Origin of the sequence: Planobacterium oryzisoli, assembly GCF_015354315.1 — a bacterium.
Classification (GTDB): domain Bacteria; phylum Bacteroidota; class Bacteroidia; order Flavobacteriales; family Weeksellaceae; genus Planobacterium_A; species Planobacterium_A oryzisoli.
Genome location: NZ_JADKYY010000001.1, coordinates 173,015 through 230,685, shown reverse-complemented (window position 1 = coordinate 230,685; position 57,671 = coordinate 173,015). Strand labels below are relative to the sequence as shown.

Sequence of the window (57,671 nt, the reverse complement as noted above, 5' to 3'; positions counted from 1 at the left end):
CCTGCACATTAACCTTAGAGCTGTCCAGTCCAAGAATTTTGTTGTTAGCGAGTCCCACTACGGAAAAAGCCTCGTTGAATTCAAAGAAATCGATATCGGAAAGTTCCAGGTTTGCTTTCTTTAGTGCAATAGGAAGTGCCTTTGCCGGTGCAGTGGTGAACCATTCCGGCTCGTGCGCTGCATCCGCATATGATACAATACGTGCCAAAGGCGTTAGATTCAATTCTTTTAGTTTCTCCCCGGACACAAGAACCAGCGCGCTGGCCCCGTCATTGAGTGTAGACGCATTGGCCGCAGTGACCGTTCCTTGGTCTTTCTTAAATACCGTGGGCAAAGTGGACATACGGTCAAAATTCACATTCTTGAATTCTTCATCCTCTCTAACTATCAGCGGTTCTCCTTTTCTTTGCGGTACTTCCACTGGTACGACTTCCCAGTCAAACTTTCCTTCGTCCCAAGCTTTTTTGGAGCGCTCGTACGACTCTTTGGCAAACCGGTCCTGATCTTCACGCGAAAAGTCATGTTCCTTGGCGCACTGCTCGGCGCAGACACCCATATGGACTTGATTGTATACATCGGTCAAACCGTCCACAAGCATTCCGTCGCGCATCTTCACATCGCCAAGCTTAGTGGCATTACGGGCATTGAAGTAGTGCGGCACCTGAGACATGTTTTCCATTCCTCCTGCCACGATCACATCTACATCACCTGCCTTAATAGCTTGGGCAGCCATTGCCACTGCCTTCATTCCCGAAGCACAAACTTTGTTTACTGTAGTACTGGGTGTATTTTGAGATAACCCTGCGCCCAGGGCGACCTGGCGAGCGGGTGCCTGGCCTTCTCCTGCCTGGAGTACATTTCCCATGTAGATTTCTTCCACCAAGTCCGACGCAATACCGGCCTTGCTTAGTGCCCCTTTTACGGCAATGGAACCCAGCTTAGTTGCTGCAACAGTGGAAAGGCTTCCCATAAAACTTCCCATCGGTGTACGGGCTACGCCTACAATATAAACTTCTTTCATTTCTAATTATTTCTTTAAAGTATGTGAATGGTTAAAAATACAAAAAAAAATGCACCCAATAGAGGGTGCAATTCGTTTAAGGATATGGCACTAGTGCGCCACGGTAAAGCTTTGGTCCTTATGGTGTTTATGTTTGAACAGCACCGCAAATAACACCGTAACTACCAATGCATAGAGGGCAAAGGCTATCCATATTTCTGACCACATCTTTTCCCCTGAAGGTAAAGTGTAGTAGGTTCCGATTAACCAACCGCTCACCGAGCTTCCTAAAATAGCACCAAAACCATTGGTCATCATCATGAAAAGTCCCTGAGCACTTGACCTGATTTTACTATCGGTAGTGGATTCCACAAACAGTGATCCTGAAATATTGAAGAAATCAAAGGCCATCCCGTAAATGACATTGGAAAGGATAATAAGTACAAGTCCCCAACCTTCTGGTCCGGCAAATCCAAAAAACCCAAAACGCAGCACCCAGGCAAACATGGAAATAAGCATGACCTGTTTAATTCCAAAGCGTCTTAGAAAGAAAGGAATAGCTAGGATAAAGACCGTCTCAGAAATCTGAGAAATGGAAATGATCATTGTGGAGTATTGTACCACCGCACTATCCCGGAATGCTTCCACCGATCCAAAATCCTTAAGGAAAGTATCGCCGTACATGTTGGTCAGCTGCAGGGCTGCCCCTAGGAACATGGAAAAAACAAAGAACAGAGCCATCTTCCTTTCCTTAAAGAGTCGAAAAGCGTCCAGGCCCAATTTTTCAGCAAGAGTAGCTTGCTCACGAATGAGTCTTGGCGGTGGACACTTAGGAAGGAAGAAAGCGTAAACACCTAGAAAAATGGCTACCATACCAGCAATGTAAAACTGGTTTGCATTTATAGAACTACCGAAGAATGAAGCCAGGCTCTCACCCATAGCAATACCTGTGGTAGAAAAGGACTGTTCGTCACTAAAGATATTGGTACACCACATGGCAACTATAAATCCAATCGTTCCCCATACGCGAATAGGAGGAAATACCTTAACTACATCGTACTGGCTGTCCTTGAGCAATTTATAGGAAATAGAATTGGAAAGGGAAAGTGTAGGCATATAGAAACACATTCCTGCCAAAAGGATCCAAAAAAACACACCTGGATCGTCTGTCTTTGCCAAGAGAAACAAGGTTACACCATACGCAATGTGCAGTATTGCGTACAGCTTCTCCGCATTAATCCACTTGTCGGCCACTATCCCCATAAGGGCTGGCATGAATATGGAAGCTATACCAAGGGTGGAAAATACCGCACCGAATTCAGCGCCACTCCACTGCTTATAGGAAAATCCGTAGGTTCCAAGGGTTGTAAGCCAAGCCCCCCAAACAAAAAACTGTAAGAAGCTCAGTAAGGTAAGTCGTAATTTTAAATTCATGAGTACAAAATAATAAAAAGCCCCGGTGGATCACTACGCCGGATAAGGGAGTAGATAATCAGCCGAGGCCACTATATAAACTTAGTCAATCTTTTTCTTTCTGCGTTTGATTTCTTCCTGCAGTTCCAGAGCAGTATCAAAGTCCTCTTCTTTTACGGCCTGATCGAGCAAACTCTGAAGCTCTTCCAGGGTAAGGGCCTGCAGGTTGGTGGAATGGGCCTTGTCTTGTTCTACCTGATGATCAGAGGATGCAGTGGAGGCCTCATCCAATTCAAGTAAAATGCCTGCTTCATTTAATACCTGCGCAGTGGTGTAAATGGGCGCGTCAAACCGAACTGCCATGGCCACCGCGTCCGAGGTTCTAGCATCCAGGATAAGCTCCTCTCCATTTTGCGTACTGCGGAAGTTTATATTGGAGAAAAACACTCCATCGATTATCTGGTAGATTATTACCGACACCAACTCGTACTGCATACTTCGCACAAATTGTGAGAAAAGATCATGCGTTAGCGGCCGAGGCGGATGAATATCCTTTTCCAATCCAAGCGAGATCGACTGCGCTTCAAAATTTCCTATGACAACAGGTAATTTCACGCCCGTATCCTCGTGCTCAAGCAGCAGAGCATAGGCACCCGATTGGGTCTGGCTATAGGATATTCCACGAATTATCAGTTGTTTGTAATCCATACGCAAATATAAAAATATTAAAGGTAAACTCAGAGTATTTTTTAGACCGAAGTCCAATCCAAAAAAAAGGTGCTTAGGAATTGTTTCCCAAGCACCTTTCAGTGTTCATTACTGCCCGTTAAGACCTTTCTTTTTCGTCTTCTGGCTCCAATTTAGCGATTGCTTTCTTTCCACCGCGTTTACGTAGCAAGTCGTACGACACAGCCGAGGCAATAAACCAGGTAGAATAAGTACCAAAGCCTACCCCAATAAGCAGTGCAAACATAAACCCGCGTAGATTTTCTCCACCCACAATAAAGATTGCAAGAATAACCAAAAAGGTCATAAAGGCTGTGTTAAACGTTCTTCCCAGTGTACTGGAGATAGAATCATTGAATAGTGCCTTAAGAGTAAGCGATTTTTTCTCCTGCAGAAACTCTCGAATACGGTCAAAGATAATAACCGTATCGTTGATGGAATAACCTAGTACCGTAAGGATCGCGGCAATGAAATCCTGATTGATCTCCATACTAAATGGCATCACATTCTTTAGTAAAGAATAAGCACCTAGAATGACAATGGAGTCATGCACGAGGGATGCAATAGCCCCGGTAGAAAATTGCCACCTTTTAAAGCGCAGCAATATGTAAAGGAAAATACCCACCAGAGAAATTGCCAAAGCAAGTACCCCGCCTTTCTTGATATCATCGGCTACCGTAGGTCCTACTTTCACCGAACTTATAATTCCGTAATTGTCCGCACCGGAATCCTTAAAAGATTCAATCTTAGCATCTTTTGGTAGATACGACTTAAGTCCCTCAAAAATTTTCTTCTCTACATCCAGGTCCGCCTCAAGACTTTCCTCGTCAATACGGTAGTCGGTTGTAATCTTTAGCTGGTTGTCCGTACCGAAGGTTTTTACATCTACGGCACTCTCCTCTCCCTCTTTGTTTATTAGGGTATTCTGAAGACTTGTCTGGGCATCGTTAGCCACAACATCTTTGTCGAAACGTACCACATACGAGCGACCACCGTTAAAATCCACTCCAAATTTAAATCCTTGCGTAAGGATTGAGGCCAAAGCGATGACGGTGATTATACCCGAGAAGATATAAGCATATTTTCTTTTACCAATAAAATCGAACCATGTGTTTCTAAAGAGGTTCTTGGAAAATGCAGTCCAAACCGAAAGCCCTTTACCTTTATTCAGGCGGTTGAATATCAAGACCCTGGTAAGTAGTACACAGGTAAACATCGACATTAGAATACCGATACCCAAGGTTACTGCGAACCCTTTGATGGGTCCAGTTCCAAATACATAGAGAACCACTGCAGTAAGTAGGGAAGTTATATTTCCGTCAATGATGGCGGATAGGGAAAATTTGAATCCTTCATTATAGGCTTCCTTGATGTTCTTCCCTGCGAATAGCTCTTCCTTCGTACGTTCGTACACGATTACATTGGCATCAATAGCCATTGCCATGGAAAGCACAATACCCGCGATACCAGGCAAGGTAAGAGTTGCGTCCACCGAGTCCATGATACCCATGAGATAGAATAGGTTGATGGTCATAGCGATCACCGCATACACACCCGCGCCCCCGTAGTATACTATAAGGTAAATGATAACAATTAAAAAGGCAATGGCAAAAGACCACATTCCTGAGCTAACGGATTCGGCTCCTAGGGATGGTCCTACCACTTCGGCCTGAACAATCTTCGCCCCTGCAGGAAGTTTACCTGCTCCCAGTACATTGACCAGGTCCTGTGCCTCTTCTTGGGTGAAACTACCTGAAATTTGCGTTCTACCGTTAGGAATCTTATTAATTACATTAGGCGCAGTGTATACTACATTGTCCAAGGTCACTGCTACTGGCTTACCAACATTTTTCTCTGTTAGGGTTGCCCAATCCTTCGCTCCTTTACTGTCCATCTGCATGTCCACCACGATTCTTCCCAGTTCGTCGTAACTGATATTGGCGGTTTCAACCGCTCCGTCTACTGGTGCCTTTTGGTTGATGTTTCCACGCACTGCGTAGAGTACTAAATTACCTTCGTTGCCGGAGTCCGGTTTGTACCCCCACTCAAATTTGGTATACTTGATATTACTTGGTCGCGCGTCCTTAGCAATCTTGCTGTTTAAGATCTTGTTTACAACAGCAGTATCGGAGAGCTTTACATTCGCTACCCCGTTGGTCTGCAAGGAATTGATATTGATTAGATTATCAAAGTTGGTTCCTTTTGGCACTCCAATGGAATCCGCCTTGACGGATACCAAGGTCCCTAATTGCTGAAAATACGGAAATACCTCAGGCAGTTCCTGTACCTCCCAGAATTGGAGTTTTGCAGAGGTTTGAAGCATTTTCTTGACGCGGTCAATGTCTTTAACCCCCGGCATCTCCACAGAGATACGACCCGTTCCGGGAACACGTTGTACGTTGGGCTGCGTCACACCCATTTTATCAATACGCGTACGTATTACTTCGTAGGCAGTACCGGTGGATAGTTCGATGCGCTTGGATACTATGTCTTGAACTTCCTGATCTGTTGAGTTAAATTTTATTTCCGTTAGATTGGTATTCCCAAATATCTCAGGGTCTGCAAGTTTAAGGTTTGTTCCTTTTTCCTTATTTACAATCTGGAACTGCTCAAAGAAGTTCTCAATGTACGGCTTGGTGGAATTCTTCTGCGCTTGATCCGTGCGGTCTAGAGCTTCAAGAAGTACAGGATTGGTAGAATAATTGGTTAAATTATTCACCAAGTCTCTTTGATTGATTTCCAGAAGTACGTTTATACCTCCTTTTAGGTCCAAACCAAGCTTCATTTCTTTTTCTTTGGCCTTAGTATAATGCAGTTCAGTGAAACCCAGATCCAAAGTGTCTCCAGCGAGCCTTTCCAGCTCTTTCTGGTATTTTACCGGATCATCTCCCGCCAGCGCATTAGCCTGGTTTTCCACCTTGTTTGCATACCAGGTAGGTAGCAGTTCATTGAGACAGATCAGCCCCAAAATGATTGCTACGATTGTAATAAGTCCTTTTCCTTGCATTTTAATTACAACATTAAATTTTAGTCGGCAAATATAATGATTTCCAAATGAATTAAGAATTTTTAACAGACGAAATGGTCGGTAAATAAACCACAGCACAGTGTTAAACAGCAACTTTGGCTATCCTGCTTGCAAACGGTCCGATGCGTAGCGCTTCCACCTGCTTAAGTTCAAACATAAAAATGCAGGACCTATCCAAAAGGTCCTGCGCAGTAGTACATAGAGTTTGGTGCTTGTAGAGTTACACCGTCATTGAAAATATTCGTGTCTCAGGCTGATTCCTTAGCATTCTCAAATCAAAGGTCATTGCTACATTCCGTGTAAAAGGGCGTCCCTTCTCTGTAATTTGGATCTTACCTTCAGTAAGTTCCACTAATCCGTCCTGCTGCATTTCCCTTAGTTTCTCCAGAGCTTGTGGCAATTCATCGAAATAATTAGAGGAATCCCACTCCGTAGTCAAACGGCACATAAGATTAAGGATGTGTTGTCGGATGATTAGATCCTCGCTGCTCAAAATATGGCCCTTCACTACGGGTATAATCCCCTCTTCTACCATTTTCTGGTACCCTTCCACCGTCTTTTCATTCTGTGCAAAGCCAAACCAACTGTCGGAAATTGCGCTCATTCCCAGACCCACCATCAGCAGAGTTTTACTTGAAGAATACCCCATAAAGTTCCTGTGTATGGTTCCTTTAAGAAGACTTTGGTAGAGCTCGTCGTGCTCCAGGGAGAAATGGTCCATTCCCACTTCCCTATAGCCCAGCTCCTCCAACAGCTGTTTTCCGTTCTCGTACAGTCTTCGTTTTTCCTCACCGCTTGGTAAATCGTTTTCATCAAATCCCCTTTGCCCTACCCCCTTGATCCAAGGGACGTGGGCATAGGAATAGAATGCAAGGCGGTCCGGTTTGAGTTCCATGGTCCTACGAATCGTATGTTCCATCTTCTCCCAATCTTGGTGCGGTAGGCCAAAAACCAAATCGTGGGAAATACTGGTATAACCAATTTCCCTTGCCCATCGGGTCACTTTCTCCACATTTTCAAAGGGTTGGATACGGTTGATTGCTTTTTGTACGATTGGATCGTAGTCCTGCACTCCGAAGCTGCAACGCCTAAAACCCAAATCGTAGAGCGTCTCCAGATGCAAATAGGTGGTGTTATTGGGATGGCCCTCGAAGCTGAATTCATGCTGGGGTGCAATATCCGCCTTTGCGAAGATGCCTTCCAGTAGCTTTCGGAGGTTTTCTGCAGAAAAAAATGTCGGCGTACCACCTCCCAGGTGCAGCTCCTTGATTACAGGTTTTTCCTTAAAGAGGTTAAGATAAAGATCCCATTCCTTCAAGACGGATTCCAGATAAGGTGTCTCTACTCCGTGCTGTTTTGTGATACGCTTGTGGCAAGCACAGAAGGTACATAAACTCTCACAGAATGGTAAGTGGATGTAGAGGGAAATCCCCTCACTTTCGTTGCTGTGTTTAAAGGCTTTAAGCACAGAGTCCTCCCATTTCTCCGGGGTAAAGGACTCGGCATCCCAAAAAGGAACCGTAGGATACGAGGTGTATCGTGGTCCTGGTATATTGTATTTATCTATTAAGGACTGAATCATAAGGCAAAAGTACAAATAACTTCGCGGGAGAAAAAAAGTACTGGCTTTATTAAATAGTGACAAATGTCATTTGGACTGAAGAAACGGATTTAAATCCAATCTGGAAATCAGACCATTACCTGCAACAATGAGCGAGGTAGGACTTTCCCAAACGCCCACATAATACCCTTTGCTCTTCAATAGTACCTTCCAGGTTCTTCCTCCATCGCGCGAGAGGGATATATGGTAGTCTCCCACTGCAAGCACATCATTGCCCTTCGATTGTGGCCTGTAGCTTACAAACGTAGTATACCCAGCGTTCGATCCGCTTGCAACAATTTGCCAAGTTTCTCCTGCGTCGTGTGTCACAGCGATGTTCTTTTCATTTTCTTCGGGTTTAAGGTAATTACCTCCTGCAATTATCCCTCGCTCACTATCAAAGAACGCAATACTGTAAATTCCTTGCGAGGGGCTGCCTTGTACAATCGGTGTAGGAAAAACTTCCCACGGGGAATCCTTCTTTTTTCTAAAGACCCGCGCGCTGCTGCCTCCTGTGGCAAACCAAATTGTATCACCGTAGGAGCTGATATTGGAATTGCTAGCCGCAAATGCAGCCTCCCCTGTTCGGTATGGGGGCAAGGATTTTGGGTCTATACGTTTCCAAGTTTCGGTGCCACCGTCCAATGTAAGTAGGGAGGGAAGCTCGCCCTGAGGATCGCTTAGTGCAATACCTACGCCTTGGCGCGTAAAATGAAGGGCATCGTAAAAGGCACTCTTCAGGGTGTCTTCAAACACTTTATGCGCTTTAAGGCTGCTTTTCTCCACGCGAAAGAGTCTTGCTGGCGATCCAATACTGGCGGTGTAAAGCACCCCACCGCGGGCGGCAATGCTTCTAAGTTCCGCGCCTGTGGAATCTACAAGTACCTGTCTGTGCGCTTTACTCCTACCTAAATCCAGCGTTCCCACGCGCCCTTTACTTCCCCCGTAGTACAAGGTAGTTCCTTCCAGATGAAGGGCCCTTATACTAAGCCCCTTTTCATAGTAGAGAGTGTCCAGATGCTGCCCATATAAAAGGCCGCAGCACACACTCACCAGTGCGAAAAAAGCTGTCTTAAAGGCTCCTTTAAAATTCATATCCTTATTTTCTGTATTTGATGTAGTGGTACCCGTAGTATGCCGTATGTACTACCACCATAACGGTAGAGAACAGCACCAGTCCAGAATCATCGCTCACCGCGTTTTGGTGGTGGAGATACGTGAGTACGGCCAGCACTGCGGTAAATAAAAGGCCTGCCACGGCGGTAATCCGGTAATTTTTCGGATCGGCATTGGTTCCGTTCTGCTTTCCTAGGAAGGAGTTCTTAATCCCGCGGTACATATACACATCCAAACCAATCATCATCCAGCATATCAAACGGATCCAGGTGTCAAAAGGAAGAAACGCCATCATTCCAAAGCACACCAGTATTCCAAGAACAGGGATAAGTGGTACCAGTGGGACTTTAAATGCCCGCGGGGCATCGGGCTGGGTACGACGCATCACCAAAACGCCCGCGCACACAAGTATAAAGGCGAAGAGGGTTCCGATACTTGTCATCTCGCCTACCACTCTACCGGGGATTAGCGCTGCGAAAAGACTTACCAGAACAAGGAAAAAAACATTCGATTTAAAAGGCGTGCGGTACTTACTGTGGATTTCAGAAAATACTTTCGGAAGCAATCCGTCTTTACTCATCGAATAAAATACGCGGCTCTGCCCCATAAGCATGACGAGTATTACCGAAGCATACCCCAGTAAAATAGCTACAATAATGGAAGTATTCAGCCACGGATAGGCCGGGGTCACCCTGCCGTTGACTACATCCCCCATCGCTTCAATGGCAATGGCTACCGGTGCCAGATGGTCTGAGCCACCCCCCGCTGTAAACGACTTATAATGTACTACGCCTACCATGACGTACGCAAAAACAATATAAAGCACCGTACAGATAAGTAGCGAACCCAAGATTCCTATTGGCATCGCTCTTTTAGGATTTTTTGTTTCCTGAGCAGCCGTAGATACGGCATCAAATCCAATATAGGCAAAGAACACTATCGCCGCGGCCCGTATGACACCGGACCAGCCGTACTCACCAAATTTTCCGGTGTTTTCTGGAATCAGGGGTGTAAGGTTCTCGGGCTTTATATACTTGAAACCTACCAAGATAAATATCAAAACTATGGCCACCTTCAGCACCACTATGCCACCGTTGACCCACGCCGACTCGCTGGTTCCTTTGATAAGTACCAGCGACATGACCACAACAATAAACACCGCTGGAAGATTCACAATCCCCATTTCTCCTGCGCTGGTCAAATCGAAGGGCGTGGTCATTAGCCGCTCGGGCAGTGCTACTCCAAAATTATAAAAGAACTTACCCAGGTAACCGGACCAACTCGATGCCACTGTAGCTGCTCCCACGGCATACTCCAGGACCAGGTCCCAGCCAATGATCCATGCAATGAATTCACCCATCGTAGCGTACGAATAGGTATAGGCGCTGCCGGCTACTGGTATCATGGAGGCAAACTCCGCGTAACATAGTCCGGCAAAAGCGCAACCCAGAGCCGCAATAATAAAAGAAATCATGATACCTGGTCCGGCGTGGTTGGCCGCAGCCATTCCTGTGATAGAAAAAAGTCCCGCACCAATGATAGCACCTATTCCCAGGGCAACTAAAGAGCCTGCGGTGAGGGTCTTCTTCAGTCCTTTTTCAGATTCGTCGGCTTCTGCCAGCAGTTGATTTAATGGTTTCGTTCTCCAGATATTTGCCATGCTTATCGTTTAGTTTTTTTTCAAAAATATAAATTTTCTAGGCTTTTAAAAGGATTTATGCATGCTTTTTCGTGTCTCTTTGCAAAAAAAGCAACCTTTAGCGTTTTACAGGCAGGCAGGATACGTAAAAATTACTCTAGGCATAGTATAGTAAAATCATAAAACAGTATATTTGGGTGATGAATGTACAGGAGCTACTTTTTGCCCCCTACCAGGGCTATTCCACTCTGCAAATAACCCTAGAAATTACGGCCGCCCTCTTTGGGCTCCTAAGTGTATACTTCTCCATGAAGAAAAGCATTTGGGTCTATCCCACGGGCATTCTATCCACCACTATCTACGTTTATATTCTGTTTGTTTTTGGTCTTTTAGGGGACATGCTTATCAATGTATACTATACGATTATGAGCATCTACGGCTGGGTTCTTTGGTCGCGGAGTGCAGACAGTAATTTTAAAGTCCAGGTGGAATATACCACACCCAGGCAATGGATCATCGCCGGAGTTCTATTCACCGCCAGTCTTCTTCTTGTGTTATTGATCTACTATTACAAACCGGCTATAGACAATGGATTCTCCACCGCAAGTGTCTCTCTGGGATTTGCGCATCTGGATTGGGCCAATTACTTGGACATTCTAACCACCTCCATCTTTCTGGTAGGAATGTGGCTGATGGCAAAACGTAAGATTGAGAATTGGATCTTTTGGATCGTAGGGGACATCATCTGCGTTCCAATGTTCCTGTATAAAGGACTTGCCATCACGTCCTTACAGTACCTACTTTTTACGGTACTTGCCTATCTGGGCTATCGCGCGTGGATTCGTTCCGCTCAGGACACGCTCGAATTGGGAAAATCTTAACCTTCCCAGGGCAATAAAAAAAAAGCATATTTTACTATCTTTGGCCACTTATAGGCACGTAGCATATGAATACAGTGGAGTTTTTCAAATACCAAGGCACGGGAAATGATTTTATCATGGTAGACAACCGTAGCCTTTCTTTCCCTAAGTCCCAAGAAATTATCGAAAGGCTCTGCCACAGGCGTTTTGGCATTGGAGCGGACGGATTGATTCTTCTGGAAGATTCTAGGGAGTACGATTTTCAGATGGTATACTACAACTCCGACGGCGCACAAAGCACCATGTGCGGAAATGGAGGAAGGTGCATTGTGGCTTTTGCCCACGATTTGGGCCTTATTTCCTCAAGCTGCCGATTCATGGCGGTAGACGGTTTGCACCATGCTACTATTCGCAACGGTTCTGTCGCTCTTGGAATGGTTGACGTATCGGCAATCCATCCCCACGGTGAGGAATTTATTCTAAATACAGGATCGCCCCATTTGGTATGTCCGGTGGAAAAAGTTTCTGAAATAGAGGTGGCCAGTTTAGGGCGCTATAAAAGAAACGAAGAACCTTTTAAAAAGGAAGGAATCAATGTAAATTTTAGCCAGGAACTTTCTCCGGGCAGAATCAAGATACGTACCTACGAGCGGGGTGTGGAGGATGAGACCTTCAGCTGTGGAACGGGAGCTACTGCAGCAGCACTGGTCCATATGAGTAGGCACGGTCTCTGTGAGGTGGCTGTCGAAGTAGTAGGCGGCGAACTAACCATAAGAGGCCGTCAAAAAACAGACGGGTCCTTTGAAAATATCTGGCTGGAAGGACCAGCAAAAAACGTATTTAAAGGAGAAATCCTAGTCTAAATTTTCCGATTTTCAATTATGAAAAAGAAACTAACCATCATTTTGGCAATCGCAGCCGTACTTGCAGTGATTATTGGAATAAACTACTACAAAAAACACAAACAGGGCAATGTCGCCCAAGAGGGGTATTTCCATATCCCTACCGGAGCAAGCTACACCCAGATCCTGGACAGTATCTCGCCTTATCTGAAAAATGTAGAGAGTTTTAAAAACGTTGCGGAGAGTGAAAATATGGATAAGATTTTCCACCCAGGAAGGTACCGTATCGTTGAAGGGAAAAGCAACATGCAGCTCGTTGAAATGATCAAAAATGGCAACCAGGTGGATCTTAGTTTTCGAATTGGCGATTTTGGAGACGTGTACCAGATGATGGGAAGGGTATCTCGCAGAACGGAGCTGGATTCTCTTTCCTTCATTAAAAAGTTTGACAGCATTGCCAAAAGCAAAGGCCTTTCCAATGCCGAAGATCTCAAACACTACTTTTTCATTGATACCTACAATTTTTTCTGGACCGTGACCCCGGAAGAGTTCTTTTCCAAATTTGAAGACCAGTACAACAAGTTCTGGACTCCGGAAAGGGTAAAACTTCAGTCCCAGTCCGGATTATCCCGCCGAGAGATCTATGCACTGGCCTCTATCGTCTATAAGGAATCGGGTGGCATGAAAGACGAACAGCGCACCATTGCAGGACTGTACCTGAATCGGGTGTCCCGTGGCATGAAACTCCAGAGCGACCCTACCGTAATCTATGCAATCAACAAAGACACCGGCTTTACCCAAGACATAAAAAGAGTGCTGTACAAGCATCTGCGCCACCCCTCGCCTTACAATACCTACGCAAACGAAGGTATACCTCCAGGTCCCATTTGTGTGGTGGATAAAAATTCGGTGGATGCGGTACTCAGCCCTGAAAAGCACAACTACCTATTTATGGCCGCGGACCCGGACCGGCAGGGCTACCACCGGTTTACGGCAAACGACCGTGAGCACGTGAAAAATGCACGCGACTACCAACAGTGGCTCAATTCTAAAAACATTCGCTAAGAACTTTAACACATTTTAAGAGACCCCGATTTTAACATTTCGGGGTTTGTTGTGTCTAATACGGGTATGATGCTTCAAAAAGCACCATACAGAAGAACTATTAACTAAAAAAACAAACGTAGAACTCACAGGATTCCCTTAGAATTCCTGACAAATTAAACTTGATGATTAAAACAGAAATTTCCCAGAATTTTACCCGGAAAACATTAGGACTAACGATCCTACTATCGGCGGCCGCAATGGCTTTTGCACAGGAGAAGGTCAGTATTACAGGAAAAGTGACTGACAAGCAGAACAATCCCGTAGCCTATGCTTCGGTGACCTATTCCCACCCTACCAACAAACTACTCAGTGATGCCACCCTAACGGACGAAAACGGTCAGTACAGTCTACAGGTTGCTCCAGGAGTCTATACGGTGGGTATTGAAGCCATCGATTTCAAACCATTCACTGCGGCAGGCAGACAAGTTCGCGGGGGTACGGTAGAGACCATAATGCTGGATCCTGAACAGAGCGCAACCATTACCCCTACACAGAATATTGAAGGAGTAACCATCACGGCCACGGCAAGACCCTACCGAGTAGAATTGGATAAAAAGACCTATGATCCATCCACGGATGTAATCAGCAAGGGAGGAAACCTCCAGGATGTACTTCAGAACGTTCCTTCGGTTTCGGTAGATACCGACGGCACTGTCTCTATGCGGGGAAATTCAAACGTACGTTTTCTTATCAACGGTAAACCCTCGGCGCTTCTTGGAATAGACGATGGTGCCAATGCGCTGCAGAGTATTCCAGCAGACCAGATCGAGAGAATCGAGGTAATTACCAACCCTTCCTCTAAATTCGAAGCTTCTGGAACGGCCGGTATCCTTAATATTATCCTTAAGAAAAACAAGCGCGTTGGATTCAACGGCAGCGTTACCGGAACGGTAGGGTATTTACCCAATACCAACCTAAACACCAACCTGAGTTGGAGAAGGGGCAATGCCACGTGGTTTGTGAACGGTGGTGGTGGGTACCGCGAAAACAAAGGGGAGAATAATAACTACGCTACCTTTGACAACCGCGGGATAGCACAGCAGCTTCTTACCTCCAATGCGGAGTCAGAAAATAACAACGAAATGAAAAACTATAACGCTACGGCGGGATTAGTGTACGATTTCACAGACAAGACCTCGGCCAACATCTCCATATCCACCAGAAGTTTTCAAGGCGATAGTGAAGGAACTGTAAGTACTGCAATGACCTACAACGGTATCGATAATTCCAATACCTCGACGCTCTATCCGCTACAGAAAATTCGTACCACACTTGGAAACAATGAAAATAAAGCCCTGCAGGCCGATTTTGGCGTAGACCATAAGATTGGCGACAAAGGACAGAATATATCCGTCTCTGTGAGCTTACAGAAGAACCAGTCGGAAGGAATCAACGACATTACCGAGACTAGAAACGGAGCCTATTTCCGCTTGGATGAAACCCTTCAGAATACAGAAAACAGCACGGTTATAGGTAAAGTAGATTACGAGCTCCCACTAGGCGAAAATGCAAAAATTGAAGCCGGATACCGTTTTGACCGTAATGTAAACGACTACGATTATGCCGTGTGGAACGAAGGAATCGTTAATCCTGACTTCACCAGCGTGACGAATTATAAAGAAATGTTCAACGCCTTTTACGTGCAGTTTAAAAGCCGGATTGGAGAGAAATTTGCCTACCAGCTTGGCCTTCGGGATGAAATATCCAAAGTGGATGTGGATTTTAGAAACCTCACCTCCCAGGAACCTGCCATCAGCAAGAGCTATAACAACTTATTCCCTTCGGTATTTTTCAGCTACGACCTAGCGCAGAACAACCAATTGCTATTGAACTATTCACGCCGAATCAACCGGCCACGTTCCTGGTTTTTGGTTCCATTCAACAGCTATAACGACAGTGATAATATATTTAGTGGTAATCCGGACCTGAATCCATCCTATGTCAACTCCTTTGAGCTGGGGTACAGCCTTCAGAAAAGAAAGATTACACTGAATCCTACCCTATACTTCAACCACGAGGAGGACGAAACCCAAATGGTGAACCTGTACAACTTCGAGAGGCAGCGATTTGAAACCAAGCCCTACAACATAGGCAACGAGCAGCGCTACGGTTTGGACCTAAACTTCACCTACGACCCTATTTCCTGGCTAAAGTTAATGGGTAATGTAGATTTGTTCGGATACCGCAGCGAAGGGGAATTCACCTACAATTCGTTGGTGGACGGTGTGGCCACCCCGGTGACTCTTTCCTTCAATGGCGAAGGATTCTCCACCCGCGCCCGACTCAACACTACCTTTAAGGTGGACCGTACCTTTACCATGCAACTACAAGGATTCTTCCGTGGAGGACAGAAGACCGATACCAGCAAGCAAGACCCCATGTATGCACTCAACTTTGGTGCCTCCAAGACTATATGGGACGGTAACGGAACCTTCAGTTTCAATATCCAGGATATTTTCAACACCCGAAACCGTACCTTTTATACCTTTGGTGAAGGCTTTGAGAGAAAATCCTATATGCAGTGGATGCCACGTCAATTCTCACTTTCCTTTACGTACCGATTCCGTCAGGGAGACCGCGTAGATCAGCCACGTAACAAGAAAGACATAAACTCCAATGCAGGCGGAGAGGATGAAATGCCACCAATGTAATTCAGTGGCTGATAAATGAAGCAATTGATTGCTACAAAATAATAAACTGCCCCTAAAAAGTGTCTAACTTTTTGGGGGCAGTTTATTTAGACCGTCCTTTTTTATTTATTATACAATAATAGTATTTGCTTACGTTCCAGTTACTTTAGTCCTATTTTACTGGTTGGCGCTGCGGGATTCTAGATATTGCTGCCATGCCCAAGTAGTTTTAAGTGCCTGATCCAGGGGTGTGGAAGCCTTCCAGTTAAGCTCTTTCTCTGCCTTGGAGGCATCGGCATAGGCTATGGTTATATCTCCTTCCCTTCGCCCTGTAATGGCATAAGGTACTGAGACATTGTTGGCACGCTCAAAGGTCTTAACTATTTCAAGCACAGAGGATCCTTCGCCTGTGCCCAAATTGTATATGTCTACTGCGGTTGGCTCCGTTTCTGAGAGCAATTTCTGCAGTGCTGCCACGTGTGCCCTTGCTAAATCCACCACATAAATGTAATCCCTAACGGCAGTACCGTCCTTGGTGGGATAATCCGAGCCGAAAATACTTAATGATTCTCTAATTCCTGCCGCAGTCTGCGTTACGTAAGGGACCAAATTGTTTGGAATTCCAATGGGCAGCTCGCCGAGCAAAGCACTGGGATGCGCCCCTATAGGATTGAAATACCTCAAAAGGGAGACTTTCTTTTCATGGGCCTGCGCAAAATCCATCAGAATCTGTTCCCCCATCTGTTTGGTCTTCCCGTAGCTGCTTTCCGGTGCTTTGAGTGGAGCACTCTCATCAATTGGCATGTGATCGGCCTGTCCGTACACCGTGCATGAAGAACTGAATATAAAATTGGAAATATTTCTCTCTTTAAATTCCTGCAGGAGATTGATAAGTGTCACCAGATTGTTTTCGTAGTAGTCGAGCGGAATTACCTGGCTTTCCCCTACAGCTTTGTAGGCCGCAAAATTGATGCAACCCTCTATGGTGTGCGCATCGAGCAGTTGGCTTAACAGTTCTCTGCGCTTCAGGTCAAAGGGATAGAACACCGGCGCAGTACCGGACACTTTCTCAATGTTTTCTAGGATGAATCGCTCTGAATTGGAAAGGTCATCCACAATTACAACCTCAAATCCACTCTTCTGTAGTTCCACTACCGTATGGGACCCGATATATCCTAATCCTCCCGTTACAAGAATTGCCATTTACTCGCCTTTAAAAAATTCAAGAACAGTATCGGTAATGTATTTGAGCTGTTCTTCGTCTAGTTCTGTGTGCATAGGTAGGGAAAGCACCTCCCCGAGTAGTTTATCCGTGCTCTCAAAATCCTTGTCATCACTCTGCTGGAAATACGCTTTTTGTTTACGTAGTGCCACCGGATAGTAAATCATGGACGGGATATCGTGCTCCTGAAGGTACTCTTGAAGTGCTCCGCGCCTTTGGTTTTTTATACGTAACGTATACTGATGGAACACATGGGTCGATTGGGAGCTTCGCACCGGTATAAGCAGATCGCTATGTCCAGAAAAGGCCTCATCGTAAAAGTCTGCGGCCTTACGCCTTGCTTCGTTATAGAGATCAAGATTGGGAAGTTTTTTCCTCAAGACGGCCGCCTGAATGCTGTCTAAACGTGAATTTACCCCGACCTCGTCGTGGTAGTACCTCTCGTACATCCCGTGGTTTACAATACCGCGGATCTTGTGTGCCAAGGCATCGTCGCTGGTAAAGACGGCTCCACCATCACCATAACATCCTAAGTTCTTGGACGGAAAGAACGAGGTGGTACCTAAAACCCCCATCGTACCAGACTTCTTCACTGTACCATCACTAAAGGTGTACTCCGCACCTATGGCCTGCGCGTTGTCTTCGATTACATGCAGTTGGTGGACTTTTGCTATCTCCAAGATCTCCTCCATATCGGCACACTGACCAAAGAGATGCACTGGAATAATGGCCCGCGTACGTGGAGTAATGGCTTTTCTAATCTGTTCTGGATCAATGGTAAACGTATCGTAGTTTACATCCACTAATACGGCTTTTAGACCGAGCAGATGAATCACCTCTACGGTTGCCGCAAAGGTAAAGTCTGCCGTAATTACCTCATCACCAGGTTTTAGGTCCAGGGCCATTAGAGCAATTTGAAGGGCATCGGTCCCGTTGGCGCAAGGTATTACGTGGGGAATCTGTAAATAGTCCTCCAGCTCTTTCTGAAAGAGTTTGACTTCGGGGCCGTTTATAAAGGCAGCAGAGTCCAGCACATTTAGCATTGCGTTATCCACTTCCGGTTTAATTTTATAGTATTGACTCTGCAGGTCAACCATCTGAATTTTTCTCATAGTTTATAATTTGTCTGCTCGCTAGCTACTGTTTCTGCTTTGCAAGCACCGCATATTTTTCAAATTTAAGGTTAATTGAAGACTTAAAAAAATATTAGGCGGAGTTTCTGCTGGCATTGATATTTCCAAAAAGGGAACGTACGACCAGCTTCTCATAAAGTTCGGAAAGGGGATCCCCCTTTTGAATTTGCATCAGTGCAAACTGCTGGATAGTAAGTAGGGGTAGGACCATTTTTTCTCTCATGCGCACCGATTTTCTAGAGAGTGGCTCGTCCTGCTGCAAAATGGTCTGGCCGGTTAGTTCCAGCATGAGTGTTTTGGACAGCTCGTATTCTTCATACAGGATATTCCAAAAACCCCCATACACCGGATCCTTTTTCATATAGGAAGTAAGCGGAAAGTAGGATTTGTTCATACTCATCATAGAATTCAGTACCAGGGTTCTAAAAAACGCGCTATTTCTGTAGAGTTCCTTCAACTCCTCCATGTGTCCGGCTTCTTTTAGGGCTCTGAGGGCTGATCCAAATCCGAAATATCCCGGAACATTCTGTTTGAGCTGGGACCAGGACCCTACAAAAGGTATGGCCCGTAGATCTTGAAAATTCAGTGCCTGCGCTCCCCCACCTCTCTTGGAAGGCCGCGAACCTATATTGGTCCTGCCGTAGTACGGAAGTGTACTTCGGTTTTCCAGATAAGGAACAAAAAGGGGATGGTTCTTTAGCTCCGTGTACTTCTTAAAGCTAAGTTCCGATAACCTGGATATAAGTTCCCGCTGCCGGGAATCTAGCAGTGCTTTAGGGCTTTGGGAGAGTCTGCTCTCCATGGCAGCTGCAAGCAGCTGCCCAAAATTATACTGGGCCTGTAAACGGTTGCCGTACACGCTAGTGATGGTCTGCCCCTGAATCGTAAGTTCGATTCTGCGGTTTTCAATGGTGGGTCCCTGGGAGGCATAGAAATCATGGGTCTTACCACCGCCTCGGGCGGGAGGGCCTCCTCTGCCATCAAAAAACACCACCTGAATTCCAAAGCGCCTCGAGACTTCGGTAAGAACCTCCTTGGTACGGTAGATTTCCCAATTGGCGGTTAAATAGCCTCCGTCCTTGGTACCGTCCGAGAAACCGAGCATAATGGTTTGCTTGGCTCCACGTCTTGTTAAGTGGGCACTGTAGAGTGGATCGCTATAGAGAGACTCCATCACTAATGCAGCATTTTCCATTCCTTCCATGGTTTCAAAGAGTGGAACAATATCTATGTCAATTTCGGCCGAAGAATAGCCCTGCAAAAGGAAAAATCCATATACATTTTCCACGTCCCGCTTGGTAGTCGCATTGGAAATGATGTAGCGGTGCAGACCCTCAATTCCGTTCTCTTTCTGAATATCGCGCACTGCTTCCACCATGGCGAGCGTATCTTGCGCGGTAGTACTTAACAGCCCGTGGGTCACTTTTCCCCCTTGATCCAAAAGGGCCGATAGGGAAAACTCCTGGGGTTGGTATCCCGGAAGGATTTGCCTTAGTATTTCATCCATTACGCTCTGATGCACCCTGCTGTCCTGCCGTATATCCAGGGTAGCGAAGTGCACTCCAAAGAGTTCGACACGGTCCCGTAGATCCTCTAGCAAGTTCAGGAAAAGACCGTTATGGTCTTGCCTAATAACCTCCATAGCCCCTTCTATATGGCCCATCAACAGCGGAGTGTCCACCTCTTCCGTACTTGTGGTAATGGCCTTATAGAGCAAATTACTAAGTACCGTGAGTTTTTCTTCCACTCCACGGAAGGTTAGACGGCGTCTGATTTCCTTTAAATGGTTATAGTAGGACTTAAGAACGGCCAGTTTGAGTTCTTTTGCCACCTGGCGGGTGATTTCAGTGGTAACAAATGGATTTCCATCCCGGTCCCCTCCGGGCCAGAAGCCCAGTTCCAAGGGTCTATGAAGAGTGATGCCGCGATGCTTGCATCTCTCTTTTAGGGTGGTGTACAACTGCCCAAGTGAGTCGTAGTACACATACCGTAGGTAATAGATTATACTAAGGGCCTCATCGAGTGGCGAAGGCTTGGTCTTATTAACAAATGGGGTCTTGCCTAATTGCTGCAAAAGCATATCGATCTGCGCTATATCATCCTTGGAAATAGCGCTGCGAAGGTCGTGCAGAATCCTTTGTACGGCATTGGGATAAAATTGCGTAGGGTGCGCGGTAAAAACCACGCGCACACCAAGCCCTTTGAGCTTATCCTCTGGGAGATGTTTGTCGTCCAGTAGTTTTTCCAGATCCTGGTAACTGCCCTTGGGGTGCAAATCCTCAAAGGCGGCATCCTCAATGCTGTCAAAAAGCACCACCTGGCGTTCGATATACTGTACTAGCTTAAAGAGAAGTTCTATACGTGCTTTGGAATCGCTAAGCGTGGTATGGCTCGTAAAGAATTCCTCCATAATCTCTTCCGGACTCTGTCCCTTCTCATAGCCCGTACGGCTCTCTTCATAAAGGAAGGGCAAGAGCATTCCGATATTGGTCATCTTATCGTACGGAAGACTCATGAAAAGAGCGTTGTAAATCTGGTATTTGTTTTCAACGTTTTGCCTGAAAACATCATTTAAAGAAGCGTTTTGCATCTAACAAAGTTACTAATCTCTTACTGAATCCTTGGCAAATCCACGAGGTTATTTTTTTATCTATTGGTGCGCTGAATACAGTTATTCTGGTGCATATACCTTCATTCTATGTGACTAAAGTCACCTTGGTCCTTGAGGGGATTCTTTACCTTTGTTATACAAATTACAACAGCATGAAAATACTAATCGTCGGAGGAGTAGCGGGAGGAGCTACCGCAGCGACCCGCCTAAGAAGGCTAAGTGAAGAAAACCAGATCATTATCTTTGAACGCTCCGGTTATGTAAGCTTTGCAAACTGCGGGCTTCCCTACCACATCGGAGGAACGATATCGCAAAGAGATAAACTGCTGCTGCAGACTCCCCAGAGCCTTAAGAGCAGGTATAATCTGGATGCGCGCGTTCGCTCCGAGGTAGTATCAATTGATAGGGTGAACAAGTCAATCGAAGTGAAAAACCTTGAGACCGGAGCGCACTATACGGAAACCTACGATAAACTACTGCTCTCCCCTGGGGCCGATCCCATACGTCCTGCTTTCCCCGGGGTACAGCACCCTAAAATACTCTCGCTTCGTAACATCGAGGACATGGACCGCATTATAGAATCCACTAAGCAAGAGAACGACTTTGTGGTCGTTGGAGGAGGTTTCATCGGTCTGGAGGTGGCCGAGAACCTTATAGAAAAAGGCAAGAACGTTACTTTAGTGGAACTTTCCCCTCAGGTCATGGCTCCGGTGGATATCGAATTTGCAAGCTTCCTACACGAAAAAGCGCGGGGCAAGGGTCTTAAGATTCTACTACAGACAGGAGTCGAGCGTTTTAATGCTACGGGAGAGGGACTTGAAGTGACGCTCTCTAATGCTCAGACTCTCCAGGCTGGTGCAGTAATCCTTGCCATTGGCGTACGTCCTGAAAATACGCTTGCCAAAGCAGCTGGCCTTGCCGTAGGAGTGACCGGAGGAATAGAGGTCAACCGCTACCTTCAGACCAGTGATCCGGACATCTACGCAGTAGGAGACGCTATTGAGGTGAAACAACTGGTAAGTGAGCAGCCGGTGCTGATTCCTCTTGCCTGGCCTGCTAACCGCCAGGGAAGACTTGTGGCGGACAACCTACTATACGGCAATACGCACGAATACCAGGGCACCTTGGGTTCCTCCATACTTAAGTTCTTTGAACTTTCCGTTGCAGCCACCGGGCTAAATGAAAAAATGCTCAAAAAACTCCACATCCCCTACCAAAGTATAATAATTACCAAAGGACATCATGCCGGTTACTACCCGGGAGCCAAGGATATGGTACTTAAAGTGCTGTTTGACCCGAAAGGTGCGATTTTAGGTGCACAGGCTGTGGGTGAAGAGGGAGTGGACAAACGCATTGATATCATTGCCACCGCGATGCATGCTGGGCTCAAGGTGCAGGACCTTCAGGAGATTGAAATAACCTATGCCCCACCGTTCAACTCCGCAAAGGACCTTATCAATATAGCGGGCTATGCAGCAGAGAATATCCTTAATGGGACTCTAAAAGTCATAAACCACCATGCACTCTGGGACTACCAAAAAGCAAACGACGCACTTCTTATAGATGTGCGAACCAAAGAAGAATTTTCCCGAGGCCATATTCCGGGGGCAATAAACCACAACGTAGATGAGTTGCGCGCGCTTTTGCCTACATTGGACCCTAGCCGGAAATATATTATCTATTGCCAGGTAGGCCTTAGAGGCTACCTAGCCAACAAGATTCTCTCCAACCATGGCTTTGACACGGTGAATCTGCAGGGAGGATACCATCTATGGAATAAACTCTATCCACAAAACAATTGATCAATGCACGAGAAAAACAACAAGAGTAAAAGCTGGATTCGTAAAAATATAACCAATATACTCTTTGGCGCATTTGCCCTTACTATACTGTTCGTACCGCAGGCCAAGTCCTGGTTCATCCGCCAGGTTGCATCCACGGGTATTATGAATGCTTCCTTAAAGGAAAAAGGAGAATTCCCGGCCGCAGATTTTTCCTCGGTGGCCTTTACGGATGGCCAAGGGAAAAACTATACCCTTGGGGAACTTCAAGGTAAAGTGGTGTTCATTAATTTTTGGGCTTCCTGGTGTCCACCGTGTAGAGCCGAATTTCCTTCCATCGAGAAATTCTACTCAAAATATAAGGAAGAAGAGAATTTGGTGTTTCTAACGGTCAATATGGACCAGGATCCAGCGCTAGGTAAAGCCTATCTGGAAAAAGAGCATCTTAGTGTTCCCTTTGTACTTCCGGGGGGCGATATACCTTCCGAGCTGTTTGAAGGTGCGCTGCCTACCACACTACTTCTGGATAAGGAGGGAACTATACGTATGCGTCATACCGGAGCGGGAGATTACAGCAAAAGTTCTTTCTACAGTAAGGTAGAGCAGCTGCTAAGAGAATAATACAATTTCTGCTTCTACATTGGGTCCGCTTCCTTATTTAGGTAGCGGATTTTTTCTGTGCTTTAAGGCATTGTGCCATAGATTTATCCGCCAAATATTAGTTCCACTCTTTTTTGGAGTCTTGCACTCGGGTACTTTAAATTTTGATCCGAAACGATTCCTAAAGCCAGCTCCCTCCTATAGCTACGGGGGCCTAGATCCCTCGCGCAGCTTTGAATAGGGAGCCTTAACCTATCTTCAGTCCCGAAAGTTACGCTCTACTTGTGTTAGTATATTTCCAAAAAAGCTCCGTTCCCACAAAGTGGAAACGGAGTCTAATAGGTTAATAGGCTACGTTATGGTCTTAGCAACTGGAGCAGCTCCCATTCTCATCGGAGATTCCCATTTTCCCCAGGATTCTCTCCAAAAGACACCACCGGGTAAGGGAGGATTGAAGAAGGTTGAGTCCTACAAATGCGGTAAGGAAAAACCAATTTTCATTGACCCAGTACCCTAGCGATACACTCAGTAATACCATGGAGCCGGCCACGGCCCGGATAATTCTTTGTTTCATAATTTTTTTAAATATATAAGTTATTAAATATGCGCCTCGGCATGTAGTACGGCCAGATGCAGGCGGGATTCAAATTGTTGGCTTGCATTGAACTGCTCCACTTTCTGCATCAACAGAGAAACCTGGTCCCCCAGTGCAAACACCATAAAGAGTACGGAATCTTGCTCTAAGGCTCCTGCAGAGAACCAATTTTGGTCCGATGCAGAATCCTGTAGGTTTTTGTATCCGCTTACTGAGGTTAATGTATAGGCCAGAATTCCTGAACTGCGAAGCAGTTTTTTAGTATGGCTCTCAAATTCTTTGATGGCTGTTAGAACGATAATTTTCATAATGGTAGATTTTTTTAGTAATCCGGGCCCACTACAGACCCGGATAGAATAATTAAGAATTTGACTTTTCAGAATCTTCCAGCGCATTTGTACTTGTAGATTCCCACTTGCTTTTCTCAGTCATATAGTAAATCAGAGGCACAAGTACCAAAGTGAGTACCGTGGAGACTATCGCTCCAAATACTAGCGAGATGGCCAGCCCTTGAAATATAGGGTCAAAAAGAATGATCACGGCACCTATTACCACGGCACCAGTGGTGAGAAGGATCGGTGTGGTACGCACGGCTCCGGCATCGATAATGGCCTGCTTCAAAGGCACTCCTTCTTGGAGCCGGATTTCGATAAAGTCAATAAGCAAAACCGAGTTACGAACCATAACCCCTGCCAAGGCGATCATACCAATGAAGGACGTAGCTGTGAAAAAGGCCCCAAGCATCCAGTGACCCAGTACGATTCCAACCAGTGACAGCGGTATGGCAACCATCATTACCACTGGGGTTTTAAAGTTTTGGAACCATCCCACAATGAGCATATAAATGATGATAATAACCACAGCGAAGGCAATTCCTAAATCACGGAATACTTCCAGGGTAATCTGCCACTCCCCGTCCCATTTCACGGTATAGTTACTCTCATCGGTGGGTTGGCCCAGATAAAGCTCATCAATTCGGTAGCCGTTGGGCACCTTGATCGTCTTTAGTTTCTCTTCCATTCCCAAAATGGCATACGCCGGACTTTCCAGTTCTCCTGCCATATCGGCAAGGACATAGACCACGCGTTTTTGGTCCTTTCTGTAGATACTCTGCTCTAGGGTACCACGCTGGATATCCACCAGATCACTAACCGGTACGGATCCTCCATGAGGTGTTGGAATCTTTAGTGCACTGATTTGCTCGATAGAGGATTTCTGTGCATCGGAAAGTTTCATAACCATAGGTACCGACTCACTGGATCGGGGATCGTACAGGGTGGAAAATGGGGCCTGAGAAAGAAGGTAGGTAAGGTTGCCCACAATTTGCTGCGGAGCAATACCATTAAGCATGCTTTTTTCTGTATCCGGAACAAGTTTAAACTCCGTCTGAGCGTCCTCTACCATCCAGTCCACATCCACAACGTCCTGCGTAGTACTTAGTATTTTTTTAAGTTCCGATGCGATACGTGTCTGCTCCCGATAGTCCGGTCCATACACCTCTGCTACAATGGTGGAAAGTACAGGGGGCCCGGGTGGTACTTCCACCACTTTGATATTGGCACCGTAGGGTTTACCTATTTTTTGTACTATAGGACGTATACGCTTGGCAATGTCGTGTGACTGAGCGTCGCGCTCTGACTTACCCAGAAGATTCACCTGGATATCTGCGGTATTGCTCGCTCCACGCATGTCGTAGTGGCGTACAAGCCCGTTGAAGGTTATAGGTGCAGACGATCCCACATAGTTCTGAAAATTATCGACCTCAGGCACCTCCCGTAAATACTGTGCAATCTCGGAGCTCACCACTGCGGTGCGTTCCAGTGAGGTTCCCTCCGGCATGTCAATAACGATTTGGATCTCGTTCTTGTTATCAAAAGGAAGCATCTTTACTGCAACCCACTGTGCAAAGAAGGCAAATACCGAAATGAGAAGCAAAGCCACGGTCACACCTAGAATAGTCCAGCGCTTCACCTTGTTTTCCAGTAAAGGCTGCTCGATCTTTTTATACCAGCGGTAGATAAATCCGGTTTGAAGGCCCTCTTGCTCTTTATGCTCCTGCTCCTGCTTTACTTTAAGTAAATGGAAACCCAAATACGGTGTAATGGTCAGGGCTATAAAGAGGGAAAGCAGCATCGCAATGGAAGCCCCTATCGGCATGGGAGACATATAAGGACCCATCATTCCGGACACAAAAGCCATAGGCAGTATGGCAGCAATAACGGTAAATGTGGCCAAAATGGTAGGGTTACCCACTTCATTAATAGCATAAATTGCTGCCTGATGGAAAGGTAATTTTTTCATATGAAAATGCCGGTGCATATTCTCAGCAATGATGATACTGTCGTCCACCACTATCCCCACTACGAATACTAGTGCAAACAAAGTGATTCGGTTGAGCGTGTAGCCCAGAAAATAGTAACTGAACAGGGTGAGCGCGAAGGTAAGCGGTACGGAAAGGAATACCACAAGGGCCCCTCTCCAACCCATGGCCAGCATCACCAGAAAGGTCACTGCCACAATAGCTACTGCCAGGTGCAGAAGCAGTTCCGATACTTTATCGGAGGCTGTTTCACCATAATTTCTGGTAACCTCCACATGTACCTCGTCCGGCAGTAGGTTTTTCTTTAAGGATTCTACCTTTACCAGTATCTCTTCAGATATTTTCATGGCGTCGGCACCTTTCACCTTTGATACCGCCAGGGTTACTGCCGGATACTGGGATGGTGCGGTTTGAAGTTTTTCAGAACCCTTACCAAATCCAAGACTTACATAATTAAGAGGTGCAGAGGCGCCGTCTTTGATGGTAGCCACTTGCCGTAAATACACCGGCATGTTCTGGGTGGTTCCCACCACAAGGTTCTCTACTTCTTCTTTGGAGCTTAGAAAATTCCCGGTCGTGAGTAAATACTCCGTGTCGCTGCTTACAAAACTTCCGCTTTGTGAACTGGCATTACTGGCTTTGATCATCTGCATCACACCAAGTGGGTCTATTCCCGCTTCTGCAATTTTTTCGCGATCAATCGTTATTTCTAGGGCGCGCGGTGTACCGCCAATGGTCTGGGTCAAGGATACGTCCTTGATTTTTTTCACTTCCGAGGATAGCTCCTCGGTCATTTGCCGAAGTTGGTAGTGGTCGTAGGAATCACTCCAAAGCGTCAGGGAAAGCATCGGTACATCATCAATGGAGCGTGTCTTTACCAACGGTTCGGAAACCCCCTGAGGAAGAACCATCCGGTTCTTCATTAGTTCATCGTACAGCTTTACATAAGAGCGTTCCGTATCTTCACCCACCAAGAACTGCACAATAATCATCGCTCTTCCGTTCATGGCCATGGCATGTACATGCTCTACTCCTTTGATGTTTGAGATCACCTTTTCCAATGGTTTGACCACTCTGTTTTCTACTTCCAAAGGGGAAGCTCCGGGGTAGGCAACCATGACATCTGCCATAGGCACTATGATCTGGGGCTCTTCTTCTCTAGGGATGAGCGTGGAGCTGTAAAGACCTATAATGAGAAGGGCTGCCATTAGTAGGACCGTTAGCTTGGAGTTAATAAAAAACTCCGCAATACGTCCTGCAAAACCTTTATCCATAATTAGTTGTTTTTTTTCGTTGCTATGGTATTTATACCGTTATTAATAGGTGACTTTTGCGCCATTGTAGAGTCTGGAAGAACTACCCGTTACGTAGGGCTCCCCTTGCCGTAGACCCGAAAGAATTTCTATTTGCTCCCCAAAGGTTGCTCCGGTGCGCACCCAGCGCAGTACGGCCGTTTTCTGCTTGCTTACCGTATAAATTCCGGTAAGCTGGCCTTGCGTTACCAAAGCGCTTTTGGGAACTACCACCGTTTCTTGAAAATCCTGCGTAGTCTTAGAGGAACGCTTGAAAGGAAATTCCGCACTCACGTACATGCCAGGCAGAAGGTCTTTATTCTGGGCCACATTAATCTTGACCATATACTGTCCCCCGGTACTAGTGGAAGAAAGTCCCACTTCACCTACAGTACCACCTACCTGTGTACCGGTGGACTTCACTTCGACCTTCACAGGCATACCCGGTTTGATTAGTGTGATCTCACCTTCAGGAAGAAGCACCTGAGCCTGTAGATTGCCGGAGCTTTCTATCGTCAGCATAGGCATTCCTGGTGAGGCAAGGTCTCCCTGTGAGACATACTTGGCGGTCACCACGCCCGAGATGGGCGAGGTGACATTAAGATAGCGACTGTTCGCATTAACCTCGTTTTTCATCATCGAGGCGGCCTGAAGTCCTGCTTTTGCCATTTCAAAACGCGCCTGCATCTCATCAAGCTCCTTACGCGAAGCGCTTTGATTTTCGTATAGATTTTTAAATCTCTGGTAGTCTTTTGCTGCTAGGTTGTAGCTGGCCTGAGCTTGAGCAATTTGCGCCGAAGCCTGACCTGATTTAGCCTGAATGTCAGCGCTAGAAATGGAAGCAAGGCTCTGACCGGCACGAACGTAGTCCCCTACTTCTGCCCTTAAGTACGTAATGTGACCCATCATACGGGTGGAGATATTGACCGACTGCTTCGCGATTAATTTACCACTTGCGGTGGCAAATCCTATTTGATCGGAAGAGGAGGTCTTGTGTAAACGGACCTTAATGGGTTTTTCCTGTGCTGTTACTTTTTCCTCCTCAGTACAGGAAAAAAGAAGTGTGGAAGAAGCCAACAGTAGGGCTAATGATAATGTGTGAAATTTCATTGTTTAATTGCTTATTGGGTTATAGGTTCGTTAAGTAAAAAGTCAAGATGTGCCACGGCACGGTTATAATGAAAGGTAGATTCTACCAGTGCAAGTTGTTTTTCAGAAACCATCGTTTCGGCGCCGAGTAGATCGGTTGCTTTTTCCAGTCCCTGGTCGTATCTGTTCTTGCGAATACGGTAGGCTTCCTCACTTTGCTCCAGCGCCTTTTCTGCAAGTTCTACGCGGGCCATAGATTCGTCAATCTGGCGGTAGGCTTTGCGAAGCTCCATGCTGCTTTTTTCCAAATACTGCTCTAACTCTAAGGACTTACTGAATTTCTGGGCGGCCAGTATCTGGCTCTGTGCGTGCGACTTCTTAGCATCAAACACATTCCAGCTTACTTGTACTCCGACCAAATAGCCATTCGCATCAAATTGGTACGGTTTGTCGTCGTATAGTTCAAAACTTCCAAAGGCATTAATGCGGGGAAGAAGTGTAGCCTGCGAGGCTTTAATCATATAATCAAAGGAACTAAGGGCTTTTTGCTGTGAAGTGATGTCATTTCTCTCCAAGGGAAGTGTGGTGGGAGCAATGAGTTTGTTGTCAAGGGACAGCTCTTCCGAAGGTTTTAAAATACGCCCCTTTGGATTCTCACCCATAACGAAGAACAGGTAGTCTGAGGCACTTTCCACTTGCGCCTGGGCACTTTTTAGTTGGGACTCAATCCCGCTTTGGCGTACTTCCATTTCCAGAAGCTCGGTCTTTTGAACCATACCGTTCTTAAAGTAATTAGCCACCACAGCTTTGTTAGCAAGAACTGTGGAATAGGCCTGCCGCAGAACTTTCTCCATGGCATAGCTCATCTGTAGCTGCATATAGGCATTTCGTACTTCAAGATCGACATACTGCCTGCTGCGTGTGCTGTAGTCTTTTAGAGCCTCTACCCGTATTTCGCCTGCCTTCTTTTGGTAGAGCGCATCTTTGTTAAATAAAGGCTGCTGCACTTCTACTTTGGTGGTAAAATTGAAGATGCCGTCGGGGCTGTTAAGCTTGGAAGGATTAAAATCTTCCATTTGTACCCGTTCTTGATTTAATTTGGAACCAAAAGCCATGAGAGGGTTATTGGTATGGGTACCTGTGTAGGAAACTTCCACATTGGGAAGATAGGCAGCACGGCTTTTAAGGAGTTCTGCCTGCGCCTCTCCGACTTGTGCCTGAGAACGAAGAAGTTCAAAGTTTTTATTCTGTGCCGTAGCGCGCAGTTGCTTTAGTTCCACAGAGAGAGTATCCTGTGCCGATAAAGATGCTGCAGCATAGAGCAGTAGTAAAGAAAATAGCGGTCGATTCATAAGGTAGATAATTTTGATGCAAATCTACCTTGACAAATTGCCCCGGTGCGTAACTCAAGTTACATACGCTCCGGCATAAAAAAAACGGCCACAGGCCGCTAGCTACTACAGTCTTTATCTAAAGACATGGAATGGGAGATCACATCCGGCGGACTGCCAAACATTTCGAGACCATTTTGCTGCCACTTCACAAGCCCACCCCGTACATACCGCACGTTTTCAAATCCCCGCTCCCGCATAAAGCGCGCTGCGGTTTGACTGCGTAGTCCGTTATTACAGAAAAGTACAATAGCGCGGCTTTTGTCTAAGCTGGGTAGTGCCTGATCAAATTCACTGAACGGCATGTTCTCAAGTCCCTCAATGCTAGATCGGTAGGTATTGTATTCAAACTTTTCGCGCACATCCAATAGTAGTGTACCAGCAGGTAACTGACTTATCGTGGTGGGGCAAATGCTGTGTTCCATAGCTAAATTATAACGTACTAAGTAATTTAATCTGATTTCTATAGAGAAGAACCCTTCCCTGGTTTTCTAGTTTTTTAAGCATCCGGCTAATCACTACGCGTGAACTCGCCAGATCATTAGCGATCTGTTCGTGCGAAATAGTAAGAACGGTCTTTCCCGTAGTTTTTGAACGTTCTTTAAGATAATTCAAAAGTCGTATGTCCAAACTGTTAAAAGCGACCATGTCCAGGGCACGTAGTACTTCATAGAAGCGGCTTTGCATTGTAGACATAACGAAATTTCTCCAGCTGCTGTACTGTTTCATCCACTCTTCCATATGTTCGACTGGAATGAGCAAAAGTTTGGAATCCTCCTCAGCCTGCGCAAGAATCTGACTTTTTTGCTGCTGCATACAACAGGTAAACGTCATGGCACAACTGTCGGTACTGCTAAGATAATACATAAGCAGTTCTTTGCCGTTTTCCTCAACCATGGACACCTTAAGGGTACCCTCCAAAACGATAGGCATAAAAACAATAGGCTGCCCCGGAGAAATTACGATCTGCCCCTCCTTTACTTCTTGAAGCCTTCCCACCTTAAGTATTTGATCAAATAATTCAGGCTCGAAAAGGGGCTGAAGAAACTGCTCTATTTCCATTAATGCAAAAATACACAATTTTACCATTGATTGTAATGGCCCGCGCTCGCAAGCAATGTGTCTACTGCGTAAAGAACTATGAAGCGACGATAGATTATAGTATAGTTATAGTATATACATAAGGGCTAAGGAAGTTCTAATAGAAAGTACTAATGGCAACGATATCCTACGTAGACTAATGGCATGTCTTAGAAGTTTGTTAACTTTGATAAAAAATCAGACAATGCTAAATTTTGAGTTTAAAAACCCTACCAAAATTCATTTTGGAAAGGATACTATTTCTAAATTAACCACTGAGATTCCACAGGATAAACGCATCCTACTTCTTTACGGTGGCGGAAGTATAAAATCCAATGGTATATACGAAAAGGTCCTGGATGCACTCTCAGGGCACCAGGTCGTAGAATTTGGGGGCATTCCAGCCAACCCCGAATACAGTATACTACTTCAAGCACTAGATCTTATCAAAGAAGAAAATATCGATTTTCTTCTTGCTGTAGGGGGTGGATCGGTAATAGACGGTACAAAATTCCTGGCTGCAGCGGCTAACTACGACGGGGAACCTTGGGAAATCCTAACCAAACCTGTACGCACGTTCGAAGGTCAGGCGCTTGCTTTCGCCTCCGTACTTACCCTGCCGGCGACGGGATCGGAGATGAATTCCGGCTACGTAATATCCCGACGTGAAACCCAGGAAAAACTCTCTTCCGGAGGACCCGGCCTTTTTCCTGTCTTCTCTATCCTGGATCCCGAAGTGGTACGCTCTATTCCTCAGAGACAGATCGCCAATGGTATTGCGGATGCATACACCCATGTACTGGAACAGTATATGACATACCCCGCTGGCGCACTGCTTCAGGACCGCATCTCGGAAGGCATCCTACTTACCCTCCAAGAGATAGCACCAAGCTTACTTTCGAAAGAATTTGATTATACCGCCGCATCCAATTTCATGTGGTCGTGTACCATGGCACTCAATGGTCTTATTGGCAAAGGCGTTCCTACTGACTGGGCCGTACACGGTATGGGACACGAGCTTACTGCTCAGTTTGGAATCGACCATGCGCGCACCCTTGCAATTGTGGCCCCTTCCCACTACAGGTATAACTTGCAGACCAAAAAGGATAAACTTGCCCAGTATGCCAAGCGGGTTTGGGACCTTTCTGGAGACGATACCGAAGCACTCGCACTACAAGGCATAGAGAAGATGGAGTCTTTCTTTCACAGCCTGGGTATTGACACCCGGCTCTCGGAGTACACAAAGGACTTTGAGGGCGCGGCAGAAAAAGTAAAAAGCGCCTTTGAAGCTCGGGGATGGAAAGGACAAGGTGAATACCGGAAACTAACTCCCGAGGACGCACAAAAGATCGTCGCAATGAGTTATTAACACTTAAAAAAAGTAAAGCCGGAAATCCTACGAATTTTCCGGCTTTTTTTCTGTTTGATCCTATTTTTTTCGCTTGGCCTTGCTTTTGGCTTTTGCCTGCGCCCTGTTGGCACCTGGCTTGGATTTTGGCACCTTCCTTTTACTTGGGCCGCCCAAATTGATCTTACGGTTTTTTTCCTTCTTCTCATGAAAGGCCCCTCCTCCTTCGGTAATTTTTACCGTATGGGCATTTTTCATCTTTACCTCATCCTCTTCAGAGGCGATTTTTTTAGGATCGATTTTCACTTCCGAAGGTAACGGCTCCATGGCTACCTCCTTGTTCATCAGCACCTCAATTTCTAAGAGCAAAGGTTCTTCCTTTTTAGTCACAAAGCTGATGGCTTTCCCGTCCTTATCTGCCCGTCCGGTACGTCCTATACGGTGAATATACTGCTCGGGAACTTCCGGAATTTCAAAGTTAATTACGTGGGTTATATTGGAAATATCCAGACCGCGCGCCATAATATCAGTGGTTATCAGACCGCGGATTACTTCAGTTTCAAATTTCTCAAGGGCACGAAGTCGGTAGTTCTGCGATTTATTGGAGTGGATTACATCGAAACGTTCCGGAAGTGCTTCCTCTATCTTAGTGAAGAGAAGGTCTGCATGCTTTTTATTGTTCGTGAAAACAAGAACTTTCGAAAGCTCCTCCTGGGTCTTGAGTAAATGAAGCAAGAGGTTGAATTTGGTATTAAAATTCACTACACTGTATGCACTTTGGTGGATTTTCTCCAGCGGTGTACCGGATTTTGCAAGGGATATCTCCACGGGTGAGGCAAAATACTCCTCCAGCATCGCATCGACCGCTTCGGTCATCGTGGCGGAAAACAGTATATTCTGACGCTTGGGGCGCATCATTTCAAAAATATGGGTAAGTTGCGGTCTAAATCCCAAGTTAAGCATCTCGTCGAATTCATCTATGATGAGTTTTTGGACTTCCTTCAAAGAAATCGCATTGTCGATGGCAAGATCCATCACCCGACCGGGAGTGCCTACCAAAATATCACAACCCTCATTGAAAAGTAGTTTTTGGGTATTTATGTTCTTTCCTCCATAGATACCTATTACGCGCGCCGTGAGGTTTTGCGTGAGGTTTTCTAATATCTGAGTAACCTGGACTACAAGCTCTCTGGTAGGTACCAAGATAAGGACGGTGGGATTGCCTGTTTTATTGTAGGCCCATCCTTTAAGGACTGGAAGAAGATAGGCCAGCGTTTTTCCTGTACCGGTCTGGGCAATGCCCATGATATCCCTTCCAGAGAGAATGGGACGGAAACTTTTTTCCTGTATGGGTGTGGGCTCAAATAGGTTAAGATCTGCAAGAACGTCTAGTATACGCTCGGGAAGTTCAAAATCGGCAAAGGTTAATTTCATACGAGTGGGTGTTACAGGGCCTTTGAAAGCCTGTGCAAAGATAGTTTTTTTCAAATGGAAGCTTTTATCTTCCCCATCACCATGAATTTCTGCCAAAAATGCTAATTTTAAGGATGAAAATTCCCGCCCTACTATTAATAACTTCATTGATGCTCATTCAATGTTCTAAGGAGAAAAATACGCCTTCCCTTGATCAGGCCCGCAGAGACTCGGATTCCATAGGAATGGAATCACAAAGTAGGAAGGCACCTAAACCACTAGATGAGTGGCTCTCCTACTACAGCAAGGAAGGTGCATCGTTTGCCTTGGAAGATTTCAGGATGTTAAGTAAGGACTCATTGCAACTACTTCCTACGGGTAGTTCGGTACTGTATGAACCCGAATTCGATTCGCTTTATGCTTCTACCCTGATCTACAATTCATCTGGTACTTCTTATCTGGATATTGACAGTTACCTGTGGCGTATTGCCAGAGACTCGAGCCTCTCCTTTGAGGCCGATCAGGAAGTAGTTCTTGTAGATACTGCTGAGAAGACCAAACACCGGTTGGCATACTTCGGGCCGTCATACCGGATTGAGGAGGCGTATTTTGAGAAAGATTCTGTAGTGATGTTGCTGGGCAACAGCTATGAAAATGTTCCTTTTTACTTACGAATTTCTCTAAAGGACAAGACCAGTATCTACTACCAATTACCCGATACGTTAGAGGTAAAAAGTAATTATTTGGAACAGCGCTTAAAGCGAAAAGGCATTAAATTTAAAACCCCATAAAAAAGAGCGGCCGGAGTATCTCCGGCCGTTAGAATATACTTGAATATTGTTCAATTAAATATTTGTAAAACAATAAATTACACTAATTAATTAAACTATTTATTTAAGCTTTTCCTTTAGATTTTTCAGCATATCTTCTGTCATTTCCTCCAGTCCGTACTTATACGTTAAACCCCAATCTTGACGTGCTACGGAGTCATCAATAGAGGCAGGCCAACTATCTGCAATGGCCTGACGAAAATCCGGCTGGTAGGAAATGGTAAATCCCGGCTGCTTCTTTTCAATAGCAGCAGCCAGCTCTTTGGGACTAAAGGACATTCCACCGAGATTGTAGGAAGTGCGTACGCTCAATGCATCTTTCTCTGCTTGCATGAGTTTCAGTGTGGCTTCAATGGCATCTTCCATATAAAGCATAGGCATGAAGGTGTCTTCCGTTATGAAGCTCGTATAGGAATTCTCTTCGATGGCTTTGTAGAAAATTTCCACGGCGTAGTCGGTGGTACCTCCCCCTGGGGGTGTTTTATAGGAGATAAGGCCTGGATACCGTATACTTCGTACATCCACTCCGTATTTGTCGTGGTAGTACTCGCACCATTTTTCGCCTGCCAATTTGGATATACCGTAGACGGTCGTAGGATTAAGCACTACATCCTGCGCTACGTTTTCCTTTGGAATCCCTTTTCCAAATACAGCAATTGAACTTGGCCAGAATATTTTTGAAAGCAGACCTTCGCGTGCCATCTCACAAAAATTAATAAGAGGTTCCACGTTGAGTTTCCAAGCAAAAAGGGGCTGCTTCTCTGAGGTACCTGAAAGCAGTGATGCCAGGTGGTACACTGTGGTGATTTCGTAGTCTTTCACTATTTGACGTACTAATTGGGTATTGGTCACGTCCATACGTTCGTAATAACCTGCGCTGGTTAGATTCTGATCGTACCGATCCAAACCGGAAGCCACCACATTTTCACGTCCATGTATTTCCACCAAGCGGTTGGTTAACTCGGTTCCGATTTGACCTAGTGCCCCGGTAATGAGGATTTTCTCTGTAGCCATAAATAGTTTATTCGTATAGACACAAAAATAGCAAATTTGACCGCTTAATAAAAGGATTGTGTACATTTGGACAAAAATATATCCATGAAATTCCTGTTTTTATTCTTGCTTCTCTTCGCTACTGCCCTCCCCGCACAGGTAGTACCCTATCCTACTATTAAAGAACTTCGCGTACACAACAGAGGCATGGTGGTTTCGGCTCATCCACTGGCAAGTGAGGCAGGAGCACTAGTATTACGTCAGGGAGGAAATGCATTCGATGCAGCGATAGCTACACAGTTTGCCCTGGCTGTAGTATATCCACAGGCTGGAAATCTCGGTGGCGGCGGATTTATGGTGGGACGTACTGCATCGGGCGAAAACTTGGCTCTGGACTTTCGTGAGACTGCACCGGGGAAAGCCCACGCCGATATGTACCTTGACAGTAACGGCCGTGCCCAGACCGATCTTTCTCAATATGGCCATTTGGCAGTCGGAGTTCCAGGGACTGTGGCAGGTATTTTTGCTTTGCACCCCAGAGCACAGCTTTCAATGGACCAACTTATACAACCCGCCATTAAACTGGCTAAAAACGGCTTTGCTATTACCGCTAGGGAAGCTGCCCTTTTAAATTCCCATCAGAAAGAATTCGCAGCACTCAACACCTCTTCAAATGCTTTTGTTCGACCTACGGCATGGGTAGAAGGAGATATCTTAGTTCAGAAGGACCTTGCAAATACCCTGGAGCGTATCGCACGTAACGGAAAAGAAGAATTTTATACGGGTACTACGGCAAAACTCATCACAAAAGAAATGCAAAGAGGTGGAGGTATACTCTCGCTACAGGACCTTGCACTCTACCGACCATTATGGCGAAACGTCCAGCAATTTCACTATAGGGGCCATCAGGTACTCACCATGCCTCTTCCTTCCAGTGGCGGCATCCTTTTGCACCAAATGCTTTCGTATATTTCAAAAGAAGATTTTAACGGTATGCAGTTCCATTCGCCCCGTGTGGTGCATACACTCGTGGAGGCAGAACGCAGGGCATTTGCAGACCGCGCCGAGTACATGGGAGATCCAGCCTTTATTAAAGACCCCAGTGCACTTCTTACCAGTGAACAGTACCTAACTCAGCGCTGGAAATCGTTTGATAGTGCAGTAGCCACCCCTAGCGCAGCAGTAGGGAAAGTGGTACAGCCGCTAGAGGAGAGTACAGAGACCACCCACATCTCCATCTACGACGCCTTGGGTAATGCAGTATCTCTTACCACTACCCTTAATGGTCTGTACGGAAGCAAGGTTGTGGTGGACGGCGCAGGTTTTTTTCTCAACAACGAAATGGACGATTTTTCCATAAAGCCCGGCGTACCTAATATGTTTGGAGCGGTAGGAGGAAAGGCCAATGCGGTGGCGCCTGGAAAGCGGATGCTTTCCTCCATGAGTCCCACCATTGTGGTAAAAAACAACAAGCCTGTGGTTATTGTTGGAACTCCTGGAGGCACGACCATACCTACTTCGGTATTCCAAACATTGGTGGCATTACTGGATTTCAAAATAGATCCGGGACGCGCCTTACATCTACCTAGATTCCACCACCAATGGCTTCCCGACAGCATACTGTACGAAGAGGGTCTCTCCCTAGAACTCCTACAGGATCTGAAAAGCAAACAACATGCGTTAAAGAGCACCAGCCAAATTGGCAGAGTAGAACTCATCGTGATTGGACCAACCGGAGAGGTGCACGGCGTGGCTGACCCCAGAGGGGACGACTCCATAGCTTACCAATAAGAAAAAAGCTTCAAAAGATTAGCTTAAAACCCTTAGACTTTTAGGTTGCACCTCCACCTCTACCGGAGATTTGATGGACTGGTATTCCCCATCAATATGCCATTTACTGGAATTGACTTTAAAACGAATTTTCGAGACGGAGAGATACCGTACGTATTTGTCCTGGCGCAAGGTCCGGGTAAACATCCGGTAGGTAAAGAGCGCTGAATAGAATGTGGGAAATTTCTTAACAAGTACCACATCCACCAACCCGTCCGTACTATTGGCATGGGGCGCAATATAGGCATGGTTTCCAAACTGGCGTGTATTGGCCAGATTAAGCATTAGGTACTTGCCGTTGCAATCGGAATATTTAGAATCCAGAAATTCGATTCGCACGGGACGATAAACAAAGAATGTCTTGAGCGCAACCTTAATGTAGTTAATAAATCCGCGCTCGGTTCGCTCGAAGCGTCGTACCACACTTCCATCAAATCCTACCCCCGACACATTGATTGAAAGCCTTCCATTGACAGTAAAGGTATCCATTCTATGCGTTTTGAATTCCTGTATTCTGGAAAGCAGACTTTTAAGGTCGGTAGTAAAATTCGTTTCATTGGAAAAACCATTTCCGCTGCCCGCAGGAAAAATTGCCAGCACCTTATCCGTATGCACTAAATGCCGTGCGACGGTGGAGATGGTACCGTCTCCTCCTACGGCGACGTATACCTGGACCGTTTCCTTGGTCTCTTCGATAAAACGAGCCGTGCCTTGTATCGAATCGGAAATATAGATAAGTGGATTTTCCCACAAAGTTTCCAGTTTCTTTATAAATCCCTGGTAGTTACCGCCTGCCGAAAAAGGGTTAATGATGAACGCTGCCTGAACCATAGCCGATAAAGGTACGAAACATTCAAATAATTTTCTTGGAGCTTACGCACAAAAAAGCCCTCCTTTTTCGGAGGGCCTATAGTGTTTGGTGCGCCACTAAACGTCGATGCGCGCATATTTGGCATTTTTCTCAATGAATTCCCTCCTTGGAGGTACTTCGTCTCCCATAAGCATGGAGAATACCCTATCGGCTTCCCCTGCATTGTCGATGGTGACTTGCTTCATAATGCGGCTTTCCGGATTCATCGTAGTCTCCCAAAGCTGCTCGGCATTCATTTCACCAAGACCTTTGTATCGTTGTACTTCCACACCTTTTCCATCGGCAGAAAGCTCTCTCGTACGGTCCTCACGGTCCTTTTCGTCCCAGGCATAAAACTTTTTATTACCTTTCTTTACCAAATAAAGTGGCGGTGAGGCAATATATACATACCCGTGCTCTATCAGCTCTTTCATATAACGGAAGAAGAAGGTTAGGATAAGGGTGGAAATATGCGATCCATCGACATCGGCATCGGTCATAATAACTACCTTATGGTAGCGAAGCTTATTTAAATTCAACGCTTTGCTGTCCTCCTCAGTACCTACCGATACCCCCAAAGCCGTATAGATATTCTTTATCTCATCATTGTCGTACACTTTATGAAGCATCGATTTTTCTACATTGAGGATCTTACCACGAAGCGGTAAAATCGCTTGGAAGTGGCGGTCTCTCCCTTGCTTGGCAGTTCCGCCAGCAGAGTCCCCCTCCACAAGGAAAATCTCGGAAATAGCAGGATCCTTCGAAGAACAGTCGGCCAGTTTACCCGGAAGGCCCGACCCGCCCATTGGGCTCTTACGCTGCACCATCTCACGGGCCTTCTTAGCCGCCTGACGGGCCTTTGCCGCAAGAACTACTTTCTGGACAATCTGTTTGGCTTCCGTAGGGTTTTCTTCCAGGAAATTCGAAAGCATCTCGCCTACAATCTTGTCTACCGCACCAGAGACTTCGGAGTTACCGAGTTTGGTCTTGGTCTGGCCTTCGAACTGAGGTTCCATTACTTTAACCGAAATCACCGCAGTGAGTCCCTCCCGGAAGTCGTCCCCAGTCACCTCTACTTTCTCCTTTGCCGGAATTCCTAGCTCGTCAGCAAAACGCTTCAGGGTACGGGTAAGGGCTCTTCTAAACCCAGCCAAATGGGTTCCTCCCTCGTGGGTATTTATATTATTAACGTAGGAATGCAAATTTTCATTGAAGGAAGTATTGTAGCGCATTGCCACTTCCACGGGAATATTGTCGCGCTCCCCTTCCATGAAAATCACGTTTTCCATTATGGCTTCACGATTTCCATCAATATATTCTACAAATTCTTTAAGCCCTCCTTCCGAATGGAACAGCTCCGTCTTATACGAACCGTCCTCCTCACTTTGGCGCTCGTCCTTAAGGGTAATGGTAATCCCCTTGTTCAGGAAAGCAAGCTCGCGTAGACGCGTTGCCAGCGTATCGTAATTGTATTCAAGTTCTTGGAAAATGCTGCCGTCGGGCTGAAAGAAAACTTCTGTTCCGCGCTCCTCAGTAGATCCGATTTGCTTCACATCCGCTAATGCAGCTCCTTTGGAGTACTTCTGCTCGTATACAGCACCGTCCCTTTTCACTGTGGCTATTAGGGAAGTTGAGAGTGCGTTCACACAGGATACCCCCACACCGTGTAGTCCACCGGATACTTTATAGGAATCCTTGTCGAACTTACCTCCGGCACCAATCTTGGTCATCACCACCTCCAAAGCAGATTTCTGCTCTTTCTCGTGCAGATCCACAGGAATACCTCGTCCGTTGTCCTTGACAGAAATAGCATTGCCTTCGTGTATTGTAACTTCAATACGGTCGCAGTGCCCCGCAAGTGCCTCATCAATGGAGTTGTCCACTACCTCATACACCAAATGGTGTAGTCCTCTCGTACCCACATCTCCAATGTACATGGAGGGGCGCATACGTACGTGTTCAATTCCTTCAAGTGCCTGTATGCTACTGGCTGTATATTGCTTTTGGCTCATAACTAAAAATGTGTTTTAAAGGGAACAACCCTGCTTCTTTACATTAGAGAAACGGAGTGTAAAGCCCCGTTTCAAAGACTAGCAAATATCGTAAAAAAATACGGAATTTGAAAATTTAAAAGCAGCTATTTCTAGCGAAGATACCCAAGCTCCGAAGCCATAATATACCCGCTTTCAATATACTATATTTCAGTATGTTACACTTGCTTTTAACGTGCAAATCACGGTATATAAAAAACCCGGAAAAGACGCATCTTTTCCGGGTAGTACCCTACACCTAACTCCAGTGGGTATATCATGAAATTTCTTATTCCAATTGGACCCTTTGGGGTTAGAGTTTTTCCATGACCAACTGGTCGTTAATTTTCTGAATCTTTATCAAGGCATTCTTACTAAGAGCCTTTGTGGCTTTGTCCCATTTCTTCCCAGAGAGTTGTGCCTGGGCTTTAACCTCTTCTAAGGTCATAGGCTCCGCCTGGGAGTCAAGTACCGTTAGAATCACCTTTTCGTCCTCTCCTAGCTCCACTGCCAATGCTTGTTTCTCTGGTTTCATTTGAGGAAAGAAGAGTACTTCCTGGATGGAGGGATTATTCGTTAGGAACATGATAAGTCGGTCCATACCAATTCCAAGTCCTGAGGTCGGTGGCATTCCGTATTCCAGGGCACGAAGGAAATCTTCATCGATAAACATGGCCTCGTCGTCCCCGCGCTCGGAGAGCTGCAGCTGCGCTTCAAAACGCTGACGCTGGTCGATCGGATCGTTGAGCTCCGAGTACGCATTGGCAATTTCTTTTCCACATACCATTAATTCGAAACGCTCTGTAAGACCCGGCTCGGTCCTGTGTTTCTTGGTAAGGGGAGACATTTCCACGGGGTAGTCGGTAATGAAGGTAGGCTGAATGAAATTGCCCTCACATTTTTCTCCGAATATCTCATCGATGAGTTTACCTTTCCCCATGCTCTGATCCACTTCTATCCCTATAGATTTTGCAAAATCATAAAGTTCTTTCTCTGTTTTGCCTGTGATGTCAAAACCTGTAAAGCGCTGAATGGCCTCGGTCATAGACACGCGTGGATAGGGCGCTTTCCAATTAATGGTATGCTCCTGAAACTGGGACTCGGTACTTCCATTGACCTGTAGTGCGCAGAATTCCAACAATTGCTCGGTGAATTCCATCATCCAATGGTAGTCCTTATAGGCCACATAAATTTCCATTGCCGTAAATTCCGGGTTGTGTGTGCGGTCCATTCCCTCATTGCGGAAGTTCTTGGAGAATTCGTAGACACCGTCAAAACCACCTACTATCAAACGCTTCAGATACAGTTCGTTGGCAATTCGTAAGTACAATGGAATATCTAATGCATTATGGTGCGTAATAAAAGGCCTGGCGGCTGCGCCCCCAGGAATGGACTGAAGTATAGGGGTCTCCACTTCAAAATACCCAGCGTCGTTAAAGAAAGAGCGCATCGCATTGAATAGTTTGGTTCTCTTTACGAAAACCTCTTTTACTTGAGGATTTACCGTAAGATCCACATAACGCTGGCGGTAGCGTAGTTCCGGATCGCTGAAGGCATCGTGCACTACTCCATTTTCATCCGTCTTTGCACTTGGCAGTGGGCGTAGGGCCTTGGCTAAAAGCGTGAAATTCTCCACCTTAACGGTACGCTCCCCCACTTGGGTCATAAAGAGCTCACCTTCAACGCCGATAATATCACCTATATCCAAAAGGTGCTTATAGATTTCATTATACAGTTCCTTGTCCTCTCCAGGACAAATCTCATCCCGGTTAAAATAAAGTTGAATACGCCCGGTAGAATCCTGCAGTTCGGCAAAACTGGCCTTTCCTTGGATACGTCGCGACATAAGCCTTCCCGCGATCTTTACCTTACTGCCTTCCTTAAAATCTTTTTCTATCTGTTCGGTAGAGTGCGAAATTTTATATTCGGCAGCGGGAAAAGCCTCAATACCTCGTTCCGAGAGCTTGCGTAGTTTTTCTCTGCGTATTATTTCCTGTTCTGATAATGCCATTTTTCGTTAAATTTCAAGCTGCAAATTTAGGGATTAAATATTACTTTTTGCCCTAATGGAAATTTTGAAAAAACAATCTGCCCACTTTTTTTTGTATAATTTAAAAACATTTCTATATTTGCTCCCAGTGAAAACAATGACAAACAATACATGGTGGTGGCATTCAAACTCAGGTCAGAGTCTGAAGCATTCTTGTATTGTTTAATCTTTTGTTTACAGTTACAATGAAAAGGACTTTGACATCGTGTGTCAAAGTCCTTTTTTTAATCCCCAATTTTTATGTTTACTACCAAATACCCTCTCAAAACCCACAGTACATCGCTACTTAGCGACCTGTACACTCCTATTGGCATTTATCTGCGCATACGGGATAAATTTCGCGATACGGTACTTTTAGAAAGTGCCGGAAACCAGAACGCACAGAATAATTTTTCCTTTATTGCCATTAATCCCATCGCAGGGGTCGAAATCTCCACGGAAGGCCTTGCAGAAATCAAGTTCCCACTACAGGAGCCTGAGCAACTGGAACTGCCACCAGGTGAAATAACTTCCCTGTTACACCACTTTACGCAGTGCTTCCCAAGTGAAGCAAAGAAAGGCTCCATTGAAAAACGTGCGCAGGGACTGTTTGGGTACATCGCCTACGATGCTGTGCAAGATTTCCAGGGTTTGAAGTTTGCAGACAAGGCGGAAAAAGACGCACTACCACTAGTCCGATTTAGGCTCTACCAATATGTAATTGCAATCAACCACCATAACGATGAGATGTTCCTACTGGAAAACGCTCTTCCGGGCCTTGTTTCCCAGAGCCACTTCATCAAACAGTTGATCCAGGAAAAGAACGCCCCTGTTTTTCCCTTTAAGTTGCGCGGTGAGGAACGCTCCAATCTCTCCAATGATGCATTTATCAGTCTGGTGGAAGCAGCTAAAAAGCATATTTTCCGTGGGGACGTCTTTCAGATAGTTCTCTCCCGGCAGTTTAGCCAGGGCTTCGAGGGAGATGATTTCAACGTGTACCGAGCCCTTCGTCATATCAACCCTTCACCTTACCTTTTCTATTTTGATTTTGGAGACTACCGCTTAATGGGGTCAAGCCCAGAGAGCCAGCTTCTTATTGAAAACAACAAGGCCACCATTCATCCTATTGCAGGCACATTCTCCCGCACACACGATGCGGAAAAAGACCTAGACCTGGCCCGGGCGCTTAAAGACGATCCTAAAGAAAATTCCGAGCACACGATGCTGGTGGATTTAGCGCGCAATGATTTAAGCATAATGGGCAAGAACACCACCGTAACGAAATTCAAGGAGATCCATTTGTTCTCCCATGTTATTCACATGGTAAGTGAGGTACAGAGTGACCTGGAGCCTGAAGCAAACGCTTTTGCGGTACTGGCAAGCACCTTTCCTCAAGGTACGCTCTCGGGAGCGCCCAAACGCAGAGCCATGGAACTGATCGACAGCTTTGAGCCCACCGCACGACAATACTACGGTGGAGCCATTGGCTTTATGGGTCTGGACGGGACTTGTAATATGGCAATAATGATTCGTACTCTTTTAAGTAAGAACTACACCCTGAGCTACCAGGCTGGTGCCGGGATTGTTGCAAGTTCCGTTCCCCACAACGAATTAAAAGAAGTAGATCATAAACTCGGTGCACTGAAGCAGGCACTTATAAAAGCACAAACCATAGCATAATGTACCTCTATGAAAACAAATGATAAAATACTGGTTCTAGATAATTACGATAGTTTTACCTACAATCTTGTGCAAATGATTGAGCGCTCCTGCCCCTTTCAGGTACAGGTGCATAAAAACGATAAAATCGCTTTGGACGAAGTGGAAGCGTTTTCCAGTATAGTGATCTCTCCAGGCCCCGGCATACCGAGTGAGGCTGGAATCACTCTGGACTTGGTGCGCCGGTATGCACCAAGTAAAAAAATCCTGGGAGTCTGTTTGGGTCAACAGGCTATTGCCGAGGCCTTTGGAGGCTCTCTTACCAATTTGAGCCAAATTTACCATGGCGTGGCTACTACTGCCCTCCAGACTTATCCTGAGGCAGCTCTACTGCAAGGGCTTCCAGAGCGCATCGAGGTTGGAAGATACCATTCCTGGGCTGTCAACCGCGAAGGATTTCCAAAGCAGCTGCGTATAACCTCGGTAGATTCCCAAGGGATGATTATGTCACTAGAGCACACTACCTACCAGGTCCATGGCGTGCAGTACCATCCGGAAAGCATCTTAACACCCCATGGCAAACAAATCATCTCTAACTTCCTAAGCATTTAAACTATGAAAGAAATACTCCAGTATCTATTTGAGCACCAAACCCTAAGTGCAGTACAGGCTAAGTCTATTCTAAGTGAAATAGCCACCGGGAAGTTCAATGAATACGAAGTCACTTCCTTTGTCACGGTTTTTTTAATGCGCAGCATTACATTAGAAGAATTGGAGGGGTTTACTCAGGCGCTGCTGCAGCTTAGCACGCCTATACACCTAGGGGAAAACCTGGTGGATATTGTTGGAACCGGAGGGGACGGTAAGAATACGTTCAATATCTCCACCCTTTCCAGCCTTATCGTGGCCGGTGCAGGGCAGGGCGTAGCAAAGCAGGGAAATTACGGTGCGAGTGCCATCAGTGGAGCCTCCAACGTGCTGCAGCAGCTAGGATACAAATTCAAGGATTCACAGGACCAACTGCAAAGGGAACTGGAGCGTAGTGGATTTTGTTTCCTTCATGCACCCCTATTCCATAAATCCCTTGCTGCAGTGGCTCCTCTTCGCAGAAGCTTAGGTCTGCGGACTTTTTTCAATCTTTTAGGACCATTGGTCAATCCAGCTTCTGTGGATTTTCCAATGATTGGAGTAGCCACACAGGAGATTATGCGGCTCTACACGTATCTACTTCAAAAACGCGGTTCTGAGTTTCTACTGGTACATAGTCTAGACGGTCACGACGAGGTCACGTTAACTTCCGAAAGCAAACTGGTTCGTAGGGAGAGTGAGGCCATACTTTCTCCCAAGCAGCTGCTTTTTGCCCCAGTACCCGCGCACGCACTCACTGCCGGAAAAAGCCCCCAGGACGCTGCCAAGGTTTTTGTATCTATTCTTCAGGGAGAGGGCTCCGAGGCGCAAAAAAATGTGGTACTTGCCAATGCGGCGCTGGCTTTAGAGAATACAGGGAAATTTGGCAACTATGAGTCTTGCCTTTCGCACGCCAGGGAATCTCTGGAGAGTGGGCGGGCATATAACGTACTTAAGTCAATTACAGCCTAATGAATACAATACTAAACCAAATCATAGAAAACAAAGAGAAGGAAGTGGCTATTGCCCAAAGGATGGAGCCTGTACAAAGACTGCAAGAAAAACCGCTCTACCACCGGCAGGGTCATTCCCTCTCCGATCGACTCCGAGGCTCTGCGAGCATCATTGCAGAATTTAAAAGAAAATCGCCCTCCAAAGGAGAGATAAATGTAAACGCTAAGGTGCAGCCCACAGTACAAGAATACGCAGGGTACGGCGCAGCGGGTATTTCCGTGCTCACCGATGAAAAGTTCTTTGGTGGAGATCTTTATGATTTTTCCCAAGCCAGAGAGGTACTGGCTATACCTCTTCTTCGAAAGGATTTCATTATCAGTGAGTACCAAATACATCAGAGCAAAGCCTATGGTGCGGACGTAATACTTCTTATAGCAGCCTGCCTTAGCCCCTTGCAAGTCCAGCAGCTTAGCGGTCTTGCAAAAAGTCTAGGAATGGAAACACTGCTGGAACTTCACACCCAGGAGGAATTGGGACACTACAACCCAGGAATTGACCTGGTAGGCATTAACAACCGCGATTTGCACAGTTTTTCGGTAGACCTGAGCCGTTCTGCATCTCTTGCATCGAAACTGCCGCCAGAAGCCGTTCGTGTAGCCGAGAGCGGTATCCACAGTGTAGAAGACTGCTTATTCTTACTTCAGAGAGGGTTTAATGGTGTGCTCATGGGAGAGTACTTCATGAAACACGAAAAACCTGGCCTGGCATTCAAAAATTTTAACGAATCGTTATGAGCGGGAAACGAGTTCTGGTAAAAGTATGCGGAATAACCTCGGTGGAACAGTCTCAGGCACTGCAAGAAATGGGCGTGGACTTTCTTGGTTTTATTTTCCATCCCGCTTCCCCACGCTTTGCATTGGAGCGTATTTCATTAGATGAAATAGCCTCCATAAGACATCCAAAAAAGATCGGTGTGTTCACAAGCCATTCTGCAGCTCAGATCGTAGAGATCGCCAAGTCCGTGGGGCTTTGGGGAGTACAACTCCATGGAGCATATAGTGCGCGCTGCATAGGCGAAATAAAGCAGCAACTGCCGCTTTGTACAATACTAAAGGTCCTTTCTATTGAAAATAGTCTTACTGAGAATCAGCGCAAATCTTTGCAAGACCCAGGGGCGCCTTGGGATATGCTACTGTTAGACACAGCCACCCCTACTCTAGGCGGAAGTGGACAATCGTTTAACTGGAAACTCCTGGAGGGGATTTGCCTAGCAAAACCGTTCTTTCTGGCAGGGGGGGTAAGTCTTGAAAATTCTTCACTCGCCCAGCTACTTACTCCTAGGCCCTATGCCCTGGATGTGAACTCCCGATTTGAAACAGCACCGGGAGTAAAAGACCTCGACAAAATTTATTCACTATTAGAAAAATTAACGCATGGAGAAAATTTATAAAAATCCTGATGAGAATGGATACTACGGAGAATTTGGAGGAGCCTTCGTTCCCGAGATGCTCTACCCCAACATACAGGAACTTCAAAACAAGTACCTCTCTATTTTAAACGATACCGAATTTAGAAAGACTTTCGAAGAATTACTTAAATATTACGTGGGAAGAGACACCCCGCTTTATTTTGCTTCTTCGCTAAGTGCGCGCTACGGATGCAAGGTATATTTAAAAAGGGAAGACCTTAACCATACGGGAGCACATAAGATAAACAACGCACTGGGACAAGCACTCCTTGCCAAGCGTCTAGGTAAGAAGCGTATTATTGCAGAAACCGGAGCGGGACAGCACGGAGTGGCCACGGCTACCGCATGCGCCCTGTTGGGTCTGGACTGTACGGTATATATGGGAGCCGTGGATATTGAAAGACAACAACCCAACGTAGGAAGGATGCAAATGCTGGGCGCCCAAGTTATTGCAGTAGAGTCGGGAAGTAAAACGCTTAAAGATGCGGTGAATGAGGCCCTACGGGACTGGATCTCACGACCTACGGACACCCATTATATCATTGGAAGCGTGGTAGGTCCGCATCCTTTTCCTGATATTGTCACTAGGCTTCAGAGCGTCATTTCCGAGGAGATCAAGCAGCAAGTTTTAGAAAAAACAGGAGCGCTTCCTGCGGCAGTGATTGCCTGCGTGGGAGGAGGAAGTAATGCCGCGGGCGCATTTTATCACTTCATAGAAGATCCCCAGGTGCAACTCATCGCAGTGGAGGCAGCCGGGCAGGGTATTGAAAGCGGGAAATCCGCTGCTACTACGGCCCTTGGCACTCCCGGAATCCTACACGGCAGTAAAAGCATCGTAATGCAGGATCTCCATGGACAGGTGATCGAGCCCCACTCTATTTCTGCGGGTCTGGATTACCCCGGTATTGGACCTATGCACGCGCATCTATTTGCTACGAAAAGAGCGCAATATATCGCCGTTACAGACCAGCAGGCCGTGGAGGCAGCATTTTCCCTAACCCAGGAGGAAGGCATTATCCCCGCACTGGAAAGCGCCCATGCGCTTGCCGCACTAGATCAACTGCAATTCTGCTCTGAAGACGTGGTTGTAGTATGCCTTTCGGGAAGAGGCGACAAGGATATGGAAACCTATCTTTCTTATTTTAATAATAAACACTAATATGCAAACTACTACTACTTCACCCCAGCTTAACATCTATTTCACCGCAGGATTTCCAGAGCTGGGAGATACGCACCGCATTATTGACCTATTGGAGGAATCTGGCGCAGACCGCATCGAACTTGGAATTCCTTACTCGGATCCGGTAGCAGACGGACCAATCATTCAGAAGGCACACCAAAGAGCGCTTTCCAATGGAATGACCCTTGACTTGCTTTTTGATACCCTTACAGAAAACCGCGCAAAACGCACTATACCAATAGTCTTAATGGGATACTACAATCCAATACTGCTTTATGGCACCGAGCGATTTGTAAAACGTTGCCAGCAGGCAGGCGTCTCCGGTCTGATTATCCCCGATCTTCCGCCTCAAGAATTTAAACAAAGCTTCCAGGAGCTTCTTGAGAAGTACGGACTTGGATTTAGCTTTTTAATCACTCCGGAAACGCCCAACGAGCGCATTTTGGAGCTGGATCGGTTAAGCAGTGGATTTCTCTATGCGGTGAGTTCCTCCTCTACCACAGGATCCAAATTGTTTGCTGAGGGTGTAGATAAGTACCTGCAAAATCTTTCCACCCTTCCGATTAAAAATCCGGTATTCGTTGGATTTGGAATACAAGACCGCGAGGATTTTCTGCGCGTAACAAAACATACACAAGGCGCAATCGTAGGTAGCGCAGTAGTTAAAGTACTCTTGGAACATCCCCAGTGGGAACAACCACTTCGTAGGCTTTTATGCGAACTTCGCGGAACGGACTCTACCTCATTGTAAAAGCTCTCAACTGTGGGTCCGCTTATAAACGTATAGATTCCTATCTGCTCCTATAAGTACTAACCACTTAAACGACACTACTGTTAAAGTAGCGTGGAAACTTTACTATTTTGTAAATTGCACGCTAATACATTTCTATGAACGGAGATCAAAATCGCAAAATTGAATTTGAAGAACTTGGCTTAATGGAGTATATGAAGGCCTTTGATTACCAGCAAAGCCTTATGGATCATGTAATAGCACAAAAGCTCCACAACAGGGACCGCCAGGACGGACTCTTTACACCTACATCCAACTACTTTCTTTTTGTGGAACACCCGCACGTATACACCCTAGGCAAAAGTGGAGACAATGCCAATATGCTTATCGATGAGGAGAAATTAAAGAAAATCGAGGCATCTTTCGTTCAGACCAACCGCGGCGGAGATATAACCTACCATGGTTTTGGGCAGATTGTAGGGTATCCCATCTTGGACCTGGATAATTTCAAATCCGACATTCACCTGTATATGCGCAATTTGGAAGAGGTTATTATCCGGGTCATCGCAAAATACGGGCTTAAAGGAGAGCGCAGTGCAGGCGAAACGGGGGTTTGGCTGGATGTGGGAAAACCCTACGCGCGAAAGATTTGTGCGATGGGAGTGAAAACTTCCAAATGGGTAACCATGCATGGTTTTGCTATCAATGTCACTACGGATTTGCGGTATTTTGAATACATCATTCCGTGCGGTATTAAAGACAAAGCGGTAACCTCCCTTTCACGGGAACTAGAGAAGAACTTTACCATTGAGGAAACGCAGCAATTAAAAACAGAGATCCTGCACCATTTCTCTGATGTCTTTCAAGCGGAATTTGTACCTAAGCAGCAAATCAAAGCGGCAACTGAGTCTATTTGATAAAAACAAGTTTTTTTGCGGCAAACACTAAAAAACAGCACGAGCACTTCGCTTGTAATGAACCTTAAGAAGCACCAAAACCGCCCTATAGAGCTACTAAATGCTAGAAAATATCCGCATTATTGAATTCCTAATTTTAATTGCTAAAAATTTATATATTTGTAAAAATCGAAAATTCATAAAATGGCAGAATATAAGCTCTTACTACCCAGCATGGGTGAAGGGGTGATGGAAGCAACCATCATCAATTGGTTATATAGTGAAGGAGACTCGGTAAAGGAGGACGACTCAGTGGTGGAAATTGCCACGGATAAAGTGGATTCGGACGTACCAACTCCTGTATCTGGTAAGATCGTAAAAATTCTAAAAAACAAGGATGAAGTTGCCAAGGTGGGTGAGGCAATAGCCATTTTAGAGACTTCTGCGGAAAACGCACCTGTAGAGGCGCAAACGCAAGCACCCAAGGATGCAGAAGAAGTCCAAGCGCAAATTCCAACCATTTCCGAGCAAGAGATCAAAGAATTGGAAAAACCTTTGGAAAAAATGCCAACGTCTTCCACTAAGGAGCTCTACCTCTCTCCATTGGTTAAAAGTATCGTACAGCAGGAAAACATCTCCCAAAAGGAACTGGAAACAATTCAGGGCAGTGGACAGGACCAGAGAATCACCAAAGAAGATATTTTAGCATATTTAAAAAACCGCAGCACTTCCACGAGCGCTGATGTTAAGAGCACAGCCGAAGCTACTCCTAAGGCTGCTCCTGCTCCAGTAGCCAGTAGTGCAACTACCCTTTCGGCTAAGGATGGAGAAGAGATCATCCCGATGGACCGCGTACGGAAGATCATTGCTGAGGCAATGGTTAATTCCAAACGCATCTCTCCACACGTGACTTCCTTCATTGAGACCGATGTAACCAATGTGGTAAAATGGCGTGCTGCGCACAAGTATGCTTTTGAGAAGCGGGAAGGAGAAAAATTAACTTTTATGCCGATCTTTGTAAGGGCGGTAGTAAAGGCCATACAAGACTTCCCTTTAATTAACATATCGGTAGACGGGGATAATATTATTAAGAAAAAAAATATTAACATTGGAATGGCAACCGCGCTGCCGGACGGAAACCTTATTGTCCCTGTGATAAAGAATGCCGACCAGCTTTCACTCTCTGGACTTGCTAAGGCAATCAACGACCTTGCCTACAGGGCCCGTAATAAAAAACTTCGTCCTGAGGACACGCAGGGAGCCACCTACACTATTTCCAATGTGGGCAGCTTCGGAAACCTCATGGGCACTCCTATTATCCCGCAACCACAGGTAGCAATCCTTGCCATTGGTGCTATTGTAAAGAAACCAGCGGTTGTGGAAACCCCTGAAGGTGACTTAATAGGTATCAGACAACTTATGTTTATGTCCCATTCGTACGACCATAGGGTTGTGGACGGTTCTTTAGGTGGAATGTTCCTTAAGCACGTGCATGACTATCTTGAGAACTGGGATCTGAGCACAGAAATATAACGCAGATACCGTTCTTTCAAGGAACGGTATTTTTTTATTATATGTGTACTTTTACTGCGCACCACCGCATAAGAAGACATTTTGATTTTGTTCTATTGAACTGTAAAATTCCGAACTACTATGTACTCCTCCACTTTTAAGATCCGAAAGGCGAGCAAGCAGGACGCCACACTCATTTTTGACTTCATCTACCAACTTGCTGTCTATGAGAAGATGGAAAGCGATGTAAAGACCAGTCCAGAGGAGCTCACCAAAGCACTTTTTGAAAACCAATATGCACAAGTACTTATCGCAGAGGAGGAGACAAAACCTGTCGGATTTGCGCTGTATTTTTTTAATTTTTCTACCTTCTTAGGACGACCGGGTCTTTATTTGGAGGATTTGTTTGTAGACCCTGCCTACAGAGGAAAGGGTTACGGCAAAGCCCTGCTTATTGAATTAAGCCGCATAGCAAAAAGTAAAAATTGCGGGAGAATGGAATGGTCCGTACTAAAATGGAATACCCCATCTATTGAATTCTACAAATCTCTTGGAGCCAAAGAAATGGAAGAATGGAGTGTATACCGTCTAGAAGAAGATGAACTGAAATCATTAGCGCAACTTGGATGAGAACGTACCTACGATTTCTCCGTTTGCGCGGCAAGATGCTGTTTGATAGAATTGGAAACGAACAGATAAAACGCAATATTTTACAGGCTGTCCCGTTTTGGATAGGCTCCGTACTGACGGGTCTGGCAGCTGTGGTATATGCTAAATTATTTGCCTGGTCGGAGGCTCTTCTGCAATGGATAGTAGAATATAATGCACTGCTTCTTTTTGTATTCACCCCAGTGGCATTTGTGCTTTCCTGGTGGCTCGTGGATCGCTATGCGCCTTATGCCAAGGGCAGTGGTATACCCCAGGTGATGGCATCCATTGAACTTGCTACTCCTCGGGAACGTTTCAAAATAAAACAACTTTTAAATTTAAAGATCATCGGCATAAAGGTACTTTCCAGCATGGTACTTGTATCTGGTGGCGGTGCGGTGGGGCGTGAGGGTCCTACGATTCAAATAGCCGGAAGTATTTTTCGTTTCGTGCACCGAATGCTTCCTAGGTGGTGGCCACGCATATCCATTCAAAACATGATTATGACCGGAGCGGCTGCAGGGCTTGCGGCTGCTTTTAACACGCCTTTAGGCGGAATTGTATTTGCAGTCGAGGAACTTGCAAGGGTCCACTTCAATTATTTTAAGACTGCCCTTTTCACCGCGGTAATTGTTGCGGGTCTGACGGCGCAGACATTGGCCGGCTCCTATTTATTTCTGGGATACCCCAATACGCATGGTGTAACTATGGGCATGGTAGTTCCAGTACTTGCCGTAGCTATTATATGCGGACTGCTATCGAGTTATTTATCGGCCGCAATGCTACGGATAAGCAGATTCCGCTCCCGTCTTAGAAAATCCTCACACCAAATACTATTTTTAATTCTTACTGCCCTCATTATAGCGTCTCTTGCCTATTTTGTCAATTACGAAATCCTGGGATCGGGAAAAAGCCTAATGGAACGCTTACTTTTTTCTGAAAATAAAAGTGAACCATGGTACATGCCACTTTTCCGGATGGTAGGTCCTGCACTTTCCTTTACCTCGGGCGGAGCAGGTGGTATCTTTGCACCGGCCTTAAGTGCAGGCGCAAGCTTTGGAGCTTTCTTCGCAGGCATCTTTCAGTACAGTGCCGAGCACACCAACGTGCTCATCCTAGCCGGCATGGTTGCCTTTCTCACCGGCATCACTCGTGCTCCATTTACTTCTGCCATAATTGTTCTGGAAATGACCGACCGCCACTCGCTTATCTTCTTCCTTATGATGGCCTCCATGGTGGCCTCGCTATCCGCATTTGTGCTGCGCAGAAAAGGACTGTATGAAAGCCTTAAAAACAATTACTTACATGAACTTGGAAAATTAAGGAAAAGAAAAGCGCCATAAGGCTAATTCTTTCATTTAAAATGCAATGGAGCTTTGTAGAATAATAATATTTTTATATTTTTGCACCTCGAAATAATTAACTAATTCATTAACATTATGAACAACTACGAAACTGTTTTCATTTTAACTCCCGTTCTATCTGACGCTCAGGTGGAGGAAGCAGTGAAAAAATTTGAGGACCTTTTAAAGTCCCACAATTGCGAAATCGTTGCCAGAGAAAACTGGGGACTAAAAAAACTAGCGTACCCTATCCAACTTAAGAAGAATGGGTTTTACACACTTATCGAGTTTAAAGGGGAAGGAAATGTGGTTGCAGATCTTGAAATCGCTTACAAGCGTGACGAGAGAGTGATCCGTTACCTGACTACTAAACTAGACAAACACGCAGTAGAGTATGCCGTTACAAGACGTGCAAAGAACAAAACTGCAAAAGCTTAATTTTTAATCCTTAAAATTTTATTACCATGGCAATAGACGAAATGGCAAAACAAGCTTCCGCTGGAGGGGAATCTGAAGTTAAGTTCCTAACTCCACTGGATATCAATACAAAATCAGAAAAAAAATACTGTCGTTTTAAGAAATTCGGCATCAAGCATGTAGATTATAAAGATGCAGATTTCCTACTTCAGTTCGTAAACGAGCAGGGGAAAATCCTTCCTAGAAGATATACTGGAACGTCTTTAAAATACCAAAGAAAAGTATCTGCAGCGATCAAAAGAGCAAGACACCTTGCTTTGATGCCGTATGTGGCAGACATGCTTAAATAATTACTAAACAATTGTTGGTTGCACCTATGCACCTAACTTTAAAAACCAAAGGACAACAATGGATATCATTCTAAAAAAAGACGTCGAAAACCTAGGTCTGGAATTCGATACTGTATCAGTTAAACCAGGATACGCTAGAAACTTTTTACTTCCTCAAGGATATGCAGTACTTGCTACTCCTAAGAACAGAGCCGCTTTAGCAGCTACTTTGGAAGAAAGAAAAGAAGAAGAAGCAAAACTTATCGCCGATGCAAAAGCAAAAGTGGAGCAGTTGAAAAACACCCCGCTTACTATTGCAACCAAAGTTGGTTCAGGTGACAAACTATTCGGTTCTATCAACAACGCAAACCTTTCTGAAGAACTTGCTAAGGCAGGAGTGCAGATCGATAGAAAATACATCAAGATTCCTGGAAACAACATCAAGAGAACAGGTAGAGTTACCGCTCTTATAAGACTTCACAGAGATGTGGAATACAACTATGAATTTGACGTTGTATCCGATGCGCCTGTAGAGGCTGCACCAGAAGCTAAGACGCAAAGCCCAGAAAGCGAAGCGTAATTACGCGGAACTTTTCTAAAATACAATAGATACCGGCCATTATTGGTCGGTATTTTTATTAGGCAGCCCTGTGGATGTAGCGCGACAGCTTGATTCCCAGATCGGTCCAGACGATTTTAGCATTGGCATTACGGGTAAGATGGTAGTCCGCCGTACTGATTTGCTCGAGTATATCCTCAATGTTGGCGCCGTGGATAAAATGGGAAAACTTCTCCCACTGAAAACTCCCCTGCTCTAAACGACTGTATACAAGATTACTACTACCGTAGTTTTCCAACAAAGCCAGGCGGAACGTCTCGCTGCAGTAGGATAAAAACATAAGTTGCTTTTCACGGTTCCACTGCGCAATCTTCCTTGCCCACAGAATGATGTTTTTAAGCATCTGTGGCTTAGTCTTAACTTGAAATGCCTCCCGTACCCATTGTATAAAAAGGGATTCAAATTCAACCGTCTGCTGGTCTACTTCCAGCAGTTCCTGCGCGCGGTTCCAGTCTCCTTGTGCTTGAAATACTATTTTCTCCAGTGGACCTCGCTCTATACTGAATTGCTGCCCGAGCGAAGTGCGCAAGGCTTCTTCTTCAATGGGTGGGACTTTGATAAGCTGCGTACGGGAAAGAATTGTGGGAAGTAGATCCTGCGTAGAAGGAGCCAATAAGAGAATGGTAGTCTTCTCTGGAGGTTCTTCTAAAAACTTCAGCAGTTTATTGGAGGCTGCGGTATTTAGTTTTTGTGCATTCCAGACAATAAGCACTTTTGCTCCTCCCTCAAAGCTTTTAAGACTGAACCGACTTAAAATGGCCTCAATTTCATCGGCGTGTATAGCAAGCTGTTTGTTCTCTGAATTAAGCTCTGCCCTCCACTGGTCAAATGAGCTGTACGGATTGCTAAGTACCATTTCCCGGAATGTCGGAAAAAAACGCTGGCTCAAAGAATCTTTCTTCTCGGTATACACAGGAAAGGAGAAGTGAAGGTCCAAATGATTCAAATGCGATACTTTATCACCGGTTTGTGGATTACTTCGTAAAAGGATCTCTTGTGCATACGCAAGGGCTAGTGGAAGAACTCCGTAGCCCTCTTGTCCTATAAAGAGTTGTGCGTGGCTAATACGACCCATCTCCACCGAATCTTTCAATTGCTGCACGAGCGCCTTTTGGCCTATTATCTGATCCCAATTCATAAATGTAAATATAGAAAAAATACACAGTTCTTTGCCTAAGAATTAACAGTTCACAAAGACAGAAAAATCGCTCTAAAATGCCTCTAGCAAATGTTTTGGACTTAACAAACTTTAACTGCACATAATTTTTAGAATTCATTAATAATTAAGATATTTGCCTCTTGAATTTATAAACTACGAATGAAAAGAATCTTTGTACTCTCATTCATTGCTCTTGGTGCCTCTATGGAAGCTCAAAGCATTGGAAACTCCCCCTATGCAGCTTTTGGTATTGGCGATGTAAAATACGATAACACAATAGATATCACCTCGATGGGAGGCATATCTACAGCGTATATAAACGATTTTAACAACAAGTTCAATTTCAGTAACCCGGCAGCCAACTCCAATCTGGGATTAACCAGTTTTAGTGTGGAAGCCACCAATGAGAACAACTTTTACAAAAGTGATTTTCAGGATACCAAATCCACAAAACATTCCACCTATCTTTCCAATATATCGTTGGCCTTCCCAATAAGCAAGCGCGTTAAGTTTGGGCTTGGGTATCAGCCGTACAGTTCCAAATCGTATGATGTGGTACGCCAGAAAACTTTGGAAGATAATTCGGTGCAAGCGAACCGCTTCCAAGGAAAAGGAACTCTTTCCACCGTTCAGGCAGCACTTGGAGTAAATCTAACGGAAGAATTTGCTCTTGGTCTAAGGACTAATTACTATTTCGGTAATCTCTACGACGTGGAGGAACTCACTTATTCCAATGCCGAACTAATCAGTGGGTATGAAACTAAAAACAAAGTAAGTTCCTTTAATTTCACTGCCGGAACCACCTATCAGAAACGTCTGGAAAACGACCGCAAGCTTACTGTAGGTGCTACCTATACTTTTGGAACGACCGGGGAAATGGAAACGTCTTTTAAAAACAGCACCTATTACTATTTAGGAACTGAGGTTCCACAGAACGAATCGATAATTGAGCAGAAGACCAGTAACGATAAAAACCTCATTCCTACCGAGGCTTCTTTAGGTCTTGGATACGGAAGTGAAGGCAAATGGTTTTATTCTGCCCAGATGAACTACCGTAAGGGAGAAACCATCAACTATTTAGGTCAGCCGTTTGCATATCAAGATTCCTACAGAGTTGCGGCAGGAGGTTGGATCCTTCCCAATTACAACGATTTTAGAAATTATTTTAACCGAGTTACCTACCGGTTTGGAGCATATTATGAAAAGGGGCATTTAAGTTTGCAACCCAACGGAGCTTCCTCCGCTTCAGATATCAATAAATTTGCCCTTACAGGAGGTGTCTTTCTTCCTTTCTCCGAATCCAACGTAAACCGTCTCAACGGTATGGATGTGGGCCTAGAAGTGGGTAAAAGAGGTACTTTGGAGAACAATCTTATCAACCAGACTTTTGTAAATCTACGTATCGGATTGAACTTTGCAGACCGCTGGTTCCAGAAACGCCAATACGATTAATCTGCAATGCGTTTGAAACACAAAATAAGCAAAAAAATGGTAGCCTTTTCCTTGGGAGGGGCTATCGTTTTTTCCTTTATTTCCTGTGAAGAAAACTTAGCGCAGGTGGAATCCCGTAAGAATTCCAACTTTGCCTCGCAGATTATTTACAATGCCCAAATCACGCGCAAGGATTCCGGGATAGTGAATCTCATTTTTAAAGCTCCTCTAATAGAAAAGTACGAACTCATTGACTCGCCCTACGTGGAGGCTAAGAAAGGAGTATATCTGGAATACTTCG

Annotated in this window: 48 protein-coding genes (2 of these 48 running past the window's edge); 25 read left to right on the top strand and 23 right to left on the bottom strand. The window is 45.5% G+C overall.

The annotated features are described in order from the left end of the window. From IC612_RS01025 to IC612_RS00995, 7 genes are all read right to left on the bottom strand, one after another. On the bottom strand, nucleotides 1-1,021 hold the 5' portion of the coding sequence (locus IC612_RS01025) for an acetyl-CoA C-acyltransferase (RefSeq protein ID WP_194738306.1). Its footprint begins 161 nt before the window's first position; only the first 1,021 of its 1,182 coding nucleotides appear in the window; it begins with the start codon at nucleotides 1,019-1,021; its stop codon lies off the left edge, out of view. Between the two features lie 90 nt (nucleotides 1,022-1,111). Continuing rightward, on the bottom strand, nucleotides 1,112-2,434 hold the full coding sequence (locus IC612_RS01020; RefSeq protein WP_194738305.1) for a nucleoside permease: 1,323 nt from the start codon (nucleotides 2,432-2,434) through the stop codon (nucleotides 1,112-1,114). Between the two features lie 81 nt (nucleotides 2,435-2,515). Further along, on the bottom strand, nucleotides 2,516-3,121 hold the full coding sequence (locus IC612_RS01015) for a bifunctional nuclease family protein (protein WP_194738304.1): 606 nt from the start codon (nucleotides 3,119-3,121) through the stop codon (nucleotides 2,516-2,518). A 118-nt stretch (nucleotides 3,122-3,239) separates the two neighbouring features. Then, nucleotides 3,240-6,146 (bottom strand): protein translocase subunit SecD, encoded by a 2,907-nt coding sequence (secD, locus tag IC612_RS01010; RefSeq protein ID WP_194738303.1) that lies wholly within the window; start codon nucleotides 6,144-6,146, stop codon nucleotides 3,240-3,242. 241 nt (nucleotides 6,147-6,387) lie between these two features. After that, the gene (hemN, locus tag IC612_RS01005) at nucleotides 6,388-7,746 is read right to left on the bottom strand and encodes an oxygen-independent coproporphyrinogen III oxidase (protein ID WP_194738418.1); all 1,359 of its coding nucleotides are present in this window, start codon (nucleotides 7,744-7,746) and stop codon (nucleotides 6,388-6,390) included. A 69-nt stretch (nucleotides 7,747-7,815) separates the two neighbouring features. Beyond that, on the bottom strand, nucleotides 7,816-8,862 hold the full coding sequence (locus IC612_RS01000) for a WD40/YVTN/BNR-like repeat-containing protein (RefSeq protein ID WP_194738302.1): 1,047 nt from the start codon (nucleotides 8,860-8,862) through the stop codon (nucleotides 7,816-7,818). Nucleotides 8,863-8,866: 4 nt separating this feature from the next. Beyond that, on the bottom strand, nucleotides 8,867-10,543 hold the full coding sequence (locus tag IC612_RS00995; RefSeq protein ID WP_194738301.1) for an amino acid permease: 1,677 nt from the start codon (nucleotides 10,541-10,543) through the stop codon (nucleotides 8,867-8,869). 179 nt (nucleotides 10,544-10,722) lie between these two features. Between IC612_RS00995 and pnuC the strand changes: the two genes are divergently transcribed. The 4 genes from pnuC to IC612_RS00975 all read left to right on the top strand — a co-directional run bounded on the left by pnuC (nucleotide 10,723) and on the right by IC612_RS00975 (nucleotide 15,982). Then, the gene (pnuC, locus tag IC612_RS00990) at nucleotides 10,723-11,403 is read left to right on the top strand and encodes a nicotinamide riboside transporter PnuC (RefSeq protein WP_194738300.1); all 681 of its coding nucleotides are present in this window, start codon (nucleotides 10,723-10,725) and stop codon (nucleotides 11,401-11,403) included. A 65-nt stretch (nucleotides 11,404-11,468) separates the two neighbouring features. After that, nucleotides 11,469-12,245 carry a diaminopimelate epimerase gene (gene dapF, locus IC612_RS00985; protein WP_228512816.1) on the top strand — a complete coding sequence of 259 codons (777 nt, stop codon included), beginning with the start codon at nucleotides 11,469-11,471 and terminating at the stop codon, nucleotides 12,243-12,245. 18 nt (nucleotides 12,246-12,263) lie between these two features. Next, nucleotides 12,264-13,289 (top strand): endolytic transglycosylase MltG, encoded by a 1,026-nt coding sequence (mltG, locus tag IC612_RS00980; protein ID WP_194738299.1) that lies wholly within the window; start codon nucleotides 12,264-12,266, stop codon nucleotides 13,287-13,289. Nucleotides 13,290-13,453: 164 nt separating this feature from the next. Then, the gene (locus IC612_RS00975; RefSeq protein WP_194738298.1) at nucleotides 13,454-15,982 is read left to right on the top strand and encodes a TonB-dependent receptor domain-containing protein; all 2,529 of its coding nucleotides are present in this window, start codon (nucleotides 13,454-13,456) and stop codon (nucleotides 15,980-15,982) included. 156 nt (nucleotides 15,983-16,138) lie between these two features. Here the strand turns inward: IC612_RS00975 and galE are convergent, their stop codons facing one another. From galE to IC612_RS00960, 3 genes are all read right to left on the bottom strand, one after another. After that, nucleotides 16,139-17,164 (bottom strand): UDP-glucose 4-epimerase GalE, encoded by a 1,026-nt coding sequence (gene galE, locus IC612_RS00970; protein WP_194738297.1) that lies wholly within the window; start codon nucleotides 17,162-17,164, stop codon nucleotides 16,139-16,141. Continuing rightward, complete coding sequence (locus tag IC612_RS00965) at nucleotides 17,165-18,295, bottom strand: DegT/DnrJ/EryC1/StrS family aminotransferase (RefSeq protein WP_194738296.1); 1,131 nt, start codon at nucleotides 18,293-18,295, stop codon at nucleotides 17,165-17,167. A gap of 94 nt (nucleotides 18,296-18,389) precedes the next feature. After that, complete coding sequence (locus IC612_RS00960; RefSeq protein ID WP_194738295.1) at nucleotides 18,390-20,906, bottom strand: phosphoenolpyruvate carboxylase; 2,517 nt, start codon at nucleotides 20,904-20,906, stop codon at nucleotides 18,390-18,392. A gap of 173 nt (nucleotides 20,907-21,079) precedes the next feature. On the opposite strand from IC612_RS00960, the gene IC612_RS00955 reads away from it, so the two are divergent. Then, nucleotides 21,080-22,729, top strand: a complete 1,650-nt coding sequence (locus IC612_RS00955; protein WP_194738294.1) for an FAD-dependent oxidoreductase — start codon at nucleotides 21,080-21,082, stop codon at nucleotides 22,727-22,729. A 3-nt stretch (nucleotides 22,730-22,732) separates the two neighbouring features. Continuing rightward, nucleotides 22,733-23,329, top strand: a complete 597-nt coding sequence (locus IC612_RS00950) for a TlpA family protein disulfide reductase (protein ID WP_194738293.1) — start codon at nucleotides 22,733-22,735, stop codon at nucleotides 23,327-23,329. 343 nt (nucleotides 23,330-23,672) lie between these two features. On the opposite strand, the gene IC612_RS00945 is transcribed toward IC612_RS00950, so the two are convergent. From IC612_RS00945 to IC612_RS00915, 7 genes are all read right to left on the bottom strand, one after another. Continuing rightward, nucleotides 23,673-23,882: a YgaP family membrane protein gene (locus IC612_RS00945; protein ID WP_194738292.1), complete on the bottom strand. Its 210-nt coding sequence runs from the start codon at nucleotides 23,880-23,882 to the stop codon at nucleotides 23,673-23,675. A gap of 23 nt (nucleotides 23,883-23,905) precedes the next feature. Next, nucleotides 23,906-24,211 carry a hypothetical protein gene (locus tag IC612_RS00940; protein WP_194738291.1) on the bottom strand — a complete coding sequence of 102 codons (306 nt, stop codon included), beginning with the start codon at nucleotides 24,209-24,211 and terminating at the stop codon, nucleotides 23,906-23,908. Between the two features lie 52 nt (nucleotides 24,212-24,263). Next, the gene (locus tag IC612_RS00935) at nucleotides 24,264-27,497 is read right to left on the bottom strand and encodes an efflux RND transporter permease subunit (RefSeq protein WP_194738290.1); all 3,234 of its coding nucleotides are present in this window, start codon (nucleotides 27,495-27,497) and stop codon (nucleotides 24,264-24,266) included. Nucleotides 27,498-27,539: 42 nt separating this feature from the next. Beyond that, nucleotides 27,540-28,625 carry an efflux RND transporter periplasmic adaptor subunit gene (locus tag IC612_RS00930; protein WP_194738289.1) on the bottom strand — a complete coding sequence of 362 codons (1,086 nt, stop codon included), beginning with the start codon at nucleotides 28,623-28,625 and terminating at the stop codon, nucleotides 27,540-27,542. Between the two features lie 11 nt (nucleotides 28,626-28,636). After that, nucleotides 28,637-29,956 (bottom strand): TolC family protein, encoded by a 1,320-nt coding sequence (locus IC612_RS00925; protein ID WP_194738288.1) that lies wholly within the window; start codon nucleotides 29,954-29,956, stop codon nucleotides 28,637-28,639. 98 nt (nucleotides 29,957-30,054) lie between these two features. After that, entirely contained in the window at nucleotides 30,055-30,420 is a 366-nt protein-coding gene (locus tag IC612_RS00920) for a rhodanese-like domain-containing protein (RefSeq protein WP_194738287.1), read from the bottom strand. Nucleotides 30,421-30,427: 7 nt separating this feature from the next. Beyond that, nucleotides 30,428-31,057, bottom strand: coding sequence for a Crp/Fnr family transcriptional regulator (locus tag IC612_RS00915; RefSeq protein ID WP_194738286.1), 630 nt, complete (start codon nucleotides 31,055-31,057; stop codon nucleotides 30,428-30,430). 223 nt (nucleotides 31,058-31,280) lie between these two features. On the opposite strand from IC612_RS00915, the gene IC612_RS00910 reads away from it, so the two are divergent. Then, nucleotides 31,281-32,444: an iron-containing alcohol dehydrogenase gene (locus tag IC612_RS00910; protein WP_194738285.1), complete on the top strand. Its 1,164-nt coding sequence runs from the start codon at nucleotides 31,281-31,283 to the stop codon at nucleotides 32,442-32,444. Between the two features lie 60 nt (nucleotides 32,445-32,504). Here the strand turns inward: IC612_RS00910 and IC612_RS00905 are convergent, their stop codons facing one another. Then, a complete protein-coding gene (locus IC612_RS00905) occupies nucleotides 32,505-33,857 on the bottom strand; it encodes a DEAD/DEAH box helicase (RefSeq protein ID WP_194738284.1) in 1,353 nt (450 codons plus the stop codon). A 113-nt stretch (nucleotides 33,858-33,970) separates the two neighbouring features. Here IC612_RS00905 and IC612_RS00900 point away from each other — a divergent pair, with 113 nt between their 5' ends. Then, nucleotides 33,971-34,627 carry a hypothetical protein gene (locus tag IC612_RS00900; RefSeq protein WP_194738283.1) on the top strand — a complete coding sequence of 219 codons (657 nt, stop codon included), beginning with the start codon at nucleotides 33,971-33,973 and terminating at the stop codon, nucleotides 34,625-34,627. A gap of 99 nt (nucleotides 34,628-34,726) precedes the next feature. Here IC612_RS00900 and IC612_RS00895 read toward each other — a convergent pair whose 3' ends face one another. Then, on the bottom strand, nucleotides 34,727-35,680 hold the full coding sequence (locus IC612_RS00895; protein WP_194738282.1) for an NAD-dependent epimerase/dehydratase family protein: 954 nt from the start codon (nucleotides 35,678-35,680) through the stop codon (nucleotides 34,727-34,729). Nucleotides 35,681-35,764: 84 nt separating this feature from the next. Here IC612_RS00895 and ggt point away from each other — a divergent pair, with 84 nt between their 5' ends. Then, nucleotides 35,765-37,450, top strand: a complete 1,686-nt coding sequence (gene ggt / locus IC612_RS00890) for a gamma-glutamyltransferase (RefSeq protein WP_194738281.1) — start codon at nucleotides 35,765-35,767, stop codon at nucleotides 37,448-37,450. An 18-nt stretch (nucleotides 37,451-37,468) separates the two neighbouring features. Here ggt and IC612_RS00885 read toward each other — a convergent pair whose 3' ends face one another. The 3 genes from IC612_RS00885 to lysS form a co-directional block, all read right to left on the bottom strand. After that, the gene (locus IC612_RS00885; RefSeq protein WP_194738280.1) at nucleotides 37,469-38,320 is read right to left on the bottom strand and encodes a diacylglycerol/lipid kinase family protein; all 852 of its coding nucleotides are present in this window, start codon (nucleotides 38,318-38,320) and stop codon (nucleotides 37,469-37,471) included. A 96-nt stretch (nucleotides 38,321-38,416) separates the two neighbouring features. Then, a complete protein-coding gene (gyrB, locus tag IC612_RS00880) occupies nucleotides 38,417-40,351 on the bottom strand; it encodes a DNA topoisomerase (ATP-hydrolyzing) subunit B (RefSeq protein WP_194738279.1) in 1,935 nt (644 codons plus the stop codon). Between the two features lie 331 nt (nucleotides 40,352-40,682). After that, the gene (gene lysS, locus IC612_RS00875; RefSeq protein ID WP_194738278.1) at nucleotides 40,683-42,380 is read right to left on the bottom strand and encodes a lysine--tRNA ligase; all 1,698 of its coding nucleotides are present in this window, start codon (nucleotides 42,378-42,380) and stop codon (nucleotides 40,683-40,685) included. A 279-nt stretch (nucleotides 42,381-42,659) separates the two neighbouring features. Between lysS and IC612_RS00870 the strand changes: the two genes are divergently transcribed. From IC612_RS00870 to rplI, 14 genes are all read left to right on the top strand, one after another. After that, nucleotides 42,660-44,078 carry an anthranilate synthase component I family protein gene (locus IC612_RS00870; RefSeq protein WP_194738277.1) on the top strand — a complete coding sequence of 473 codons (1,419 nt, stop codon included), beginning with the start codon at nucleotides 42,660-42,662 and terminating at the stop codon, nucleotides 44,076-44,078. A gap of 9 nt (nucleotides 44,079-44,087) precedes the next feature. Beyond that, nucleotides 44,088-44,669 carry an anthranilate synthase component II gene (locus IC612_RS00865; protein WP_194738276.1) on the top strand — a complete coding sequence of 194 codons (582 nt, stop codon included), beginning with the start codon at nucleotides 44,088-44,090 and terminating at the stop codon, nucleotides 44,667-44,669. Between the two features lie 3 nt (nucleotides 44,670-44,672). After that, nucleotides 44,673-45,656: an anthranilate phosphoribosyltransferase gene (gene trpD / locus IC612_RS00860; protein WP_194738275.1), complete on the top strand. Its 984-nt coding sequence runs from the start codon at nucleotides 44,673-44,675 to the stop codon at nucleotides 45,654-45,656. Further along, a complete protein-coding gene (gene trpC, locus IC612_RS00855; protein ID WP_194738274.1) occupies nucleotides 45,656-46,432 on the top strand; it encodes an indole-3-glycerol phosphate synthase TrpC in 777 nt (258 codons plus the stop codon). The genes trpD and trpC overlap by 1 nt, the downstream gene beginning before the upstream one ends. After that, complete coding sequence (locus IC612_RS00850) at nucleotides 46,429-47,088, top strand: phosphoribosylanthranilate isomerase (RefSeq protein ID WP_194738273.1); 660 nt, start codon at nucleotides 46,429-46,431, stop codon at nucleotides 47,086-47,088. The genes trpC and IC612_RS00850 overlap by 4 nt, the downstream gene beginning before the upstream one ends. After that, entirely contained in the window at nucleotides 47,072-48,265 is a 1,194-nt protein-coding gene (gene trpB, locus IC612_RS00845) for a tryptophan synthase subunit beta (RefSeq protein ID WP_194738272.1), read from the top strand. Before IC612_RS00850 ends, trpB begins: the two co-directional genes overlap by 17 nt. A 1-nt stretch (nucleotide 48,266) precedes the next feature. Then, entirely contained in the window at nucleotides 48,267-49,037 is a 771-nt protein-coding gene (gene trpA / locus IC612_RS00840) for a tryptophan synthase subunit alpha (RefSeq protein ID WP_194738271.1), read from the top strand. 137 nt (nucleotides 49,038-49,174) lie between these two features. After that, a complete protein-coding gene (gene lipB, locus IC612_RS00835) occupies nucleotides 49,175-49,933 on the top strand; it encodes a lipoyl(octanoyl) transferase LipB (RefSeq protein WP_194738270.1) in 759 nt (252 codons plus the stop codon). Nucleotides 49,934-50,116: 183 nt separating this feature from the next. Continuing rightward, entirely contained in the window at nucleotides 50,117-51,445 is a 1,329-nt protein-coding gene (locus IC612_RS00830) for a dihydrolipoamide acetyltransferase family protein (protein ID WP_194738269.1), read from the top strand. Nucleotides 51,446-51,565: 120 nt separating this feature from the next. Further along, nucleotides 51,566-52,054: a GNAT family N-acetyltransferase gene (locus IC612_RS00825; protein ID WP_194738268.1), complete on the top strand. Its 489-nt coding sequence runs from the start codon at nucleotides 51,566-51,568 to the stop codon at nucleotides 52,052-52,054. Further along, nucleotides 52,051-53,415: a chloride channel protein gene (locus tag IC612_RS00820; protein WP_194738267.1), complete on the top strand. Its 1,365-nt coding sequence runs from the start codon at nucleotides 52,051-52,053 to the stop codon at nucleotides 53,413-53,415. The genes IC612_RS00825 and IC612_RS00820 overlap by 4 nt, the downstream gene beginning before the upstream one ends. A gap of 96 nt (nucleotides 53,416-53,511) precedes the next feature. Continuing rightward, nucleotides 53,512-53,853, top strand: coding sequence for a 30S ribosomal protein S6 (gene rpsF, locus IC612_RS00815; RefSeq protein WP_194738266.1), 342 nt, complete (start codon nucleotides 53,512-53,514; stop codon nucleotides 53,851-53,853). Between the two features lie 26 nt (nucleotides 53,854-53,879). Beyond that, on the top strand, nucleotides 53,880-54,182 hold the full coding sequence (rpsR, locus tag IC612_RS00810; RefSeq protein WP_194738265.1) for a 30S ribosomal protein S18: 303 nt from the start codon (nucleotides 53,880-53,882) through the stop codon (nucleotides 54,180-54,182). A 58-nt stretch (nucleotides 54,183-54,240) separates the two neighbouring features. Continuing rightward, a complete protein-coding gene (rplI, locus tag IC612_RS00805; RefSeq protein WP_194738264.1) occupies nucleotides 54,241-54,741 on the top strand; it encodes a 50S ribosomal protein L9 in 501 nt (166 codons plus the stop codon). A gap of 58 nt (nucleotides 54,742-54,799) precedes the next feature. On the opposite strand, the gene IC612_RS00800 is transcribed toward rplI, so the two are convergent. Continuing rightward, a complete protein-coding gene (locus IC612_RS00800) occupies nucleotides 54,800-55,918 on the bottom strand; it encodes a DNA polymerase III subunit (RefSeq protein ID WP_194738263.1) in 1,119 nt (372 codons plus the stop codon). A 180-nt stretch (nucleotides 55,919-56,098) separates the two neighbouring features. Between IC612_RS00800 and IC612_RS00795 the strand changes: the two genes are divergently transcribed. Both IC612_RS00795 and IC612_RS00790 read left to right on the top strand, forming a co-directional pair. Further along, nucleotides 56,099-57,391: a hypothetical protein gene (locus tag IC612_RS00795; RefSeq protein WP_194738262.1), complete on the top strand. Its 1,293-nt coding sequence runs from the start codon at nucleotides 56,099-56,101 to the stop codon at nucleotides 57,389-57,391. Between the two features lie 6 nt (nucleotides 57,392-57,397). After that, nucleotides 57,398-57,671: the beginning of an LPS export ABC transporter periplasmic protein LptC gene (locus tag IC612_RS00790; RefSeq protein ID WP_194738261.1), read on the top strand. Its footprint extends 317 nt past the window's final position; only the first 274 of its 591 coding nucleotides appear in the window; its start codon is at nucleotides 57,398-57,400; its stop codon lies beyond the right edge, outside the window.

Coding starts and splice junctions, on each gene's coding strand:
- IC612_RS01020 (WP_194738305.1), bottom strand. CDS start 2,434: ATGAATTTAAAATTACGACTTACCTTACTGAGCTTCTTACAGTTTTTT.
- IC612_RS01015 (WP_194738304.1), bottom strand. CDS start 3,121: ATGGATTACAAACAACTGATAATTCGTGGAATATCCTATAGCCAGACC.
- secD (WP_194738303.1), bottom strand. CDS start 6,146: ATGCAAGGAAAAGGACTTATTACAATCGTAGCAATCATTTTGGGGCTG.
- IC612_RS01000 (WP_194738302.1), bottom strand. CDS start 8,862: ATGAATTTTAAAGGAGCCTTTAAGACAGCTTTTTTCGCACTGGTGAGT.
- IC612_RS00995 (WP_194738301.1), bottom strand. CDS start 10,543: ATGGCAAATATCTGGAGAACGAAACCATTAAATCAACTGCTGGCAGAA.
- pnuC (WP_194738300.1), top strand. CDS start 10,723: ATGAATGTACAGGAGCTACTTTTTGCCCCCTACCAGGGCTATTCCACT.
- dapF (WP_228512816.1), top strand. CDS start 11,469: ATGAATACAGTGGAGTTTTTCAAATACCAAGGCACGGGAAATGATTTT.
- mltG (WP_194738299.1), top strand. CDS start 12,264: ATGAAAAAGAAACTAACCATCATTTTGGCAATCGCAGCCGTACTTGCA.
- IC612_RS00975 (WP_194738298.1), top strand. CDS start 13,454: ATGATTAAAACAGAAATTTCCCAGAATTTTACCCGGAAAACATTAGGA.
- galE (WP_194738297.1), bottom strand. CDS start 17,164: ATGGCAATTCTTGTAACGGGAGGATTAGGATATATCGGGTCCCATACG.
- IC612_RS00965 (WP_194738296.1), bottom strand. CDS start 18,295: ATGAGAAAAATTCAGATGGTTGACCTGCAGAGTCAATACTATAAAATT.
- IC612_RS00960 (WP_194738295.1), bottom strand. CDS start 20,906: ATGCAAAACGCTTCTTTAAATGATGTTTTCAGGCAAAACGTTGAAAAC.
- IC612_RS00955 (WP_194738294.1), top strand. CDS start 21,080: ATGAAAATACTAATCGTCGGAGGAGTAGCGGGAGGAGCTACCGCAGCG.
- IC612_RS00950 (WP_194738293.1), top strand. CDS start 22,733: ATGCACGAGAAAAACAACAAGAGTAAAAGCTGGATTCGTAAAAATATA.
- IC612_RS00945 (WP_194738292.1), bottom strand. CDS start 23,882: ATGAAACAAAGAATTATCCGGGCCGTGGCCGGCTCCATGGTATTACTG.
- IC612_RS00940 (WP_194738291.1), bottom strand. CDS start 24,211: ATGAAAATTATCGTTCTAACAGCCATCAAAGAATTTGAGAGCCATACT.
- IC612_RS00935 (WP_194738290.1), bottom strand. CDS start 27,497: ATGGATAAAGGTTTTGCAGGACGTATTGCGGAGTTTTTTATTAACTCC.
- IC612_RS00930 (WP_194738289.1), bottom strand. CDS start 28,625: ATGAAATTTCACACATTATCATTAGCCCTACTGTTGGCTTCTTCCACA.
- IC612_RS00925 (WP_194738288.1), bottom strand. CDS start 29,956: ATGAATCGACCGCTATTTTCTTTACTACTGCTCTATGCTGCAGCATCT.
- IC612_RS00920 (WP_194738287.1), bottom strand. CDS start 30,420: ATGGAACACAGCATTTGCCCCACCACGATAAGTCAGTTACCTGCTGGT.
- IC612_RS00915 (WP_194738286.1), bottom strand. CDS start 31,057: ATGGAAATAGAGCAGTTTCTTCAGCCCCTTTTCGAGCCTGAATTATTT.
- IC612_RS00910 (WP_194738285.1), top strand. CDS start 31,281: ATGCTAAATTTTGAGTTTAAAAACCCTACCAAAATTCATTTTGGAAAG.
- IC612_RS00905 (WP_194738284.1), bottom strand. CDS start 33,857: ATGAAATTAACCTTTGCCGATTTTGAACTTCCCGAGCGTATACTAGAC.
- IC612_RS00900 (WP_194738283.1), top strand. CDS start 33,971: ATGAAAATTCCCGCCCTACTATTAATAACTTCATTGATGCTCATTCAA.
- IC612_RS00895 (WP_194738282.1), bottom strand. CDS start 35,680: ATGGCTACAGAGAAAATCCTCATTACCGGGGCACTAGGTCAAATCGGA.
- ggt (WP_194738281.1), top strand. CDS start 35,765: ATGAAATTCCTGTTTTTATTCTTGCTTCTCTTCGCTACTGCCCTCCCC.
- IC612_RS00885 (WP_194738280.1), bottom strand. CDS start 38,320: ATGGTTCAGGCAGCGTTCATCATTAACCCTTTTTCGGCAGGCGGTAAC.
- gyrB (WP_194738279.1), bottom strand. CDS start 40,351: ATGAGCCAAAAGCAATATACAGCCAGTAGCATACAGGCACTTGAAGGA.
- lysS (WP_194738278.1), bottom strand. CDS start 42,380: ATGGCATTATCAGAACAGGAAATAATACGCAGAGAAAAACTACGCAAG.
- IC612_RS00870 (WP_194738277.1), top strand. CDS start 42,660: ATGTTTACTACCAAATACCCTCTCAAAACCCACAGTACATCGCTACTT.
- IC612_RS00865 (WP_194738276.1), top strand. CDS start 44,088: ATGAAAACAAATGATAAAATACTGGTTCTAGATAATTACGATAGTTTT.
- trpD (WP_194738275.1), top strand. CDS start 44,673: ATGAAAGAAATACTCCAGTATCTATTTGAGCACCAAACCCTAAGTGCA.
- trpC (WP_194738274.1), top strand. CDS start 45,656: ATGAATACAATACTAAACCAAATCATAGAAAACAAAGAGAAGGAAGTG.
- IC612_RS00850 (WP_194738273.1), top strand. CDS start 46,429: ATGAGCGGGAAACGAGTTCTGGTAAAAGTATGCGGAATAACCTCGGTG.
- trpB (WP_194738272.1), top strand. CDS start 47,072: ATGGAGAAAATTTATAAAAATCCTGATGAGAATGGATACTACGGAGAA.
- trpA (WP_194738271.1), top strand. CDS start 48,267: ATGCAAACTACTACTACTTCACCCCAGCTTAACATCTATTTCACCGCA.
- lipB (WP_194738270.1), top strand. CDS start 49,175: ATGAACGGAGATCAAAATCGCAAAATTGAATTTGAAGAACTTGGCTTA.
- IC612_RS00830 (WP_194738269.1), top strand. CDS start 50,117: ATGGCAGAATATAAGCTCTTACTACCCAGCATGGGTGAAGGGGTGATG.
- IC612_RS00825 (WP_194738268.1), top strand. CDS start 51,566: ATGTACTCCTCCACTTTTAAGATCCGAAAGGCGAGCAAGCAGGACGCC.
- IC612_RS00820 (WP_194738267.1), top strand. CDS start 52,051: ATGAGAACGTACCTACGATTTCTCCGTTTGCGCGGCAAGATGCTGTTT.
- rpsF (WP_194738266.1), top strand. CDS start 53,512: ATGAACAACTACGAAACTGTTTTCATTTTAACTCCCGTTCTATCTGAC.
- rpsR (WP_194738265.1), top strand. CDS start 53,880: ATGGCAATAGACGAAATGGCAAAACAAGCTTCCGCTGGAGGGGAATCT.
- rplI (WP_194738264.1), top strand. CDS start 54,241: ATGGATATCATTCTAAAAAAAGACGTCGAAAACCTAGGTCTGGAATTC.
- IC612_RS00800 (WP_194738263.1), bottom strand. CDS start 55,918: ATGAATTGGGATCAGATAATAGGCCAAAAGGCGCTCGTGCAGCAATTG.
- IC612_RS00795 (WP_194738262.1), top strand. CDS start 56,099: ATGAAAAGAATCTTTGTACTCTCATTCATTGCTCTTGGTGCCTCTATG.